We start from the raw sequence: 57,671 nt of genomic DNA, 5'->3' as shown, positions 1-57,671 counted from the left end.
TTCGAGACGTGGAAGGCGCCCGAGGCGATGAACAGGACGTGGTCCGTCTTCACCGGGCCGTGCTTGGTGGCGACCGTGGTGCCTTCGATCAACGGCAGAAGGTCGCGCTGTACGCCCTCGCGGGACACGTCGCCGGAGGACCGGCCCTCGCGGGCACAGATCTTGTCGATCTCGTCGAGGAACACGATGCCGTTGTTCTCGACCTCGCCGATCGCCTCGCGGACCAGCGCCTCGTCGTCGACGAGCTTATCGGATTCCTCGGCCATCAGGGGCGCATAGGCGTCCCGGACCAGGATCCGGCGCGGCTTGCCGCGCTGGCCGCCGAGTGCCTTGCCGAGCATGTCGCCGATGTTGATCGCGCCCATGGAGGCCCCCGGTACACCGGGAATCTCGAACATCGGCATACCCGTGGGGGCGCCGGAGGTCAGCTCCAGCTCCACCTCCTTGTCGTCGAGCTCGCTGTTGCGGAGCTTGCGCCGGAAGCTGTCACGGGTGGCCTGGCTGGCGGTCGGCCCGACGAGGGCGTCGAGGAGGCGGTTCTCGGCCGCGGCTTCGGCCTTGGCCTTCACGCCCTCGCGCTTTACCTGCCGGGTCAGGCCGATCGCCACTTCGACGAGATCACGGATGATCTGCTCGACATCGCGGCCGACATAGCCGACCTCGGTGAACTTGGTGGCCTCGACCTTGAGGAACGGGGCGTTGGCGAGCCGGGCGAGGCGGCGGGCGATCTCGGTCTTTCCGCACCCGGTCGGCCCGATCATCAGGATGTTCTTGGGCGCGACCTCCTCGCGGAGCGGACCGATCAGCTGCTGGCGTCGCCAGCGATTGCGCAGCGCGATCGCCACGGCGCGCTTGGCGTCGTGTTGCCCGACGATGAAGCGATCGAGTTCGGACACGATCTCGCGCGGAGAGAACGTCGTCACCGCTGTGCCATCCCTGTTCCCGGCCCGAAATCGGCCCCGCGCCGGGAATGGGGTCCCACGCGGCCCCGCGCAAGGGGGCGCCGCGTGGGCCGATAGCCGCCTCAATGCGCTGCCGGCACCGCTGTAACGCCGGGCTTGTCGTGCTGGCCGAACCGCTCGACGAGGGTCGAGCTGGCGGCGTTGAGGCCGACGACCTCGACGAGGCGCCCGCGGGCGCGGGCCTTCAGCACCACCCGGTCGAGGGCTGCGACGGCCGAGATGTCCCAGAAATGCGCCGCGTTGACGTCGATCACGAGACGCTCGACCGGCTCCAGCACGTCGATCGCCTCGGAGAACGTGCCGGCGGAGGCGAAGAACACCTGCCCGGTGATGGCGTAGGTGCGGGTCCGGCCATCGGCCGAGAGGCTGGAGGTGATCCGGTTGAGACGGGAGACCTTGCCGGCGAAGAACACGCCCGAGAGCAGCACGCCGACCAGCACGCCGATGGCGAGATCCTTCGTGGCCACGACGACCAGGACGGTGGCCAGCATCACCGCGGAGGATGGCAGCGGGTTGGTCCGCAGGCGGGCCAGGGAGCGCCAGGAGAAGGTGTTGATCGAGACCATGATCATCACGGCGGTCAGGGCCGCCACGGGCACCACGGCGAGCAGATCCTGTAGCGCCACGAGGAGCAGCAGCAGGAAGGCGCCGGCCACCAGCGTCGAGAGGCGGCCGCGGGCGCCCGAGGAGACGTTGATCACCGACTGGCCGATCATCGCGCAGCCGCCCATGCCGCCGAACACCGCGGAGGCCATGTTGGCCACGCCCTGGCCCATGCATTCGCGGTTCTTGTCGCTGCCTGTGTCGGTCAGGTCATCGACGATCTGCGCGGTGAGCAGGCTCTCCAGCAGGCCGACCGCGGCCAACGTCGCCGCGTAGGGCAGAAGGATCCGCAGGGTCTCGAAGGTGAGGGGCACGTCCGGCAGGGCGAAGCTCGGCAGCGCCGAGGGCAGGGCGCCGAGATGGGCGACCGTGCGGACGTCGAGGTGGAAGATCGCGGTGATCGCCGTCAGCACCGCGATGGCGATGAGCGGGGCGGGGATCGCGCGGGTGATCCGCGGCACACCGTAGATGATCGCCAAGCCCAGGGCGATGAGCCCGTAGGTCGCCGGCGTGACGCCGGTCAGTTCGGGCATCTGCGCCAGGAAGATCAGGATCGCCAGGGCGTTGACGAAGCCGGTCATCACCGACTGCGAGACGAACCGCATCAGCCGGCCCAACCGGAGGAGGCCGGCCAGGATCTGGATCACGCCCATCAGGATGGTGGCGGCGAAGAGGTACTGCACCCCGTGGTCGCGCACGAGCTCGACCATCACGACGGCGGTGGCGGCGGTGGCGGCCGAGATCATGGCGGGGCGGCCGCCCGCGAAGGCGATGGTGCAGGCGATGACCACGGAGGCGTAGAGGCCGACCTTCGGGTCGACGCCGGCGATGACCGAGAAGCCGATGGCCTCAGGGATCAGCGCGAGGGCGACGACGATCCCCGAGAGGGTGTCGCCGCGGATGTTGGATGTCCACGACCGGAGAAACCCGGTCTGTCCGGGTGAGCTGAGTGACATGCTTGATTCCGCACGAGCGGCGTGCCCGCGTCGCTGGCGGGTCATGGCGCGTCTCGAATGCGTGGTCCGGCGGATCGGCGGCCGGAAGAGCCACCCGGGCTTTCACCGGGTCCTTGCGAATGCGCGGACCCTAGGGGCCTGCGCGCTGCAATGCAACATCCGCGCGCAGCGGAGGGACCGTCAGGCCGCCCGGACCTGCGCCACGAAGCCCGCCACCTCGCTCCCCAGCCCGTTGGAGCGGCGGGCGATGTCGGCGGCGGCCGCCAGCACCTCCGCGGCGCTCGCGCCGGTCTCGCGGGCTGCACCCAGGACCAGCGCCATGGTCTCGGTGACGGAGCGGGTGCCGCTCGCGGCCTCCGAGACGCTGCGGGCGATTTCCTGCGTGGCCAATTGCTGCTCCTCGACGGCCGCGGCCACACCGAGGGCGATGCCGTGGACCTGCTCGATCGTGCCGCCGATCTCCTCGATCGCGGCGACGGCCTCGTGGGTCGCCGCCCGCATGGCGGCGATCTGCCCGGCGATCTCTTCGGTGGCCTTGGCGGTCTGGGTGGCCAGATCCTTGACCTCGGTGGCGACGACCGCGAAGCCGCGTCCGGCCTCGCCGGCGCGGGCGGCCTCGATCGTCGCGTTGAGCGCCAGCAGGTTGGTCTGGCCGGCAATCGTGGAGATGAGGGAGACGACCTGCCCGATGCCCTCGGCGCTGCGGGCGAGGGCCTGGACGCTCGTCCGGGTCCGCCGCGTCGCTTCGACGGCCCCCTCGGCCGCGGTGGAGGTCTGCGTGACCTGAACGCCGATCTCGCTCGCCGTCGCGGCGAGTTCCTCGGTGGCGGCGGCGACGGCCTCGACGTTGTAGGCGGTGGTCTCGGCGGCGCGGGTCACGGCCTGGGACTGCGTGCCGGCGTGATCGGCGTTGCCCGCCATGGTGGCGGCGGCGCGTTCCAAGCCGGCTGCCGCTCCGGCCAGGTGATCGACCAGCCCGCCGAGGTTGCTTTGGAACTGATCGGCGAGCCCGGCCATCTCGGAACGCTTGCGCGCCGCCGTATCGACCCGCATCCGCTCGTGCTCGTGCCGGAGGGTCTCGGCCTCGCGCATCGTGTCGCTGAAGACCTGCATGCTGGTCCAGATCGCCCCGATCTCGTCGCGCCCCGGCTTGATCGCGGGCAGGGTCAGGTCGCCGCGCGAGAGGCGCTGGATCGCCTCCGAGACCGCCCGCAGCGGCCGGGCGATCTGCCGCTGCCCGATGAGCAGGCCCAGAGCGCAGCAGATCGCGGTTCCGGCCAGCGCGAGGCCGAGGAGGAGCAGAGTCCGCGCCTGGAACAGCGCCTGGGTGTCCGACTTGATCGCCGCCATCTCGGTCCGGCCCTGCTTCACCAGGGCATCGATGCTCGCCTGGAAGACTTTGCGGTTGGCGCGATTGGCGTCGTTGAAGCCGAGTTCGGCGGCCGCCTTGGGGCCGGTCGTGTCGCCAGCCTCCGCGAGGGCGCTGCGCAGGGTCCGGAACGCCTCGGCATTGCGCACCATGGCGTCGAAGAGCGGGCGCTCGGCCTCGGTCACCCGCGGCGCCCAGTCCGCCCGGAGCGCGTCCATCTCGGCCAGACCCTTGCGGATGCCGGCGGTGTACTTGGCCGCCTCCGTGCGGTCGGCGGAGGCGTAGACGCCCCGCGAATCCATGGTCACTTCGGCGGCGAGGCGGTTGAAGTTGGCGGCGTCGAGCGCCCGGATCGAGGCGTTCTCGACGCTCGTGAGGGAATGCTCGAAGCTTCTCAGCGTCGCGACGCTGACCCCGGCCACGATCAGCGTCGTCAGGCTGCACGCGCCGACGAAGCCCAGAAGTTTTCCGCCGATTTTCATTGAGATCCAACCGCAGAGGCTCGATTGGCGCTAAAATGCCGGTTATTCGTCAAAGCTGCGTAAACTAATCGCCGTCGGCATTATTTGTTTTGACGAACGGGCCTCCGTCGCCGGAAGCCCGCTGCGCGGCACTGCTCACGCCGCGCGGACGCTCACGAGGAACCGGTCGACCTCGGCGGTCAGCTTCTCCGATTGCCGCGAAAGCTCGGACGCCGCGTCGAGCACCTGGCCGGCCGCCATGCCGGTCTCCTCGGCGGCGCCCGCAACACCCGAGATGTTGCTCGTCACCTCGCCGGCGCCGACCGCCGCCTGCGCGACATTCCGGACGATCTCCTGCGTGGCCGCGCCCTGTTGCTCGACTGCGGCGGCGATCGAGGTGGCGACGCCACTGATCTCCCGGATCCGCTCGGTGATGCCGCCGATCGACGTCACGGCCTGACCGGTCACCGCCTGGATCTGCGCGATCTGGCCGGAAATCTCGTGGGTCGCCTTCGCGGTCTGCTCGGCCAGCGCCTTCACCTCGGCGGCGACGACGGCGAAACCCTTGCCGGCGGCACCGGCGCGGGCGGCCTCGATGGTGGCGTTCAGCGCCAGCAGGTTGGTCTGGCCGGCGATGTTCGAGATCAGGCCGACCACGTCGCCGATCCGCGATACGGAATTGCTCAGCTCCTGGACCAGGGCGCCGGTCTGGTCGGCGTCCGAGACGGCGCGCTGCGCCAGATGGGCCGAACCGTCCACCTGCCGGCCGATTTCCTGGACCGAGGAGCCCAGCTGCTCGGCCGCCGCCGCCACCGTGTTCACGTTGGTGGCCGCCTCTTCGGCGGCTGCCGCCACCGTGGTCGACTGGCTCGACGTCTCGGAGGCGGTCGCCGACATGGTCCGCGCGGTCGCCTGCAGCTCCGTGGCCGAGGACGACACCATCCCGACGATCCCGCCCACGGCGCGATCGAAGCTGTCGGCCAGCTCGATCATGGTCCGCCGCCGCTCGGCGGCCGCCGCGGTGTCGGCGATCTGCTTGATCTCGGCATCTTCGGCCGCCTTCCTGGCGACCATGGTCTTGATTCCCTCCACGGCCCGCCCGACCGCGCCGATCTCGTCGCCGCGTCGGGCCTCCGCGATCTCGGCCTCGATCTCACCCCGGGCCATCCGCTGGAGCACCGCGACGAGCCGGCCAAGCGGGCGGGTCAGCATCGCGAAGACCAGGAACGCCAGAAGCGCTGCGATGAGGACGCTGGCCACGCTGCCGAGAAGACTGGCGAGATAGGCCGCGCTGAACGAGCGTCCCTGTTCGTCGCTGCGGGCCGCGAGGAGCTCCCGCTCGGCCTGGTCCGCGTCGGCAAGCTTCGCGCGCAGGGCGTCCATGGACGCCTTCCCGGCCCCGCTCGCCTCGATCTGGCGCGCCGCGTCGAGCTGGCCCGCCTCGACGAGGGCGATCTCGTTCCGGGCGATGTCGTTCGACCAGGTCGCGGCCAAGCTGTTCACGGCCGCCAGGCGCGCCTGCTGCGCTGCGTTGTCCACCGTGAGCGCCTGCGCGGTCTCCAGCGCCGCCTTGTAGGCCTTCTGGCCGTTGCGGAACGGCTCCAGAAATTTCGGGTCGCCCGAGAGCAGATAGCCGCGGAGCCCCGTTTCCTGGTTCAGCATCGACTGCGTCACGCCGTCGAGCGCAGAGATGACCTGGTAGGTATGCTCCGTAAGATGATTGACCCGCTCGATCGACGTTAGATGACTGTATCCGATCGCGCTGATCCCAACCGTGACCGCCGCTAAGCTGCCGAAGGCGGCGGTCAGTTTCGTCACGATGCGGACGTCATTAATCGATCGCATAGTTCAGCCCTCAGCGCGCATGTTGCGCGACGAATTTTGCTTATTATGGGCCGACTATGCATTTTATAGCGTAAAAATTCCCTTACCTATGCAGTCGTCATCGTAATTTTTGGCTGGAACGGCGCCGCGAAAGGGCGGCTGCGGCGCTCAAATTTCAGTGATGGATCCGAGGGCTATCGTACTCGATAGATGAGATGCACAAGATTTAACGGATTTGACCGTTTTGACATCACTCGGTTAATTGAACGAGGAATTGCCATTGCCGAATATCGGATTGTGAAGATTTCCCGTCGCCGGCTGAGGTCACTTCTCATCCCCAAAGCACGCGAATACGACCCGCATCGCAAAGTCCGCTGCGTGCGCGATGAGGATGCGCCGCGTAGCCCGCCCCGGCGGGGCATGAGCGCCCCGACGATCCGGATGCGGGCGGCCACGGTGCGAGAAGCGGCGTCGATCGTACGGTGTCGACGCCGGCTCAGGCGGCAGCCGCGGGAGGTCAGGCTTCGAGGGTCTCGATCACCAGATTGCCGTTCGTGTAGACGCAGATCTCCGCGGCGATCCCCATGGCGCGCCGGACGATCGCCTCTGCATCGAGGTCTCCGTCTTCCAGCGCGCGGGCGGCCGCCAGGGCGTAATTGCCGCCCGAGCCGATGGCCATGACGCCGCTTTCCGGTTCCAGCACATCGCCGGAGCCCGACAGAAGCAGGCTGACATCGCGGTCGGCGACCAGCATCATCGCCTCGAGGCGGCGGAGGTAGCGATCCGTCCGCCAATCCTTGGTGAGTTCGACGCAGGCCCGCGTCAGCTGACCGGGATATTGCTCAAGCTTGGCTTCGAGGCGTTCGAACAGGGTGAAGGCGTCCGCCGTGGCGCCGGCGAAGCCGCCGATCACCGCGCCCTTGGCCAGGCGCCGGACCTTGCGGGCATTCCCCTTCACGATGGTCTGGCCCAGGCTGACCTGACCGTCGCCGCCGATGACGACACGGCCGCCCTTGCGCACCATCAGGATCGTGGTCGCGTGCATCTGGGGCACCGCGCCCCGGTCTTCATACCTGAATGCATCCTGGCTCAAGGTTCGGCTCCGCTCTCGATCGCGCCGAGATGGGGAGCTTCGCCGGCCGAGTCCAGCCGGAAGGGGCGGTGGGGCGCCCTCTATTCGGCCACAGGCTCGAAGCTCCGCACAGGACCCGCATCCTGCAGGATCGATTGCGCCGCGGCCTCGGCCAGGAGGGCGTAGCCGCGATCGGCCATGTGGAGCCCGTCGGCGGCGAAGAGCTGCTTGGTGGTCAGCTTACCCTCGCGCACCCAGCCGTGCATGAGATCGGCGCGGCGGATCACCGGAACGTCGAGGTCGTCGCCGATGCTGCGGACCGCGTCACGGAAGCGGGAGGCGCCCGGCGTGGCTTCCAGCTTCGGGCACCATTGCGGTTCCATCAGCACCACGTCGATCCCGGCCTCGCGGATCCGGCGGATGGCCGACACGGTGGCCTCGCGGAAATGTTCGACCGAGACCCCGCGCAGCGGGTCGTTGCTGCCCGTCTGCCAGATCACGAGCTGCGGTTCGGCCGCGATGACGTCCCGGTCGAGCCGCGCCAGCATGTCGTCGACGTGCTCGCCGCCGATCCCGCGATTGATGACCGCGACATCGATTCCGTGCAGCTTCTTGCGCAGGTCGATCTGGAGGCGGGCCGGGTAGGCGTTGGCCGGGCTCGAGGCGCCGATACCCTGCGTCGAGGACGAGCCGAAGGCCACGATCTTCAGCGGCGCGCCGATGGCGATCTGACGGGCGACGTGCGGCAGGTCCGGACTCTCACGCAGGTCGAGACCCAGCATGTCGAGCGATTCGGGCAGGAGGTCCGCATAGGCCAGAACCGCCGTCGGCAGGACCAGCAAGGCGCTGAGCAAGCCCAGACGGCGCAGCAGTTTGCGGGCGGGGAAGGCAGTGTTCAGCGACTTGGACACGGGACCGACGGCTCCGGCTCACGTGAGCGTTAGATACAGTCTGACACACGGTGCTGAAAAGAGCGGTTCCGTGCCGACCTTGAAAACACACTGAATTCGTAACGCAAAATTAGGCGGCTTTTGGGGCTGGCGACCGGCCGGCCCCCGAAACGGCGCCGACGCGACGTTTCGGCAGGATGCTGCCGCATCCGGCATGAACCATGCGACCGGTGCTGGGCGCATCTCCGTGAGGGCGGCGGAGCGCGTGGTCAGGGTTTCGGGCGCGATCCCCGACCGGCTTGAGGCCTCCATGAACCGTCCCCCGGTCGGCCGCTTGCGCATCGCGATCCTCACGCACTCGACCCATCCGCGCGGCGGCGTGGCCCACGCTCTGGCTCTCGGAGAGGCCCTGTGCCGGCTCGGCCACGAGGCGGTCGTCCACGCCCCCGATCCGACCGGACGCGGCTTCTTCCGCGCGGCGCGATGTCCGGCGATCTCGGTCGCGGCTAAGCCGGTGGGCGGATCGGCTGCCGCGCTGGTCGGTGCCCGGATCGCCGACTACCTCGCGCATTTCTCCACCCCCGCCGCCTGCGACTTCGATGTGTTTCACGCTCAATGCTGCATCAGCGGCAACGCCCTCGCCACGTTGACCCGCCGCCGCCTCATCCCGGGCTTCGTGCGCACCGTCCACCACATCGATGCGTCTACGGATGCGCAGCTTGCGCAGTGGGAGGAGCGGGCGATCCTCGATGCCGGGCGCCTGCTCTGCCTCAGCCGGACCTGGGCGGCGACGCTGGCCGTGGAATACGGCGCCCGGGCCGAGGTGGTCGGCACCGGCGTGGACAGCCAGACCTACACGCCCGATCCCGGACCGGAGGACGAGGCTCTCCGTCGAAGCCTCGGTCTCGGCGGCGGCCCGGTCTTCCTCAGCGTCGGCGGGTTCGAGGCGCGCAAGAACACGTTGGCGGTGATCGAGGCCTTCGCGGCCCTGCGTCGCGCCCATCCCGGCGCGCAGCTCGTCGTGGCCGGCGGCGCCTCGCTGCTCGACCATGCGGGATACGAGGCCCGCTGCTGCGCCGCCCTCGAGCGCGAGGGGCTCGCGGTCGGCACCGGCCGTCCGGTGATCCGCACCGGCCCGGTGGACCAGGCAGACATGCCGAGCCTCTACCGGATCGCCGATACCCTGGTGTTTCCCTCGCTCATGGAAGGCTACGGCCTGTGCGTCCTGGAGGCCATGGCCTGCGGCACGCCGGTGATCGTCTCCGCCCGTCCGCCGTTCACCGAGTATCTCGCCCCCGGCGAGGCCCTGTCGGTGAACCCGGAAGACACGGGCGCCATCGCGGCGGCCATGGAGGCCAGTCTCGAACCGGGCCGGCGGGGGCGCCTGCGCAATGCCGGCCGGGAGGTCGCCCGGGCCCATGTCTGGGACGCCTGCGCCGCGCGCCACCTGCCGACCTACGCGGAACTGGCGCCCCGGGACGCGCCGGTGCTGCCGGCCGCGACGGGGGCGGCGGCCTGGAACACCCTTCGGATCCCCCGCGATGCCTGAGATGCGTTTCCATATCCGCTGGCCGGATGGCACCCGCGAGGCCTGCTACGCGCCCTCGCTGGTGATCAAGGAGCACCTCGCGGTCGGGCAGGACTATCCCGTCGCGGAATTCGTCGCCCTGAGCCGCCTTGCCCTGGGCATCGCCAGCGCGCGCGTCCGCGCCCGCTACGGGTTTCCCTGCGGCCGCGCCGAGGCGCAGCTCGCCCGGATCGAGGAAACCGCGCGCCGGCAGGCGCCGGGAACCGTGCACGTCGAATCCTTCGAGGTCTGACGCCGGGCTTCGATCGGCCCGGCCGCGGGGCTTCGGACCCCAGGGGGACGGGAGCGCCGTCCGCGACGAGCGGCCTTGCGGCGAGGCGACGCAGGACGGGTGAGCGTCCCCGGCGGGTTGTCCGCAGGATCGATGGGACGAGGACAGGCGTCGGCGATGATGACCCGGATTGCGGCGGCCCTGGTCCTGGCCGCGTCACCCGCCGCGGCGCAGACGCGGCCGTCCAGCACGGCCATGACCTGCCAGCAGACGATCCGCCTCGTTCAGGCCCGGGGCGCCCTGGTCTTGGGGACCGGCGGCATGACCTACGACCGGTTCGTCCGCGACCGGTCGTTCTGCGAGCCCACCGAAATCGCCAAGCGCGCCTTCCGTCCGACCCGGGACAACCCGAACTGCCTGATCGGCTACACCTGCTACGAGCCGGGGGCCGGCGACTGGTTCGGCGCTGACTACTAGTCCGCTTACTGGTCCGCGGCGTCGTTGGAGCGCCCCGGCGGCCGTCAGCCCGCGTCCGTTGCGGCGCGCGCGGGTTCGAGGGCCACGATCACTCGGCGATCCCCCGCCCGGCGGGTGAAGCCCGTCGCGTCGAGGTGCTCCAGCAGGGGGATCGAGAACTTGCGCGAGATTCCCAGCGTGGCGCCCGCTTCCCGGGCCAGGAAGCCCATGTCCGGCGTCCCGGCCTCGGGGAAGGCCTCCACGAGGCGGGTCTTGGCGGTGGCGACCGCCTCCCGGTGGAACAGGACGGCGCGGCGCTGGACCCGGTCGACGGCGCGGATCACCGTGCCGGCGCCCACGAGGTAGGTGAGCGCTTCGCGCCGCCGCACGTCGCGTCCGATGGCCTCCGCCTCGTCGGGCGGGCTGAGTCCGGCGCGGCGGAAGACCTGTTCCAGCCGGCGGGCGGCCTCGCTCTCGTTGCGGGCCGGGTCGAACTCGGCTCGCCGCCACAGGGCGCCCGCCTGGGCGACAGCGCCCGCGGCCGCGAGGTCGCGCAGCACCGCACCGGTCACCGTCTCGGGCAGCGCCAGGGCACGGGCGAGCCGCTCCAGGGCGATCCCGTGATCCATCGGGTTGTCGCGGTGATGGTGGGCGAGGGCCGCCAGCGTGCCGCTGCGCAGGGCCGCGAAGGCTGCGGCGCCGATGTAGCGGTCGCCGATCGCGCGAGCGCCCGCTTCGGAGAGAATCTGCCGGGCGCGCTCCGGCGCGATGCCGGCGATCCGGGCGAGTTCTGTGAGGGGTGCCCCGGCCGCGCCCAGCTGACCGAGGCGGACCGTGATCGCCTCTCCGGCATGGCCTGCCGCGAGTGCGGCCAGGTCCGCCATGACCCGCGGGTCGTGGCGCCGACGGCGGCGGCTCGCCGGATCGAGGATCCGCCCGCCTGCCACTGTGACGGAGGGCGAGTCGAGCCGCAGCACGAAAGGCTCCCGTGCCGGCACGGCGACCGGTTCGCCGAGATGGAGTTGGGCCTGGGTGCTGGCGCCGGGCTCCAGGGCATCACGGTCGAGCAGGCGCAGCCGCGCCTCGACCTCGGTGGTCCCGAACAGAAGGCGACAGGCCGAGCCGCCCGCCAGGGCGTCCGCACCGGCCGCCGCGGTGATCGCCACGTCGAGCCACGCGCTCGGGGCGAGCAGGCCCGGCGGCGACAAAGCCTGCCCGCGGGCGACCTCGTCGAGGTCGATCCCGCGCAGGGCGACGGCGGTGCGGCGCCCGGGCTCGGCGCGCTCCACCGCACGTCCGTGAATCTGGAGGCCACGCACCACCGCCGTGCGGCCGCCGGGCGCGATCTCCACCGTGTCGCCGACGGCGAGCGGTCCGCGCCGCAGCGTCCCGGTGACGACGGTGCCGAATCCCGGCCGGGAGAAGACCCGGTCCACCGGAAGATACGGGAAGCCGTCGTCGCGGCCGGGCTCCGTCTCGTCCAGCAGCCCCGACAGAGCGGCCGACAGCTCCGGCAGGCCGGCGCCGGTGACAGTCGACGTCGCGATGACCGGACCGGCCGCGATCCCCGCGCGGGCGGCGGCGGCGGCGATCTCGGCCGCGCGGGCCGCCACGGTCTCGGGCGTCGCCAGGTCCGCCTTGGTCAGAGCCAGCACGCCGCGGCGCACGCCGATGAGGCGGGCGATCTCCAGATGCTCCACCGTCTGCGGCTTGATGCCCTCGTGCGCGTCCACCGCCAGCAGGACGGCCCGCATGCCGGTGGCGCCGGAAATCATGGCGCGGACGAACCGCTCGTGGCCCGGCAGATCCACGAGGTCGATCTCACCGCGATCGGACGCCAGCAACGCGAAGCCCGGCACGATGGATACGCCGCGGGCGCGCTCCTCCTTCAGCCGGTCGGTCTCGACGCCCGTGAGCGCCCGGACGAGGGCCGTCTTGCCGTGATCGACGTGCCCGATCACGCCGACGAGGAGTGTCTTCAATGCAGTCACCGACCGGACCATCTCCGCGGTGCCGCCGTCCACCCGGGGCGCACCGCTCGCGCGAAAGAAGAATCCGCCGCGCCGGCGCGTTGCGGCGCCGTTGGCCGCCGGACGGTCGGGGCGGGGGCGTGCGCGGCAGATGGATTGTGGACAATTTGTCTTGCCACGTCGTGCCGTTCCGGGAAAGCGCGTTTTTAACGCAGTGCAGCATGGGGCTTCCGTGCCGGAGTGCCGCGCTCTCTGCTTGACGCCGGGAGGCCTGCCGCCTTTGGTGGATCGGGTGCGTCGGACGGTCACGCCCCGATGCCGATGCCGCGCGGGCCGATGCAACCCAGGGGCATCTGTGCATCGTTAGGCGAGGCAGGTCATCAAGAGGAGCGTATGAGCGACACCGAGAGCCACGCCGCCGAGGAACCCCGCGAGGTCGAGTTGAAGCTCGACTGCGCCGGTCCGGACCTGACGGCGCTCGCGTCCCACCCCCGGCTGAAGCACGCGGCGACAGCCGAGCCCGAACGGTTGGTCACCACCTATTACGACACCCCCGACGGCGCGCTTCGCGAGGCCGGCTTGACCCTCCGGGTGCGCGCCAAGGGCGGCCGGCACGTCCAGACCGTGAAGGCCGGGAGCGGCGGCGTCGGCCTGTTCGACCGGGCCGAGTGGGAAACCGAGATCGCCGGTGAAGCGCCCGACCCGGCCGCCTGGGCCGACACGGCGGCGGAGCGGATCCTGCGCAAGGCCGACGCCCCGCTGGAGCGGGTCTTCTCCACCGTCGTGATGCGCCGGGAGATCCCGGTGGAGGAGGGCACGTCCCGGATTCTCGTCACCCTGGACGAGGGCCAGGTCGAGACTGCGCGGGGCCATGCACCGCTCTGCGAAGTCGAGCTGGAACTCCAGGACGGCGACCCGGCCGATCTGTTCGTCCTGGCCCAGTCCCTCGCCGAGACCGTGCCGCTGCGCCTCGGCGTGCGCGCGAAGAGCGCGGTCGGCTACGCCCTGCTCGACGGGCGCGGCCCGGCGGTGGTTAAGGCCGAGCCGGTGGACCTGCCGGAGGGAGCGAGTGCCGGGGACGTCTTCCGTCACGTGGCGCGCGCCTGCCTGCGCCACATGCGCCTCAACGAAACCGCTTTCCTGGAGGGGGGGCGCCCGCCCGAGGCCCTGCACCAGATCCGCGTCTCCCTGCGGCGCCTGCGCTCGGCGCTGTCGCTGTTCGGCCCGATGCTGCAGGCCGATCCCCGGGCCGCGGGCTTCAACGATTCGATCAAGCAGGTCACCGAGCCATTCGGTCACGCCCGCAACCTCGACGTGTTCCTCAGCGACACGCTTCCGGATCTCGCGAAGCAGCGGCCCGACGAGCCCGGCCTCGACGCGCTGCGCCAGCGGGCCGAAGCGGAGCGCGCCGTCGCCTACGAGGCCGTGATGGCGACCCTGGAAAGCCCGCGATGGCGCGCGCTCATCATCGACCTGGCCGGCTGGGTCGAGGCGGGGTCCTGGGCCGACGGGCCCGACGCCGCCGTCGACGGGCGGCACTTCGCGGCGCAGGTGCTCGACAAGGCGCGGTCGCGGCTGAAGAAGCGCGGGCGCGGTCTCCGACACCTCGACCCGCATACCCGCCATCGGGCCCGGATCGCCGCCAAGAAGCTGCGCTACGGCGCCGAGTTCTTCGCCGATCTCTACCGGAAGAAGAAAGCAGTCCGCCGGCAGGAGAAGTTCGGCGCCGCACTCTCGGACCTGCAGGACCATCTCGGCGCACTCAACGATCTGGAGACGGCCCGGTCGATGACCGAGAGCCTGTCCGGCCCGCCGATGCCGGGACCGGACGACCCCGGGGCGCAGAAGCTGCTCGACGCCGCCGCGGAGGCCCGGTCCGACCTCCTCGACGTCAAGCCGTTCTGGCGCTGACGCGATCCGGGCCGCCCTGCGGGCCGGAGCCGGGTCTGCGCGGCGCCCCTCGTGAGAGCGGTGCCGCGCAGGCCATCCTGACCTGCGCGCCCGGCATCTCGTCGTCTCCGGGGGGCGTCTGATCCGGAGAGGCGGATTCGGGATCGTCGAGAACTCTGACCGTCGGGGGAGCCCGGCGCCGCAACGGCGACCCGCGTCGACGGGGCGAGCGCCCGAACCGTACCGGAGGCCGAACGGGTCGATCCGCGTCGCGCCGAGCCACGGAATGCGCTTTTTGACGGACGGAGCGCCGACCGACCCGGGGCGTTTATCGGCGCGGGTTACAGATCCGGCGCCCGCCGGCCCGCGGCCCTGTCGATAGCAGCGGAGTATTGCCCGGGGGAGACCGCCGCCGGCTCGAAGCGCGGGCCTGGGGGGCACCCGAACGTCGTTCCGGCGGCGTGACGACGTGCACGGCTTCCGCGGAGGGGGAATCGCTGAAGCCGCATTTCGCCGGCCGCGCTTTGGAACGCGGTCGGCCGAAAAACTCGCATGGCCATGTTGCCGAAGGATGTCTGGTCTCGGGATCCGACCCCTTTTATGGGCTGACCTTCGGGGATGGGTTTCCTCCGCGCCGCCGTCTGCTATCCCTCCCGATCACTCCCGACGTCCGACCCTGCCGCCGACAGTCCCGAATGAGCCTTCTGCGCGATCTCTTCGGCCATGTCGGCCGTACCGTGACGGCCTATGCCGGTGACAAGGCGCTGATGCTCGCGGCGGTCTCGGCCGCGGCCAACGTCATCGTCGCCGACGGCGAGGTCGCCGGTCCGGAATTCGACGCGGCTCTGCTCGGCCTGAAGGCCGACCCGGTCCTGATGAAGGGCTACGACGCTTTGATGCTGGAGACCGAACTCTACGAGGGCATCGCCCGGGCGCGGACCCGGCTCGGCCGGGCCGAGAATCTGCGCCATGTGGCGGCGGTCGCCGAGCGCCCCGCGAACCAGCGCGAGAACGTCTTCTTGATCGCCGCGGACGTCGCCGATCAGGACGGGATCAGCAACATCGAGGCGAGCGCCCTCGGCGAGATCGCCGTAGCCCTGCGGGTCGACGCGATCGGACTGCTCCGCGCGAATCCGGTCCGACGCCCGCCGGTCTGACAGATCCGGTTGGCATCGCGGTTGCTCGACGCGGACGCGCTGCCCAGCCGGCCGCGCCCGCCTATAAAGACCCCGTCGCACGGCGACCCGCCGTGAAAGGAACCGGCATGGCCGAGATGAGCCTCAGCAAGACCCACAACCTGCGCGCCGATGGTGCGCGACTCTGGGCCACGATCCTGGAGACCGCGGCGTTCGGCGGCACGCCGGCCGGCGGCATCAACCGCCTGACGCTCTCGGCCGAGGACGGCCAGGTCCGCGACTGGTTCCGGGAGGCCTGCGAGGCGGCCGGGCTGACGGTGTCGGTCGATGCGCTGGGCACCCAATACGCCCTGCGGCCGGGCCGGGACATGGCCCGCAAGCCGATCGCCTTCGGCTCGCATCTCGATACCCAGCCCACCGGCGGCAAGTTCGACGGCGTCCTCGGCGTCCTGGCGGGCCTCGAGGTGATGCGCAGCCTGAACGATGCCGGGATCGAGACCGAGGCGCCGCTCCTCGTGGTCAACTGGACCAATGAGGAAGGCTCGCGCTTCGCCCCCGCCATGATGGCCTCGGCGGCCTATGCGGGAGACTTCACCACCGACGAGATCCTGGCCAAGCGCGACGCCGCCGGCACGACGGTGGCGGAAGCCCTCGATGCCATCGGCTATCGCGGGGTCGAGGCCGTCGGCACGCGGGAGATCGGCGCTTTCGTGGAACTGCATATCGAGCAGGGCCCGATCCTGGAAGCCGAGGGCAAGACCATCGGCGTGGTCGAGGGCGGCCAGGGCATCATGTGGTTCGACGGCGTCATCACCGGCTTCGAGAGCCATGCCGGCACCACGCCGATGCCGCGCCGCCGGGACGCGCTGCTCGCCCTCTCCGAGTTCGCCCTCGCGGCCGAGCGGATCGCCCTGGCGCACGCCCCCTCTGCCGTGGCCACGATCGGCGAGGCTGCGATCCTGGCGCCGTCCCGCAACGTCGTGCCGGGCCGGGTCGCCTTCACGGTGGATGTGCGTGACCCGCGCTCGGCGACCCTCGACGCCATGGAGGCGGCCCTGGCCGAGGCGGCCGCCGAGATCGCCGGACGCCGTCGCCTGGAGATCGCGCTGACGCGGATCTGGCGGAAGGAGCCGGTGCCGTTCGATCCCGCCATCGTGGCGGCGATCGATGCGGCCGCCGAGAGCCTGGGGCATGCGCGGCGCCGGATCATTTCGGGCGCCGGCCACGATGCCTGCAACCTCGCCGCCAAGGTGCCCGCCGCGATGATCTTCGTGCCGTGCAAGGACGGGATCAGCCACAACGAGGCCGAATCCGCCACACAGGCCGACTGCGCGGCCGGCGCCGACGTGCTGCTGCAGACCGTGCTCCGTCTCGCCAACGCCCCGCGCACCTAGAAACCTGCAGCCTGGTGGTTCCGGCCGCACAGGAGAAGCGGCGCGCCGGGTCTCGGACGTCGCCGATCCGAGACCGCGTTGCCATCGTCCCGGCCTCGCCTCCGGCGCCTCGGAATGATGGCAGCGCGGCCGCAAGCCCCTCGGTCCGGAGGTGTACCGCGGCGGAAAATCCCGTAAGGACCGCTCCATGAGCGCGCGATCCTACCGCGACGCCAAGGGCCGGCCGCTCGTCGCGGTTACCGGCATCGGCGTCGTTTCCTCCCTCGGTCGGGGACAGGCCGATACCTGGACGGCCATGACCGAGGGCCGGTCCGGCATCCATGCCATCGCGCGGTTTCCCACCGACGGTCTGCGCACGCGCATCGCCGGGACGGTGGACTTTCTCGACACCGATCCCCTCGTCGCGCCGCTCCTGTCGGAGCGGTTCGCCGCCGTCGCCGCCGAGGAAGCGGTGGCGCAGGCCGGGATCGGCACCAGCGGCGATTTCCCGGGCGCGCTGTTCATCGCGGTCCCGCCGGTGGAGATGGAATGGCCCCAGCGGCAGGCCCTGGCCGAGGCCGCGGGCGGCGACGGTCCGGTCGACTATGCCGGCCTGCTGCGGGCTGCCGCGACGCGCCGCTTCGATCCCTGGCACGACCTGTTCATCTTCGGCACGGTCGCCGACCGCATCGCCGACCGTTTCGGCACCAAGGGCTCGCCGATCTCGCTCTCCACCGCCTGCTCGTCGGGGGCCACGGCGATCCAACTCGGCGTCGAGGCGATCCGGCGCGGCGAGACCGCTGCGGCGCTCTGCATCGGCACCGACGGGTCGGTGAACCCGGAATCGCTGATCCGCTTCTCGCTGCTCTCGGCGCTCTCCACCCGCAACGATGCGCCGGAAGCGGCCTCGAAGCCGTTCTCGAAGGACCGGGACGGCTTCGTGATGGGCGAGGGCGCGGCCGCTCTGGTTCTTGAGGACGCCGAGGCCGCGATCGCCCGGGGCGCCGCGATCCTCGGCTACGTCCTCGGCTGCGGCGAGAAGGGCGACGGCTTCCATCGCACCCGCTCCAGTCCCGACGGCGCGCCGATCATCGCGGCGATCCGGGCCAGCCTTGAGGATGCCGGCGTCGCGGCCGAGGCGATCGACACGGTGAACGCGCACGGCACCTCGACGCCGGAGAACGACAAGATGGAGGCCCTGGGCCTGGGGGCTGTGTTCGGCGCCCGCGCGGCCAGCCTGCCGGTGACCTCGAACAAGTCGATGATCGGCCACACCCTGACGGCGGCGGGCGCCATCGAGGCCGCGGTCTCGCTCCTGACCATCCGCCACGGCCGTATCCCGCCGACCATCAACCACCGGGTGCCGGACCCCACCATCGCCCTCGACATCGTCGAGACCGCCCGCGACCTGCCGGTGCGCACGGTGCTGTCGAACTCGTTCGGCTTCGGCGGCCAGAACACCTGCCTGGTCTTCGGCGCGGAGCCCGCGTGAGCGCCGCACCTGCCCAGAGCCGCGTCCTCGTGACCGGCGGCGCGTCCGGGATCGGCGCCGCGATCGTCCGCGCCCTGGCCGAGGCCGGGCTGAGCGTCGACTTCACCTATCGCGCCTCCGCCGAGGCCGCGCAGGCCTTGCTGGCCGACCTGCGTGCGGCGCATCCGGACCGGGCCTTCGCGGCCCATTCCGTCGATCTCGGCGATCGGGGGGCGCTGGAGGCGTTCTGCGAGATCGCGGAAGCGGCGGGCTATTACGGCCTCATCCACAATGCCGGCCAGTCCTGTGACGCCCTCGCGGCGATGCTCGATCAGGAGCGGGCCGAGGCGGCCATGCAGGTCAACTTCTTCTCGTTGACGCGGCTCGCCAAGTCGCTCGTCCGGGAGATGACCCGGGCGCGGTCGGGCCGCATCGTGGCGATCGGGTCCGTCGCCGCCCTGCGGGCGAATGCCGGCAACGCGGCCTACGCGGCCACCAAGGGCGCGCTCATCGCCTATTGCCGCACGCTGGCGATCGAAACCGCCAAGCGCGGTGTGACCGTCAACGTGATCGCCCCGGGCTTCGTCGACACCGCCATGATGGAGCGCTACGCCGCCTACCGGGACGGGATGGAGCGCCAGATTCCCGCCGGCCGGTTCGGGCGGCCCGAGGATGTCGCGGCGCTGACGGCCTTCCTGATGGGCGAGGGCGCCGCCTACATCACGGGGGCCGTGCTGCCCGTCGATGGCGGCCTGACCGCCATGATGGGTGTCCACCGGTCCTGACCGGTGGCCCCGCCGAACCGGACCATCCTGACGATGCGCGCCAGCTTCGCCCTATCCGCCGCCTTCTGCTGTGCGGCCGTCCTGATCCCGGGCCACGCCCGGGCGGAGCCGCAGGTCTACCGGATCTCCGGCCTGCCGCCGGGCGAGCCGCTCAGCATCCGCGCCGAGCCGGATCCGTCCGCCGAGCAGATCGGCGAGATCCGCACGCGTGCCCTGGTCTTCGGCTGCACCAACGACACGCCGAGCCGCACCACGTGGTGCCGGGTGAAGGCCGGACGGGTCCTGGGCTGGGCGCGGCGGCGATATCTGGCGCCGGAGTGATGAGAGAGACGATGAAAGCCCTGCAGCTGTTCGGCGACCGCGACCTGCGCCTGACCGAGATCGAGCCGCCGCCCGCACCGGGCGCCGACGAGGTCCGGATCCGCATCCGCGCCGTCGGCCTCAATTTCATCGATGTCTGGGGCTTCCGCGGCATGGCCTTCGCCAAGCGGAAGATGCCGCTGATCGTCGGCGCGGAAGCGGCCGGGATCGTCGAGTCGGTCGGAGCGGGGGTCACCGGCCTCGCGGCCGGGGACCGGGTCGTGCCCTACGGGGCCATGACCTGCGGCCGGTGCCGGGCCTGCCGCGAGGGGCGCGACAACCTCTGCGAGGACGTGTCCGGGGTGATGGGCTTCCATCTCGACGGCTTCGCCCGGGAGTTGGTCACCCTGCCGGCCCGCCTCGTCGTGAAGGTGCCGGACGGGGTCAGCGACACCGACGCCGCCTGTGCGGGCATCGCCTTCGGCACGGTCCAGCACATGCTGTTCGACAATGCCCGGCTGGAGCCCGGCGAGAGCGTGCTGGTCCATGCCGGCGGCTCGGGCATCGGCACCGGGGCGATCCGCATGGCCAAGGCGATCGGCTGCACCGTCTACACGACCGTCGGTGACGATGAGAAAGGCCGCAAGGCCGCGGAACTCGGCGCCGACCACGTCATCAACTACCGCACCGAGCGCTTCGAGGGCGAGGTCCGCCGGCTGACGAAGCGCAAGGGCGTCGACGTGGTGTTCGAGCATGTCGGCGCCGACACCTGGAACGGCTCCCTGCTCTGTCTGAAGCGCGGCGGCCGCCTCGTGACCTGCGGATCGACCTCGGGTGTCTCGACCACCATGAACCTGATGCAGCTGTTTCAGCAGCAATACCGCATCACCGGCTCCTTCGGCTGCTCGCTCGCCAATATCGGTCAGTCGCTCGCGAAGATGGAAGCCGGCATCCGGCCGGTCGTCGACACGGTGTACCCGCTCGCCGATTTCGCGCAGGGTCTGGAGCGGCTCGAATCGCGCCGGGTGTTCGGCAAGATCCTCGTCAGCCTGTAGCGCCGACGGCGGCGCGCCCGTCGGGCGCTGCAATGTCTCCGGGTGTCGCGATCAGCATTTCGCGCCGCGAGAGACTTGGCGTAAACGTCGCCGTACGGGTCGCTGGGGGGCCGCCCGGACCGTATCCCTGGAATCGATTGTGCTGCGTCTCGCCCTCCTGCTGAAACGATCGTACCCGCGCCTCGCGGGCTTCGCCATGGTCCCGGTGATCCGGGCCCTGGTCCTTCTGGCGCGCCTCCTCGGGCCGGTGCGGTCCACGGCATTCGCGGCGCTGCTGCTGCGCACCCTCGGACCGCTCCTGCCGGCGCACCGCACCGCGATGGCGAATCTGCGGGCGGCGTTCCCCAACATGCCGGACGCGGAGCGGAGACGGATCGCCCTGGAGGCCTGGGACAATCTCGGTCGGACGGGGGCCGAGTACGCCCATCTCGACACCCTGTTCGATTACGATCCCGCCGCGACGGGCCCGACGCGGACCGAGGTTTCGGGCATCGAACACTTCTACGCCCTGCGCGACGACGGCGAGCCGGGTCTCATCTTCTCGGCGCATCTGGCGAACTGGGAGCTGCCGGCGATCTGCGCGGCCCGGTTCGGCCTGGACGCCACCGCGGTCTTCCGCCCGCCCAACAATCCGGCCGCGGCGCGCCTGGTCCAGGAGGTCCGGCGCAAGACGATGGGCGGCTTGGCCGCATCCACGCCGGGGGCCGTCTTCGCCATGCGCGACGTGGTCGAGAATGGCGGCCATCTGGGCCAGCTCATCGATCAGCATTTCACCCGCGGCGTCGTGGTGAACTTCCTCGGCCGGCCCTGCCTCGCCAACCCGCTGCTCGCCAAGCTCGCCCGCCATTACGACTGCCCGGTCCATGGCGTGCGCGTCGTGCGCCTGCCGGAGGGCCGCTTCCGCCTCGACCTGACCCCGCCCCTCGACCTGCCCCGGGCCGCCGACGGGACCATCGACGTGGCCGGCGCCATGCAGGCGATGACAACCGTCGTGGAGGGCTGGGTGCGCGAAAATCCCGGGCAGTGGCTGTGGATGCATCGCCGCTGGCGGCCCGACATGCTGCCGAGGGCGAGAGTGACGCCGGCGCTATCTCAACCGACGGTAGAGGCTTCTCAAGCCAACGTGATTTCACCTTCGGCCTCCCAGACGGTCTGATGGATCGATGACGCCCCGGCCCCGCGCCCCGATCCGCGACCGCCGCGCGCTCCGCGCCGCCGTGTTGGCCTGCGCGGCGCTCGCCGCCATGCCGGCGCGGGCCGAGCCGGTCCGCGCCGTGGTGGAATTGTTCACCAGCCAGGGATGCGGCGCCTGCCGGGCCGCGGATCCGGTTCTGCGCGATCTGGCCCGCAAGCCCGGCGTCGTCGCCCTGACCCTGCCGGTGACCTACTGGGACTATCTCGGCTGGAAGGACACGCTGGCGCTGCGGCCGTTGACCGAACGCCAGCGGGCCTACGCCCGGGGCCGGGGGGCGCGGCAGGTCTTCACACCGCAAGTGGTGGTTGACGGCAACGGGTTCGCCGTGGGCTCCGACCGGCCGGCCCTGGACCGGCTGATCCGCGAGGCCTGCCAGCACGGCGGGCTACCGGTCCCGGTGCGGGGGGAGATGAAGGGCGACCGGATCCTGGTGGAGGTCGGGGCGGCCCCGGAGGCCAAGACCGAGATCCGCGGCGATGTCTGGCTCGTGCCGGTGCTGCGCAGCCGCGCCATCGCGATCCAGGCCGGGGAGAATGGCGGCCGGACGGCGACCTACGTGAACGTCGTGCGGGGTATGCAGCGCCTCGGCCACTGGACGGGCCAGCCAATCAGTTTCGAGGTGCCCGATGCCCAGGCCCACATCGCCGACGCGGACAGCTGGGTCGTCCTCCTGCAGGGCGCGGCCGATGGCAGGCCGGGCCGCATCTTCGGCGCCGCGAAGGGACCCGGGCTGTAGCGCCCGGGTGCCGGCTACGCCTATTTCAGCGAGATCGGGTCGATCTGTCGGCGGCCTTCGCGCTCGTGGCGCGCCCGGGACTCGCGCGCCAGCGCCGCGAGCCGGCGGTCGAGCCGGTCGGACAGGCGGCCCACCAGCCCGATCGCGCCGTCGATCGTCCGGCTGACGAGCGCGACGGTACCGGTGACGGCTCCGACGATCCCGCTCTCGATGGCGCGACCGATTCGGCGAACAAGCTTCATGTCGACGGACTCTGGAAAGGCGGCGCCATCAGCGCCTCGATCCGCGGCAGGTAGGGCAGCGCGTTGGGAGCGTGATGCGGCGGAAAGCGGCGCAGATCCGCGTGCCGGGGGCGGAACTTTTCCGCGACGCGGCCCCCATTTGCGCAGTGCGGCCGGACGGCCTGAACCGGCGGGGTGGCAGGCTCGTTGCAGAGGTGTGAGCGTCCGCCGTTCCGCACAGGCGCTTGCCATCGAGGGTCGACCATGCGGCGACGCCCGTTCCTGTCCGGGATGCTTGCCGCCCTTTCGCTGGCCGGTCGCCGCGCCCATGCGGCCGATCCGGGGGTGGACCTCCTCCTCGTCCTGGCGGCGGACGTGTCGCTCAGCATCAGCGCGGCCCGGTTCGAACTCGAGCGCAGGGGCTACGCGGAGGCCTTCGCGGATCCGCGCGTGCTCCGCGCCATCGGCGAGGGCCCGACCGGCCGCATCGGTGTCGCCCTGTTCGACTGGGCCGGCCCCGGCGAGCAGCAGGTGGCGGTCGACTGGATGGTGATCGGCTCGGCCGGCGATGCGGCCGCCTTCGCCGCCCGTCTGCTGACCGTACCGCGCCCGTTCTATGGCCGCACCGCCATCGGCTCGGCGATCGCCTTCGCCACCGATCTGCTGGCGCGGGCGCCGTTCCGCGCCGACCGGCGGGTGATCGACATCTCGGGCGACGGCACCGGCAATGCCGGGCGCTCCATCGCGGAGGCCCGGGACGCCGCCGTGGCATCCGGCATCACGGTGAACGGCATCGTGATCCTCAGCGATCCCGAGGGCATGCCGGACTTTCTGAAGGAACACACCAACCCGTCGGGCGGTCTGGCGGCGTATTACCGGGCCGTCGTCATCGGCGGCGAGGGCGCCTTCGTGATGACCGCCGAGAGCTTCGCGGCCTTCGGCCGCGCGCTCATCGCCAAGCTCGTGCGCGAGATCGCCTGACCGTCACCCGGATCCCAGAGGACCCACCATCGATGCGCCTCGCCGTCCTCCAGTTCACGCACGAGACCGTGACGTTCCTGCCGAACGACACGACCCGGGACGACTTCATTTATCCCGGTTCGCCGGCGGCCGGAGACGCGCTGCTCGCCACCGATCCCAAGGGTTACATGGGCGGCTTCGTGAAAGTGGCGCGGGAATATGACGGCGTCGCGCTGGTCGGTATCACCTCGCCGCTCTGGCCGCGCACCGGCACCGCCTCCGGCTGGATCACTGCGGACGCCTACGCGCATTTCCTCGGCCGGATGATCTCGGAGTTGCGCGCGACGGGTCCGTTCGACGGCGTCTACCTCGCGCTGCACGGCGCGATGGCGGTGCGCGGCGTTCCCCGGCCCGAGGCCGACATCGCCCGGCAGGTCCGCGCGGCGGTGGGCGAAGCGGCGGTTCTCGTCGGGACCTTCGATCTGCACGGGAACGAGGATCAGGCCTTCCTCGACCATGCCGACCTGGCCTTCGCGGTGAAGTATTTCCCGCATTACGACGGCCACCTTCAGGGTCAGCGGGCCGCCCGGATGCTGGTCCGCGCCGTGCGCGGCGATTACCGGCCGGCGCATCGGACCCTCAAGGTGCCGATCCTGTCACCCACCGTGGTCCAATGGACCGGTGCCACGCCCTGGGCCGACCTCGTGCAGCGCGCCCTCGTCTGGGAGGCGCGCGAGCCGGACGTGTTCGTCAACGTCTTCTTCGGCTTCCCGTGGGGCGATGCTCCGGATGGCGGGATGACCGTGCAGGCGATCACCAACGGCGATCCGGACCTCGCCGACCGCGCGGCGCGGGACGTCGCGGATTTCGCGTGGCGGCAGCGGCGTTCGCTGCTCGAGGCGACGCGGATCCATACGATCGCCGACGGCGTGCGCCTCGCCCGGGCGGCGATCGCGGAGGGCGCCGTTCCGGTCGTCCTCGCCGACCACAGCGACCGGTCCGGCCGGGGGACCTGGCTGCTTAGCGAGATCCTCCGGCAAGGTCTCACCCGCACCCTGGTCGCCACCGTCGCATCGCCCGCGGTCCTGGCGGCGGCGCGGGAGATCGCGGTGGGCGACCCGTTCGACGCACCGGTCGGCGGCGGCGGCGACCCGTCCGCGGGCGATCCGGTGCGGATCACCGGAACCGTGCTGCGCGTCGTCGCGGCACCGGAGCCTGGTGTCGCCGGCAGCGGCGGTGGCGGCGGAACCTGGATCTGCGTCGCCTTCGGAGGCGGCAACGTGCTCGTCCTGAGCCCGCAGCTCGCGCAGATCGTCGACCCGGAGGAGCTGTGGCGTCTCGGCCTGGAGCCGGCCGATTTCGACGTCGTGGCGATCAAGTCGCGGGTGCATTTCCGGCGCGGCTTCGACGACAGCGGCTACGCCCGCACGATCCTGCTGGTGGAGCCCCCGGAGCCGTTCCTCGGGACGGTGCGGCTCGATCATCTCCCCTACGCGCAGATGCGGGCGGCCGACTTCTATCCCTACGGCGATCCGCCCGGCCCGGTCCCGTCGGATCGTTGACCGAGCCCTCGGGGACGACAGGTGGCGTCCGCCGTCACCCCCGGGTGCTCGCCCTGCACGTCCGAGACCGCTAGGTTCATCCCGCACGGGCTCGGTGAAGCGCGGCGAGGGAGGAACGGAATGCGGATTTCGGCCGACAGGCTGTCCGCCTATGTGCGGGACATCTTCGTGCGCGAGGGCTGCGCCGAGCCGGAGGCCGAACGGATCGGCCGGTTCCTGGTGGCGGCCAACCTTACCGGCCACGACAGCCACGGGGTCGTCCGCGTCACCCGCTACGTCGAATGGCTGCGCGCGGGCGAGGTCGAGGCCGGCCGCACGCCCGAGATCGTCAACGACGCGCCGAACTTCGCCCTCGTGGACGCCCATTACGGATTCGGCCAGACGGCCGGCCCCGTCGCGGTCGATCTCGGGATCGCCAAGGCGCGGGAGAACGGTGTCGCGATCATTGCCCTGCGGCATGCCGGGCATATCGGCCGGATCGGCGAGTGGGCCGAGCGGGCGGCGGCCGCGGGGCTCGTCTCGGTGCATTTCGTCAACGTGGCGGGCAGCCTCCTCGTGGCGCCTTTCGGCTCGGTGGAGCGCCGGTTCTCGACAGCGCCGTTCGCCGCCGGCTTCCCGGTTCCGGATTCCGAGCCGATCATCCTCGACTTCGCCACCTCGCTGGTGGCCGAGGGCAAGGTGCTCGTCGCGTCCCGGGGCGGCAAGCCGCTGCCGGAGGGCGCGCTGATCGAGCCCGACGGCCGCCTGAGCGCCGATCCGGCGACGCTGTTCGGACCGCTGGAGGGCGTCGAGCGCGACAACCAGCGCGGCGCCGGGGCGATCCGGGCCTTCGGCGAGCACAAGGGATCCGGCCTCGCGCTGATGTGCGAGCTGCTCGCCGGCGCGCTCACCGGCTCCGGAACCGCCGGCCCCGGGCAGCGGCGGATCTGCAACGGCATGCTGTCGATCTACGTCACGCCCGCCGCCCTCGGCACCGAGGATGTGCTCGCCGCCGAGACACGGGCCTATCTCGATTTCTTCAAGAGCGCCAAGCCGATGCCCGGCGCCGAGGTTCTGCTGCCGGGCGAGCCGGAGCGGCGGATGCGCGCCGAACGCCTCGCCGAGGGCGTGCCGCTGCCCGAGCCCGTGTGGGAAACCCTCCTGGCCGCCGGCCGGCCGCACGGCCTCGACGGGAACGCCTACCGCGACTGAGCCGGACAAGGCCCGGCGCGACACCACGATCGGCGGCGACCCACGGCCAAAACGGGGGCGCCGCACGGCCCGGGGACGCCATCCCCGGCATTCGGGAGGAGAACGCGATGCCTCGTTTGCGCTGGCTCATGATCGGCCTCTGCATGGCCGCCAACGCCATCAATTACATCGACCGCGCCAATCTCGCGGTCGCGGCGCCGTCCATGTCCAAGGAACTGGGGCTCGACGCCACCGATATGGGCCTGATCCTGTCGGGCTTCTTCTGGACCTACGCGATCATGCAGCTGCCCTTCGGCTACGTGGCCGACCGGGTCGGCGCCCGGCTCTCGCTGGTGGTCGCGGTGGTCTGGTGGTCGGCCTGCACGGCGCTGACCGCGGCCGGACGGGGCTTCCTGTCGCTGCTCGGCCTGCGCATGCTGCTCGGCATCGGCGAGGCCGGGGCCTATCCGTCCTTCGCCAAGGTCGCGGCCTCGTGGTTTCCCCGCGGCGAGCGCAGCTTCGCCAGCAGCATCTTCGACAGCGGCTCCCGGGTAGGCTCGGCGCTGGCGATCCCGCTGGTCTCCTGGGTGATCGCGACGCTCGGCTGGCGGGAATCCTTCATCGTCACCGGCGTGCTGGGCTTCGTCTGGGCGGTGTTCTGGATGTGGCTCTACCGCGAGCCGGAGAACCACCCGAAGGTCTCGCCGGAGGAACTGGCCCGGCTCCGAGCCGCGCAGGATCGGCCGAAGACCGTCGATGCCGCCGACGCCCAGAATCAGGTGCCGTGGCTGTCGCTGTTCCGGTACCGCACCGTCTGGGGGATGATGGCAGGATTCTTCTGCCTGAACTTCGTGATCTACTTCTTCATCACGTGGTTTCCGACCTATCTGGTCAAGGCGCGCGGCTTCTCACTGGCCGAACTCGGCACGCTGGGCAGCCTGCCGGCCCTGGCGTCGATCCCCGCGGGCTGGCTCGGCGGCTTCGCGTCGGACGCGCTCTACCGCCGCGGCTGGAGCCTCACCGCGGCCCGCAAGACCTGCCTCGTCGGCGGCATGCTGATGTCGTCGGTGATCACGCTGTCGATCATCGCCCCGAACGTCTACGTGGCTCTGCTGTGCTTCGCGGTCGCCTATGGCAGCCTCGCCTTCACGGCGGCGTCGATCTGGGCGCTGCCCGGCGACGTGGCGCCGACCCCGGCCCACGTGGCCTCGATCGGGGGCATCCAGAACTTCGCCTCGAACGTCGCGGGGATCGTGACCACGACCTTCACGGGCATCATGCTCACCGTCACCCAGGGCTCGTTCGTGATCCCCCTCATCGTCGCCGGCGGGTTCTGCCTGCTGGGCGCCTTCATCTACCTGTTCGTGGTCGGCGAGATCGCGCCGCTTCCGGTCCGCGACTCCCGCGTCCCGGCCCTGCGCCCCGAGGCGGCGCGGTGACGGCGACCGGCCCCACCGAATCCCAGGAGAGACCGATGTCCACCTATCCCGTGATCACCCTCCGGCCGGCCGACGGCGTGGCCGTGGCGCGCGGCGCCATCGAGCCGGGCACCCCGGTCGCCGACGGCGTGACGGCCGCGGAGCGGATCCCGGCCGGCCACAAGGTCGCGGTCAGGGAGCACCGCAGCGGCGAGCCGGTGACCAAGTACGGCCAGATCATCGGCTTCGCGAAGGAGGACATCGCGGCCGGCCGGCACGTCCACGTCCACAATCTCGGGATGGGGGAGTTCGCCCGGGACTACGCGTTCGGCGTCGACGCCAAGCCGACGCGGCTCGTCACGCCGGCGGCGACCTTCCAGGGCATCCGCCGCCCCGACGGGCGCGTCGCCACCCGCAACTACGTCGGCATCCTCACCTCGGTGAATTGCAGCGCGCACGTGGCCGACCTGATCGCCGACGCGTTCCGCCGCCACCCGATCCTCGGCCTCGACCCGCTCGCTCCCTATCCCAACGTCGACGGCGTCGTGGCGCTGACCCACAAGACCGGCTGCGGCATGGCGATGGGCGAGCCGCTGCGTCTCCTGCGGCGGACGCTCGCGGGCTACGCGCGGCACGTCAACTTCTCGCACATCGTGATGATCGGGCTCGGCTGCGAGGTGAACCAGATCGGCGCGTTCCTGGAGGAGCAGGGGCTCGGCGACCGGATCCGCAGCATGAACATCCAGAGCCTCGGGGGCACGCGGAAGACCGTCGAGGCCGGCATCGACTTCGTGAAGGGGATCCTGGCCGAGGCGAACGTGGTTCACCGTGAGCCGGTGCCGGCGAGCGAACTGATCGTCGCCCTGCAATGCGGCGGCTCGGACGGGTATTCCGGCGTCTCGGCGAATCCGGCTCTGGGGATCGCCAGCGACCTCGTGGTGCAGAACGGCGGCACGGTGATCCTGTCGGAGACCACCGAGACCTACGGGGCCGAGCACCTGTTCACCCGCCGTGCCGTCAGCCCGGAGGTGGGCCAGAAGCTCGTCGACCTGATGCACTGGTGGGAGGATTACACCCGCAAGGAGGGATCGGAGATCGACGCGAACCCGTCGCCGGGCAACAAGGCCGGCGGCCTGACCACGATCCTGGAGAAGTCGCTGGGCGCCATGGCGAAGGCCGGCAGCACCAACCTCGTCGACGTGCTGCGCTACGCCGATCCCGTCACCGCCAAGGGCTTCGTGTTCATGGACACGCCCGGCTACGATCCGGTCTCGGCCACCGGGCAGGTGGCGGGCGGGGCGAATCTCGTCTGCTTCACCACCGGGCGCGGCAGCGTATTCGGCTGCAAGCCGTCGCCGTCGATCAAGATCGCCACGAACTCGGCCATGTACCGGCGGCTCGAGGAGGACATGGACGTCAATTGCGGCACGATCCTCGACGGCGAAGAGAGCGTGGAGCAGGCCGGGCGCCGGATCTTCGACCTGATCCTCCGGGTCGCGAGCGGGGAGCGGACGAAGAGCGAGCAGTTCGATTTCGGCTCCTCGGAATTCGCCCCCTGGCAGATCGGCGCGACCGTGTGAGCCCCGGGCGGCTCGCATCGGATCGAGCGCTGGGCCAGTCCGGAGCGCCGGTCAGAGATCCGTCCGCGTCACATGCGGAAAGCCCAGGATGAAGTCGGCGCCGAAGGCGGTGACGGGCGTGTGGAAGCCCGGCGCGACCTGTCCCGCGGCGACGCGCCGGGCGATCTCCAGGGCGGTCCAGACCGTCAGCGTGTAGCCCTCGGCGGTCTCCATCCGGCTCGCCGCGCGGCGGCCGGCGCCGTCCCAGGCTTCCGCCAGGAAGGTGCTGCGGGCTTTTTCCCGCGCGGCGGCGGACGGGCCGGCGGGCAGCCGGTCGATACCGCGGTTGATCAGGCGCTGCGCGGTGCCGCCGGCGATGATCCGCCGGATTCCGGCGGGCAGACCGGCCGCCGCCGCCATGGCGGGGAAGGCCTCGAAGTAGACATCGATGTTCGGCACCCCGGTCGAGTACCACGCGCTGGACACGTCGCCCCAGCCGAGCCCCACGGTCCGGCGCGGGCCGGCGCCGAAATCGGCGGTGCCGCGGGGCGGGCTCGGCAACTCGACGATGCGTCCGTCCCGGCGCACCCGCGTCCCCCAGGCGATGCCCTCCACCATGGTGCGGGCGGTGCCGCGGCTGAAGCCGCCGAACCCGCCGATGGAGATGCGCAGATGCGTCGCGCCGGGCAGGCGCCCGGCCACGTGGGCGGCGAGGCAATCGCTCGGCACCACATCGAAGCCGGCGGCCGGCAGGAGGACAAGGCCGGCCGCCTTCGCCGCCGCATCCTGCGCGGCGAGCGCCTCCAGCACCGCGATCTCGCCGGTGATGTCGACGTAATGCGCGCCCGCGGCGAGGCAGGCCTCCACCATCGGCCGCGCCGTCTTCGAGAACGGGCCGGCCGCGTGGATCACCGCCGCCACACCTGCGAGCGCGGCGCGCAGGCCGTCGGCATCGTCGAGGCGTGCGACCCGCATCTCCAGACCGAGCCGGGAAGCAAGCGGCCGCAGCGTGTGCGCGTCGCGCCCCGCCAGGATCGGATGCAGGCCCTGCCCGACGGCCTGCGCGGCCAGGAGCTGGCCGGTATAGCCGGTGGCGCCGTAGATCAGGATCGCGGTCATGCGGGGCTTCTGCCACCGCTTCCGCAGGTGTCAAAGCGCGCGCCGAACGGCGTTCGCCGATGGTAGGGACGGACACATCGAATCGCGACACGGCGGGCGGCCCCGGATGTCGGACCCGCCGCCATCGGGAGAAGCGGCACCATGTTCAAGCGAACCGTCCGGCCGAGCGTATGGCGAGCTCGCGGCAGGGCTGCGGGTTGGACCGCGATCCTCCTGGCTTTGGCCACACCCGCCTGGGCCGCCGACGGACCCGTGGTCCTGAAGGCGCCGGCCGACCTGATCCCCGGCCTCGCGGCCATGCCGCAGATCGCTGCGCCGGCCGACGACGCCGAGCGGCGGATCAACGCGGCGGTGAAGCGCCTCGACACGAAGGCCCTCGCGGCGGCGCGGGACTGCAAGGCGCAGGATGGGAAGAACGGCTCCTGGGAGCGGACCGTCGAGACCCCGATGCGCGGCCCGCGTTTCCTGAGCTTCGTGATCTCCGACAGCATGTATTGCGGAGGCGCGCATCCGAACTCCGGCACGATGTCGATCGTCTACGACCTCACGACCGGCGCCCCCGTGGATTGGACCACCCTGCTGCCCGCATCCCTGACCGGCACGCTCGCCCTCGCCGAGGGCGCGGGCGGCACCAAGATGGTGACGCTCGCCTCCAAAACGCTGCACGAACTCTACCTCGCGGGCTATCGGCCGAGGACGGGCGATCCGAAGTCCGTCGATGCGGACAAGGAATGCCGCGAGGCGGTCACCGAGACCTACGACGGCCAGCCACCGGCCATGATGGCGTGGCTCGACGCCAAGGTCGGAGGCCTCGCGGTGCAGTTCGACCTGGCGCACGTCGTCCAGGCCTGCGCCGATCCGGTGGTGATCCCCACCGCCACCCTGCGCCGCAAGGGCGCCCAGCCCCTCCTCACCGAGGCGATCGAGGCCGCCCACGCCCAAGCCATGAAGTGACGGGATCGCGCGACGGACCGTTTCGCGTCCCGCGGCCTCAGGTCGGGCCGGGCGGTGCGGCCGGCCGGTCCGCGAGCGCCGCCAGGACCCGTCGGCCATAGGCGGTGGTCGCGAGGCTGGCTCGGAGTTCGCGAGACAGGGCGTCCGGGCCGAGGTGGCAATCGAGATCGGGCCGCGCGGCGAACCCGTCGAGTTCTTCGCGGATGAGCACGGCGAAGTCGGCGGGATCCAGCAACCCCTCGGCGGCATCGAGGACACCGTGTTCCTCGAGGAAGCCTCCGCCCAGGCTGATCACGCCGTCCCTGTACCGGATCAGCGCAAAATAGACGCCGAACCCGATCATGGCCCTGTCCCGCCAGCCCGTCGCGGCGATGTAGGTCTGCATCATCACCGTGGTGGAGTAGTCCTCGTGCTCCCCGTCGCGCTGGGCGAGATAGTCGCGAAACACGTCGTGGGCCGCCGGATCGAGATGGAGCAGCGCCTGCATCGCCGGCGCCAGCGCTCCCTGGTTGTCATCGGGCCCCCAGATCTGCCGGTACAGGTTCCTGGCGGCCACGAGTGCGGGCTGGACTTCGAGATAGGTTGTCAGGAGCTCACGCAGCACGGGCGCCACCGCGATGCGCTCGCGCGCGATCCGCGCGAAGAAGGCCGGTTCCGTCAGTGCCTTCCCGCCGACCCTGAAGGTCAGCGCCAGGGCGTCGCTCCGCAGAAGGGCGGCGAGATCCGCCCGGATCTGGCCTGTGAGCCAGCCCAACGATTCCGCGATGGCCGCAGCCGAGAAATCCGCCACGGTGACCACCGGTAGCGAGCGCGCCAGGAAGCGCCCGACCGCCGACGCGCTCGGCCCCGCCGACGCCAGAGGGCGATACCCGTCCTCGTCCTGCGCGATCAGCCGCGCGGGTCCCGAATCGGCGCACCAGGGTCGCGGAATGAAGACTGCGTCGCTGTAGAAGCGGATCTCGACCCTCTCGGCATCGGCCACGTCGCCGAATGTGGAAACGGCTTTGGCGCCCGCATAGCGGCCGAACGCGAAAACGGGCGAGCGGGCGCCGTCCAGGCCGATGCGCTGGAACTCCGTGTTCCGATCCCAGAAGAACCCGTACTTGACCCAGAGCGCCCGCTCGTCCGGTTCCCAGGCCACCTCCGTCATGACGCGGTGCTGCTCGGGGCCCGGGCGCGCGACGAGGGTCGCGACGTGGGCGACGGGTTCGGTCGTCCAGAGTTCGACGGCCTGTGCGCGGTGTCGGGGCTCGTCCCCCACCGCATCCGCTGCCGCTCCGGGTTGCCCGGGCGAAGGATCGAGGCGCGGCGTGACTGCGTAGCGGCCGCTCGGGCTGAACCAATACGGTTTCACCGCGTCCGGAAGCGGATCGTAGCGCACCGACCCGTCGGTTCGCTCCAGGCGGCAAAGCCCGTAGGACGACCCGCCCGGCCCACATCGGAGGCCGATGAAGGCCAGCCTTCCCTCCGGATCCTCGAACAGATCGCCGTGAATCGTCAGGATGGCCGGTCCACCCGGTCGCGGCGGATAAGCCTCCTCGGCGGAAAGACGTCCGATCGGACCGTCGGACGGCCAGGTGATCCCCCGCCCATCCAGCAGGATTTCGAGATCCGCCGCCCGCAGGACGACGAGGCGGTGGAGGTATTGGATCTCGTCACTCGGAACATGGCTCACATAGGCTGCGATCAGCTCGGCATCGCGCGTGACGAACAGCCTACGGGCACAGGAATCCCCGCGCGGTAGGCGCCGCCGCACAACATCTTGGCGCGCGCGCCACGCGATCAGGCAGAGTTCCCCGTCTTCGGACAGGCAGACCAGCCTCTCATCGCCGACAAGGGCGGCGGCGCGGATCGAAGCCCGCGGAAAGGGCATGACCATCTGCCACGCACCGTTGTCTTCGATGGCTGCGACCGTGTTGTAGCGTCGTTCGGTGCCGGTGATCTCCAAACGCGGCATGCGGCGTCCTCATCGAGACGTGGGCTCTGACCTGAGCGGTCCGCAACCAAGGGCGGACAATCCGAATGTGCAAAACGATTGAATGCCCTAATATATCTCAATATAGTCTTATGTAACTCGCGGCTAGCGGACCAATAGACGGCCAAAACATACGACAAGACCTTATGTGGGCGGAAGCCTATGGATTGACCTAGTTCATCGCCGGGGCATCCCTGCATACGGGATCCGATCTCGCGCAGGCGCAGGCTTCGCTCCTGAAAGGTGAGGCCGCGTGACCGTGACCGCCCGGGACGGGCCGGTCGGTCCAAGCCTTTCCGTCGGCACCCCGGCTTCGACGCGGCGCCCGGATTGTGTAGCCTGAGGTCGCAACGGCGCGGCATCGTGCCGTGTCGGAGGGACGGATCATGTCCGGGACCGGCGTCGTCGAAGCTGCGGCCGTCGGGGCGAGTGCTGCCTCCCGCCGGCTCGCCGCCGGCCTGCCGGACCGGTCGCCCCTGAGGCAGGCCGTGACGGCGGCCTGTCGGCGGCCCGAGAGCGAGTGTGTGGCGGCGCTCCTCGATCAGGCCCGCCTGCCGCCCGAGGCCGCCCGGCGCGTCGCCGAACATGCGGGACGCCTGGTCGAAACCCTGCGTCGGCAGGGGCGCCGCGGCGGCGTCGAGGGGCTGATCCACGAATATGCGCTGTCGAGCCAGGAGGGCGTGGCGCTGATGTGCCTCGCCGAGGCGCTGCTGCGAATCCCCGACACGGCGACGCGGGACGCGCTGATCCGCGACAAGATCGCGGGCGGCGACTGGGCGGCCCATCTCGGGCACAGCCCGTCGCCTTTCGTGAACGCGGCGACCTGGGGCCTGCTCGTCACCGGCAAGCTCGCCGCGACCCGGGACGAGGCCGGCCTGTCCGCCGCGCTCACCCGCCTGATCGCCCGCGGCGGTGAGCCGGTGATCCGCACCGGCGTCGATCTCTGCATGCGGATGATGGGCGAGCAATTCGTGGCCGGGCGGACGATCGCCGAGGCCCTGCGGCATGCCGGGCGGCGCGAGGCCAAGGGCTTCACGTACTCGTACGACATGCTCGGCGAGGCTGCCGTGACCGCCGAGGATGCGGAACGCTACCGGCGCGCCTACGCGGAGGCGATCCGGGCGATCGGGGCGGCCTCCGCCGACCGCGGCGTGCTCCTCGGACCCGGCATCTCGATCAAGCTGTCGGCGCTCCATCCCCGCTACGTGCGGTCGCAGCGCGACCGTGTCCTGGCCGAACTCCATCCCCGTGTGCGGGACCTCGCCCGCCTCGCCAAGAGCTACGGGATGGGCCTGAACATCGACGCCGAGGAGGCCGATCGCCTCGACCTGTCTCTCGATATCCTGGAGCGGCTCGCCCTCGATCCGGACCTCGCCGGCTGGGACGGGCTCGGCTTCGTGGTCCAGGCTTACGGCAAGCGGTGTCCCTTCGTCATCGACGTGCTGATCGATCTCGCCCGCCGAAGCCGTCGGCGGCTGATGGTGCGTCTGGTCAAGGGCGCCTATTGGGACAGCGAGATCAAGCGGGCGCAGGTGGACGGTCTGGCGGACTTCCCGGTCTTCACCCGGAAGCTCCACACCGACGTTTCGTATCTCGCCTGCGGGCGTCGGCTCCTCGCGGCTCCGGACGCGGTCTTCCCGCAATTCGCCACCCACAACGCCCAGACCCTGGCGAGCATCGTCGAGATGGGAGGCCCGGATTTTCGGCCCGGCCAGTACGAGTTCCAGTGCCTGCACGGCATGGGCGAGCCGCTCTACGAGGCCGTGGTCGCCGGAGAGCGCCTGCGCCGCCCCTGCCGGATCTACGCGCCGGTGGGCACGCACGAGACCCTGCTCGCCTATCTCGTCCGGCGGCTTCTGGAGAACGGGGCGAATACCTCCTTCGTCAACCAAGTCGCCGACGCGGCCGTGCCGATCGCGGCGTTGATCGCCGACCCCGTCACCGCCGTGGAGGCCATGCCGTGTCCCGGAGCGCCGCATCCGCGGATCGCGGCTCCCCGGGATCTGTACGGTTCGCACCGCATGAACGCCGCCGGTCTCGACCTCGCCGACGAGGCCGCCCTCGCCGATCTCTCGGAGGGGTTGCTGGCGAGCGAGCGCACCGTCTGGCGGGCGGTGCCGTCGGGCGAGGACGACGCGGCGGCCGACGAGCCCGTGCGCAATCCCGCCGACCACCGGGACGTCGTCGGCTTCGGCCGGGCGGCGACAGCTGCGGCGATCGTAGGCGCCGTGGCCCGGGCGGAAGCGGCCGCCGCCGGCTGGGCGGCGACGCCGGCGGCCGCGCGCGCCGTCTGCCTGCGGCGGGCCGCCGACGCCTTCGAGGCGCAGATGCCGGCGCTGATCGGGCTCATCGTGCGGGAGGCGGGCAAGACCTACGCGAACGCCGTGGCGGAGATCCGCGAGGCGGTCGATTTCCTGCGCTACGACGCCGCCGAGGCCGAGCGAATCCTCGGCGACGCGCACGAGCCGCTCGGCCCGGTCGCCTGCATCGCGCCGTGGAATTTCCCCCTGGCGATCTTCGTCGGACAGGCCGCGGCCGCCCTCGCGGCGGGGAACACGGTCCTGGCCAAGCCCGCGGAGGAGACGCCCCTGATCGCCGCCGCGGCGATCCGCGTGCTCCACGCGGCCGGGATCCCGGCGGATGCCCTTCACCTGCTGCCGGGGGACGGCCGTGTCGGCGCCGCCCTGGTCGCGGATCGGCGCGTGCAGGGCGTGATGTTCACCGGCTCGACCGCGGTGGCCAAGGCCATCCAGCGCGCACTCGCGGGGCGGCTGAACCGCTTCGGAGCGCCGGTGCCCTTCGTCGCCGAGACCGGCGGCCAGAACGCCCTCGTGGTCGATTCCTCCGCGCTTGCCGAGCAGGTGGTGGCCGACGTGATCGCCTCGGCCTTCGATTCCGCGGGCCAGCGCTGCTCGGCGCTGCGGATCCTGTGCCTGCAGGAGGAGATCGCCGACCGGACGCTGCACATGCTCAAGGGCGCCCTGCGGGAGCTGCAGGTCGGCGACCCTCGGCGCCTCGCCGTCGATATCGGACCGGTCATCACCGCCGACGCCGCCGCCCGCCTCGTCGATCATGTGGCGAGCCTGCGCGCGCGGGGGTTTCCCGTGGAGCAGTTGCCCCTGCCGCCCGAGGCCGGCGCCGGGACCTTCGTACCGCCGACGCTGATCGAGATCGGGGCGGTCGCCGATGTCGAGCAGGAGGTGTTCGGCCCGGTGCTGCATGTGCTGCGCTACCGTCGGGATACCCTCGACAGGCTCCTCGCGGCGATCGATGCCACCGGCTACGGGCTGACCTTCGGGCTGCACAGCCGCGTCGACGAGACCATCGACCACGTCCTCGGCCGCGTGCGGGCCGGCAACCGTTACGTGAACCGCAACATCATCGGCGCGGTGGTGGGCGTGCAGCCCTTCGGCGGCTCGGGCCTGTCGGGGACGGGCCCCAAGGCCGGGGGCCCGCTGGCCCTCGGCCGGCTGGTGCGGAGACCGCCCGCCGACGCCTGCGACGGGCTGCCCGCCGACGACGCGGCGCTGCGCCCCTACGTGGCGTGGCTGCGGTCGCGCCATCGCCACGATCTCGCGGAGAGGCTGGAGACCGTCCGCTATCCCGGATCCGCCCCGATCGCGCTGGCCGGACCGGTGGGTGAGCGCAATCAGTACGCCCTGCGTCCGCGCGGGCGCGTCGCCGCCGTCGCGGCGACGGAGACGGCGCTCCTGCTCCAGCTCGGGGCGATCCTTGGCACCGGCAACGCGGCGGTCATCGTCGCGGCCGGCGGCAGCGATGCGGCCCTGGACGGTCTGCCGGCGGTGTGCGCGGCCCGGATCGCCTGGGCTCCGGATCTCGACCGCGCGGGCGACGTCCAGGGCGTCCTGTTCGCGGGCGATGCGACAGCCCTGCGGGATCTCAACGCCGCCCTCGCGGCCCGTGATGGGGCCATCCTGCCTCTCCAGGCCCGCGAGCCGGAGGCGCTGGCGGCCGGCGATCTCTACGATCCGGCGGGCTTGGTCGAAGAGATCTCCACCGCGATCAACACCGCGGCGGCCGGCGGCAATGCCAGCCTGATGAGCGTCGGGTGACCCGGCGGCTGCGCGCTCAGGCCGACCGGCGCAGGTTCCAGAACAGCGGCAGCCCGGTCAGCATGCCTTCGAGGTCGCGCCGGTAGGCGGTCGGCTGGAAGTACTGGCCGCAGGGGAGATAGGCGCCGACCTCCAGGGCGCGCGCCTGGATCCGCGCCGCGAGGGCCTTCTGGGCGGCGAGGTCCGGCGCGGCGAACCACGCGCTGCGCATCTCCTCCAGGGGGGCGTCCGTGAGCCAGCTCGGGACGCCTGCGCGGCCGTTCCCGCGGGCGGCCAGATGGTAGGCCGGCGAGAGATGGTCCAGCCCGCCGGAGAAGATCCCGAACATCGACCAGCCGCCCTGGTCCAGGGGCTTCGCGTTCAGGATCCGCTGGTTCACGGTCCCCCAATCGGTGGCGACGACATCGAGGTTCATCCCGAGCTTGCGGCAGGCATCGGCCATCACCTCGCAGATCGCGTTGATCCGCGGCACGTCGGTCCCGGAGAGCAGCACCACCCGCTCGCCCTTGTAGCCCGCCTCGGCGAGCGCCCGCTTCGCGGCGGCGAGGTCGCGAGGGCCGGTGAGCACCGCCATGCCGGCTGATGACGCCATCGGACCACCCGCGGTGAAGATCCCGATGGGCCCGCGGCGGATCGCCGGGTCGCTGCCGGCGACCGCATCCATCATCTCGGTCTGGTCGACGGCCGAGAGCAGCGCGCGGCTGATCGCGGGATTGTCGAAGGGCGGCAGGGTGTGGTTGAGGCGGATCTGTCCGATCAGCCCGGCGGTCTCCACCAGATCCACCCGCACGGCCGGCTGGCTCATCAGGTCGGGCACGAGATCGACGAGGGGCTGCTCCCACCAGTCGATCTCGCCCGAGCGCAGGGCGCCGGCCGCGGTCGCGCCGTCGGGGATCGTGCGCCACTCGATGCGGTCGAAATGCGCGATGCGCGGTCCGGCGGTGAAGCTCGCCGTCCCGTCCGGACGGGGTCGATACTCCTCGAACCGGCGGTAGACGTTGAGCGAGCCCGGAACCCGCTCGGCGGCGACGAACCGATACGGGCCGCTGCCGACGATCTCCGGCACCGCCTGCGTCGCCGGCGTCGCGCTCAGGCGCTCCGGCATGATCACCGGGACATAGGAGGTCGGCTTGGCGAGGGCGTCCGGCAGGAGCGGGAAGGGCCGTTTCAGGCGGAACTGCACCATGGTGTCGGAGGGCGCCGAGAGGTCGTCCACCGTGTCGAACAGCGCCCCACCGTAGGCGTCCCGCTGCGACCAGCGTTTGAGGCTCGCCACAACGTCGCGGCCGAGGACCGGCGTGCCGTCATGGAAGCGCAGGCCGTCCCGCAGGGTCAGGCGCCAGGTGAGGCCGTCGGCCGTGACCTCGTGGCCCGCGACCATCTGCGGCTGGGCCCGATAGGCGGCATCCAGGCTGTAGAGTGTGTCGAACACCATCAGCGCATGGGTGCGCGTGACATAGTTCGTGGTGATGATCGGGTCGAGAAGCGCCAGATCCGCGTAGGGCACGAAGCGCAGCGTCGTCGCGGAGGCCGCCCGCACCAGGGCCGGACGGGCGAGCGTCCCGGCCACCAGCGCTCCGGCGCCTGTCAGCAGGGTGCGTCGCTTCATGGATCGATCCCGGTCTCGGCGGCGACCGATCTGGCCGCAAGCCGGACTCGCGTGCAAGTGGTGCGCCACCTGGTGCGCCACCGCTGCGGGCCGTTCCGGATCGCGAGACCCCGCCCGGGCCGGGGGCCGGACGGGTCGAACGTGACCGCGCTGCGCGGGCTCTCAGGCGGCGCGCGACCAGCGGATGTCGCCGAGGCTCTCGCGGAAGGCGAAGCGGGCGAGGTGGTCGGCCACGACGTTCTCCAGCCGGGTGAGGTTCACCGGGTCGGAGCTGTCGATGCGCATCACCAGGGCGTCGGGCTCGGCATCGAAGGTGCAGACGCGGTCCTCGCCGAACGGCACGGTGCCGTGCACGGGCGTCGCCTCGACCTTGAACTTGTGGCTCCAGTGCCGGCAGAGCTGCTGCAGGTAGCGGCTCGCCTCGTTGGTCTGCACGCGGGCCTGAGAGGTGGGCATTCCGTGGGTCTCCAAAGAGATATGAAAACAGCCTGTCGGTGACGGTTCGTCGCTCGATCTCGCATCTGCGAGATAGGAAGGCCTCTGAGCAATTGCCATGCCTGGCGCCGATGGACCCGTCTTTGACGTCGTCGGTGAAGGTCTGTCCGAAGCGTTAGCAGCGGCTTAACGCAGCGGGCCACCCCGGCGGATGACGGCGCGGCGTTGCTGTCCTGCACCCGGCTCCGCGCCGAATTATGGCGCGATGCACAAAATTCCTCAGCGCGCCGTCGAAGCGTCGCGGTCGCCCCGGATGAGGACCTTGCCGGGGTTGAGCAGGTCCTCGGGGTCGAGGGCGGCCTTGAGGCGCCGCATGAGGTCGAGCCCGACCGGATCGCCGTAGCGGGCGAGTTCCTCGCGCTTGATCAGGCCGACCCCGTGCTCGGCGGCGATGGAACCGCCGAGGTCGTGCACGATGTCGTGAACGATCCGGTTGAACCGGCCCCATTCGGCCAGGAACTCCGCCGCCGCCATGCCGGGCGGCTGGGACAGGTTGAAATGGATGTTGCCGTCGCCGAAATGGCCGAATCCGCAGGGTCGCAGGCCGGGCATCTCCGCCGTGCAGGCCGCGCCTGCCTGCTCCAAGAACGCGGGGAGCCGCGACAGCGGTACCGACACGTCGTGCTTGATCGACGCGCCTTCGCGGGTCTGCGCCTCGGGAACGCCCTCCCGCAGACGCCAGAGCGCGGCGTTCTGGGCGCCGCTGGTGGCGATCGTGGCATCCGCGATCACCCCGTCCGCCAGGGCCTGCCCGAGGGCGGATTCCAGCTCGGCCTGCGTGTCGGCATCCGGGCGCGCGGACGCGACCTCGATCAGCGCGTAGGCGCCGTGCGCGCCGTCCAGCGGCCGCACCGTCCCCGGGACGTGGCGCAGCACGATCTCCAGGGCGAACGGCGGCAGGTATTCGAAGGCCGTCAGGTCGCGGTCCATCCGCGCCCGCAGGAACACGAACAGGTCGAGGGCGGCCCTGGCCGAATCGAGCCCCACGAAGGCGACGCTCGTGGAGCGCGGCCGCGGGAACAGCTTCAGCACGGCCGCGGTGACGATGCCCAGCGTGCCTTCGGAGCCGATGAAGAGCTGCTTCAGGTCATAGCCGGCATTGTCCTTGCGCAGGGACTTGAGCCCGTTCCAGACCCGTCCGTCCGCGAGCACGACCTCGAGCCCCAGGACGAGGTCGCGGGCGTTGCCGTAGGCGAGGACCGCGATCCCGCCGGCATTGGTGCTGACGCCGCCGCCGATCCGGGCCGAGCCGCGGGACGCATAGGAGAGCGGAAACAGCATGCCGGCCGTTTCGGCCGCGTCCTGCACGTCCTGAAGGATCATCCCGGCCTCCACCGTGATGGTCGCATCCACCGGATCGACCGCCCGCAGCCGAGTCATGCGCTCCAGGGACAGCACCACGCCTCCTTGCGGCACCCCGGCGCCCGTCAGGCCGGTATTGCCGCCGAGCGGCACGACCGCGATGCCGGCCTGCGTGCAGGCGCGGACCGCGAAGGCGACCTCCTCGGTGCTCCCGGGCCGCAGCACGGCGAGGGCCGATCCGGTGAACAGGCGCCGGCTCTCGGTCAGGTAGGGCGCCTGGGCGTCCGGATCGGTCAGCACGTGCCGCGCGCCGAGCCCGTCCCGCAGGGCGGTCAGCAGGGTATCAAGGGCGGCTGTCGGCGTCATCGCAAAGATTCTGTAGGCCAGGGGCGGGGGGACGCAAGCACCGGTATGGCGCGCGCCGGTGCGGACCTTACAACGATGATGTAGGGCCCGGGCGTCGTCGCGCCGGGCCGTCCGGACGATCCACCGCAGAGGCAGAGATGCTCTCCGTCATCCAGAACCCGCCCCGCATCGCGCTCCCCATCGTGGGCAGCAGCGACCTGTTTCCCGTGCGCCGCGTCTACTGCGTCGGCCGCAACTACGCCGCCCATGCTCGCGAGATGGGGGCGGACCCCGACCGGGAGCCGCCGTTCTTCTTCATGAAGCCCGCGGACGCCCTGCAGATCGTCGGTTCCGAGCCGACGCCTCACGCCTACCCCCCGAAGACCGGCAACTACCATTTCGAGGTCGAGATGGTGGCGGCCCTCGCCAGCGGCGGCAGCGACATCCCGGCGGAGACCGCCCTCGACCACGTCTACGGCTACGCGGTCGGCCTCGACATGACCCGGCGCGACGTCCAGGACGAGGCCAAGAAGATGTCGCGGCCCTGGGACACCGCCAAGGCGGCCGACGGGTCCGGCCCAATCGGCGCTTTGCATCCGGTCTCCGTTTTCGGCCATCCGGCGCGGGGCGCGATCACGCTGTCGGTGGACGGCGAGATTCGTCAGAAGGGCGACCTGGCCGACATGATCTGGTCCGTCGCCGAGCAGATCGCCTACCTGTCGGGTTACTTCGCCCTGCAACCGGGCGACCTGATCTTCACCGGCACGCCCGCCGGCGTCGGCCCGGTCCAGCGCGGTCAGCGCATGGTCGCGGCGATCGCCGGGCTCGGCGAGATCACCCTCGACGTCGTCTGAGCCGCGCACCCGCATGCTCCTCGACCGGCCGCTCCTGCGGCGCCTGTTCCACCTCGGGGCTCTCGCGTCCCGGGGCATGACCCTCGGCGTGCGCGGCGTCGCCCTGGACGGGGCGGGACGTGTGGCCCTCGTGCGCCACACCTATGTCAGTGGCTGGCACCTGCCCGGCGGCGGTGTGGAGCGCGGCGAGGCCGTGCGCGACGCGATGGTGCGGGAATTCCGTGAGGAGGCCGAGATCGTGCCCCAGGGGGAGCCGCGCCTGCATGCCCTCTACCGGAATGTTGTGGCCGCCCCCCGCGATCACGTCGCATTGTTCGTCCTGCCGGCCTTCACGGTGCTGCGCCCCAAGGCGCCGGACCGGGAGGTCGCCGAATGCGCCTTCTTCGCGCTGGACGCATTGCCCGAGGGCACCACCCGGGGGACCCGCGCCCGGCTCCGCGAGATCCACGAAGGCCTCCCGCCGGACCCGAATTGGTAAATCGTCACGGTTCGCGAAAAGGGCGCTTGCGTCGTCCGCAGGAATGGTGTTTAGAGAGCCGCGTCGGGGGCCGCCGGCACGAAAGTCCAGGCGGCGCGGCACTAGTGAGCGGGTGTAGCTCAGGGGTAGAGCACAACCTTGCCAAGGTTGGGGTCGAGGGTTCGAATCCCTTCGCCCGCTCCAAAACTTCAATTATTGCAAGTACTTGCAGGATCGTTGCAACACCTCACCCCGGCGTTGCAGCTTTCCAGGCAGCACCAAGGCGGCACCGGGTATGCCACGCTGCGGGACCCGCGTGTGGGTCCGCTCCCGAAGGAATGGGCAAGCGACGGCTCACTCCGATTTTCCGGTTTCGGCCGCGCTGGATCTCCCGACGCCTTAGGCGCCTTCGTAGCTCGATCTCGACCTAGGTGCGGGACACGGGACCTGCGCATTCCTTCCGACCTGCTCAGAAATCCACTGCCTTCGGTCCAGGCGGGTGTGCCGCTCGTCGATCGGCGATATCCAGGGTCGGAGGCGTTCGACGTTCCAGACGTCGTCCGCGGCTATGCCGATCCAGGGTACGCTGGTTCCTTCGGTGCTCCGCGGTCCATGCGGGCGCCTCCTCCGCCCGACGGCGAACGCGGTTCAAAAGTGGGCCGGTGCTTCCTATGCACTCGACACGGGCACATCGGCGGCCGAGATCGCGCGCCGGGCGCGGTCACTCGGTGGGACATCGAGGAGGTCCTGCCGTTCTTACGCGCACGAGGTCGCCGTCGGCCCACGAAAAAATCGAAACACCCTTTTGATGGGGGTGCCTTCTCGGCTCACGTGCGGATCGGGTCGATCCACCAACGGGCCGAAGCGTCGCACGGCGTCCTTCGCCCGCATCCGGATCTCGCATCGCGTATCGACCTGCCGCTCGTCGCGAGGCGGGCCGGGTGTGCGATGCGTCGCCTGAGGCAGCACCGTCGACCGAGATCGGTCGTCGTGCCATCGCCGCGGTCAGCAGGGCGGGACACGGCGCGACCAGTTGCAGGGCCGCGTGGCGTTCTAGTCCCGAGGCCGGATGATCGCGGGTTCGGCACGTCGGGTGACTGATCCGTTCGGGCTTGGGTCCGGCGTCTTCCTTGTCCGTAACTTCCTCGGCAACCTATCGCGAGGCCATGGAAGGTACGGATCGGCGTCGTGCCACCGGTCCGAAATCGGATGCGGCATTTCCGATACGCTTGGCCGCGATCGGTCGTCCAACGCTTTTGCAGGGCGTCCGCAGCCGTTTCAGGTCGCATCCTGATCGCCGCTTGCATGTCGAAAAATTCGACATTATTGTTCTTGGAAAGTCACGGATTTCGACAGGCCATGACGCTCGCCACGTTCCCCGCTCCATCCGTGTCGTCCTTCCCGACGGCCGAAGTCGAGAAGTGCCTACGCGACGAGCTGATCGAGGCGGTCAAATCGGAGGCGGCCGTGAAAGGCGACGCCCTGCCGCCCACGCCGGCGGCGATCGCCACGACGAAGTTTCAGATCGACTCCCTGGTGGTCGTCTCGCTGCTCACGGCGGTCGAAAGTGTCGTCGGCTGCAACCTGCCGGATACCGTCGTACGCGCGGGTGGCTTCACGTCGGTGGAGCAGGCGTTGGAACAGCTTGTTCCACGGATCGAGAAGCACTGGGCCAAGATCAACGGAGTGAAGACGTGAACCAAGCCTCGAGCCCTCCGGGCAGCGACGAGGAGGAACGCAGGAAGCTGGGCGATCGGCTGAAAGAGGCCAGGAAGTATCTCGGTCTGAAGCAGGAGGAGGTGGCGAACTACCTCAAGATCCCGCGCACTGCCTTGACCGATATCGAGAGTGGCCAGCGCCGTGTGGAAGCCATCGAGCTGACGCGTTTGGCCAGACTCTACCGCCAACCTGTGGGCTACTTCACCGGAGAAGACGAGGCCTCCTCACAACTGCCGATCGACGTCGCCCACTTGGCGCGGCAGGCGGCGGCGCTCTCGGAGAAGGACAGAGAGGAGCTCGGTCGCTTCGCGGAGTACCTGCGGGTCAGAGCGCGGCCGGATCGAGGCTGAGCGATGGTCGCGACAACCTACGCAGGAGCGGTCCGGGCCGGTACACAGGCCGCCGCGCGGCTTCATCGGGATCTCGGCATACGATCACGGGTCGAAGCGCATGGGGGCAATGTCGACGTATTCGGATCGATCGGAGCGCTCGACCTGCCACTCCTTCTGCGTCCTCTGCAGGGACTCCTCGGAGCCTATCTGAACGATCCGGCTCCGGGAATCCTCGTGACCACACAGCGCGCCATGAGCATCCAGCGCTTCACGGCAGCCCACGAGCTCGGGCACTTCTCCCTTGGGCACGAGCCCAGTCTCGACGACGAGGGAATTCTGCGGCGCATGCCGATGGCTGGTGAGAGGGCGCCGAAATTCCAGGAGGTCGAAGCGGATGCCTTCGCGGTCGAGTTCATGATGCCGCGTTGGCTCTTCTTCGCACACGCATCGCGTCAGGGCTGGACGGCGAGGGACTTCGTCCGACCCGATCGCGTCTACCAGCTTTCTCTGCGTCTGGGCGCCAGCTACGCGGCGACCTGCTACACGCTCGCGAGGCATCGTCTGATCACCTCCGGACACGTCGACGCGCTCCTCGAGACGAAACCGCGGGAACTCAAGGCCGAGCTTCTGGATCCCTACCGCCCAGACGACTATCGAGGCGACGTCTGGCTTCTCACGGAACGCGACGCCGGAACCCGCATCGATGGAAGCCGCAACGACATCTTCGTGCTCCGCCTGAAGGAGCACAGCGGCGGCGGATATCTGTGGGACATCGATCAGCTCAAAGACAGCGGCTTCGCGATCGTCGGGGACGAATTGTCGGAGCCACCCGAAGACAGCGTCGGCGACAACGTGCTTCGGCGCGTCACGGCCGCGCCGCCGGACGACTTCCGCGGACTGATCGAACTCGCCGAGTTTCGGCCCTGGGATCCCGACGCGCTCCTAACCAAATTGGACGTCGAGATGGACCTGACCGGCCCCGAGGAGGAAGGCCTCTCTCGTGCCGAGCGGCGGAGCTTGCTTGAGGCGGCATGAGCGGCGTCGAGGTTTTCGTAGACCTGCGGCCGCGCTTCGGTCATGCGCGCGATCAGGGCCCCCGGCCGACCTGTCTCGCGTTTGCTGCGAGCGACACCCATGCCGGGGTTCGGCCCGGATGGCTCCCCCTTTCGTCCGAGTACGCGTTTCATCGGGCTCAGACGCGCATGGGTTTCGGTCCGGATGAAGGAGCGACGCTGGCGTCCATGCTGGACGTACTGCGTGAGGACGGGCAGCCGGAGGAGGGCGGTTGGCCCTACCTTCCGGCGACGCCGGTCGATGCTGCGTCCTGGGTCCCGCCGGGCGACGTCGGCCTTCTGTTCAGACGCGGATCCGAACGTCGCCCGGTCGCCTTCGACATCATCGTGGGCGAGATCGAGCGCGGCCAGCCGGTCATCGTCCTGATCCAGCTTTCCCGCTCCTTCTTTCGACCGGATGCGGACGGCATGATCCATCCCGCCACCGGCGAAACGCCGGAGCCGCAGCGCCGTCACGCCGTGGTCGCCGTCGGCCACGGAAAGGCCGGCGGCCATCGTGCGATCCTGGTGCGGAACAGCTGGGGCGCGAAGTGGGGCAAGCGAGGCCACGCTTGGCTCACCGAGACGTTTATCGCCCCGCGCATCTACGCTGCCGCGAAACTGACGGAGGATGTCGTTGTATCTCCCGATCCCCCAGCAGCCTGACTGCATCAGCGCTTGGCGCGAGGCCGTACGGATGGTCGAAGCGCAGCCGAGCCACTGCGCCTACAACGTCGTCCTCGACATCGCGGACCCGACGAGGAACACGACGCTGCAGGATCCAGGCGTCGCTCTGGTCGATGACTTCCTCCGCCAACAGGGTCAACAGGCGGTCGGGACCGTGGCGAACACGATCTTCCCTGCCAGTCTTTACCACCGATACGGTGCCCCGGCCTTCTTCGACGTCTTCCAGGAACGGGTGTTGAGAAGGGTTCGGCGCAACGAGCGGTGGTCTGGCTACTACTTCGAGCGGATGATCGACGTTTCGGTGCCGGAAGGGAAGAGCCCGAATCAGCTTTGGGATATCGTCGGACGGATCAACGACAAAAAAGTCAAATCCCTCAACAAATTCGAGCTTCCATTGTTCGATGCGGCACGCGACGTCGACAATTCACCCTACGGAGGACAATGTCTCAGCTTCCTGAGTTTCAAGGTGGTGCCCGGAGCGAAGAACAGCGGAAAGAAGCTTGGGCTTACGGCGATGTATCGTAACCACTTCTACGTTGAAAAATTGCTCGGAAACCTCATCGGCCTTGGGCGTCTGATGGATTTCGTCTGCCGTGAGACGGGCCTCGATCTCGGCGAACTCACGATCGTCTCCACGCGTGCTGAGGTCGATTTGCCGAAGGGCACCCGTCGCAACGACATCAAGACCCTTCTAAGCCGAGTCCGGGATGCCGGCCAGAAATACGCGGCCTGACCGATGCCGGATCGAGGGGGCGCCGCGACCACGTTCGTCCCGTCGCCGCCGATCGTCTCGGACGGAGTCGCCGGAGCCCTTCCGCAAGGCCCGCATGCGTGTTCAGAAGGGCAGGCTCGCAGGCGTCGGCCGCTCCTTGGTCGTCTGGGCGACACCGTAGAGCGAATGCACGCCAGAGATGAACTCCGCCTGTCCGCCGTAGCTCGGGTGGCGGACGACTGAGAGCGGGATGTCGATACCAGAAAGAGCCAGAGCCGCATCGCGCCCGATCGCGACGATGCGCTTGGGCGCGACCATCGCGATCAAGGCCTCCATGAGGCACCACGTGGCGTCGCGCTCGGCGCGGGTGTGGCATCGGTTCGAGAACGGGTTCTTCGGCTCGTGTGGGTGGAGCGGGAAGACGTTCCATAGGATCGCAGGCTCGCCTATCCGGGCGAGAACACGCCAGATGATCGCCGCGGTGCGCTCGGCGACGACGGGACCGCGGGTGGCGCGCTTGAGGTCGATGCCGCCCATAAGGGCGCCGGCCGGCTCGAGATGGACCTCGTCCGTCAGGGGCAATCCGGTCCGGCGGCCGCCGCGATATCCGAGGTCGCGGGCGATCCAGATCGTATCGACGTTGGCGTCGAGCGCCGCTTCCAGGCAGCGCGTGAGATTGCGTCGACGCACGGTGGCGGCATCGGCGCGATCATGTTCCGGGCAGACGTCTCCGTACGGATTGAAGACCGAGGGCAGCCGAACTTCGGCGAGCGCTGCAGCGAAGGATGCGGGCGTTCTCAAAGCAGGTGCTCGATCGAGAGGCGGTGGTTGACCATGTCGATGTGGATACGCCCGCGCCGATGTTCGCGCAGGAAGCGGAAAGCCGCATAGCCCTGAAGAATGGCTTCTTCCCACATCCAAAGCGGGCAGCGCTCCGCCTCGTAGCCCGCCGCGAACTGGCGGACGTGCTTCAGGAGGTCGAACGGGATGTCGCCGGGCCGAGCGCCGGCGAACAATTCCAGGTCCACTGCCTGCCCGAAGATCCAGGTCGTGATCCCCTCCTCGATCAGGATCGCCCGTGCGCCGTCCTGCGCTTCGTCCACTTTCGGCGCGCTCTTGCGCTTCACCCGGAGCAGGGCCCGGACGACCGGCGACCAGCCGAGCACGGCGACGTAGGCGTAGTGGAAGACGTCGTGGAAGCGGTAGTCGTCCTGAAGCATGGCGTTGTCCGTCAGCCGGTCGCCGATGTTGATGCCGTTGCAACGCTGGTAGACGAATTTGCGCTCGCGGACGTCGCGCTCGAAGATGTCGACGTACAGGTCTCGCGGCAGCTGCTCCGCCGGATCGGACTGCGCATCGAGGGGCACCGGATAGATGCGCTCGTGCGGCCACCTGTCGAAGATCTTCTCCAGGTTCTTCACTGCCGCCGCCTCGAGCGTCACTCCCGCTTCGGTGGCGGCCTCGACCAGGGACCGTGTGATCGATCTCAACCGATCCGCAAGCAGATCGCCTTGTCCGAGCCGCTCCTCGTGCTGGTCGGCGAGCAGCACACCGACCTCGCTGGCAAGCTGGAGAAGCGTCCTTTCGAAAGCCGCGTTCGGCGCGTCCTGATGCGGCATGATCGCGGGCTGGAGGGATGCGAAGGTCGCCGCACCGGTCTGGGTCGGGCTTGCGAAGATCTCCTCCAATCGGAGTCCGCCGCGTGAAGCGACCGCGGTCACGTACCAGAGGACATCGCCGAGTTCTTCGACGACGGCGCTGGCGTATCCGAGATACGAGGCCCGATCACGTTGCTTCTTTTTGACTTCGCTGAGAAGGCTGCCCGTTTCCCCGAAGAGCCCGAGCAGAGGGAACGCCAGCGAGCCACCGTCGCTTCGCTGGTCGGTGGACGAGGCGAGCGAGGCGTAGCCTGCGATCGTGAGAGGTGAGAATTCATCCATCGGCGCAGTCATGGAGAGGATCCTAGCCGTGCGGCCGTAGCCTGTCGCCAGCTACAATGACGGAATCCGCGATGGGCGCTGGTGCCGTCGCAGCGACCGTCGCAATCGATACGATCGCTGCAAACCCGAGCCGCCCTTCGCCGGCCTGGGGTTCCTCGACGAGGATTGGTCGGGCTGAACCGACGTCAGGGGGAGATCGCGCGAACTGCCTTCAGGACCACCGTCGCGTCGATTTCCAACGCGTCCGCGATCTCGAGAAACTCGACCAGATCGATCCGCCTTCCCCCTCCTTCGATCGCGGCGACGACCGATTGATATCGGCCAAGTCGCGAGGCGAGCTCGCTTTGAGTCAGGCCTGATCGCTCACGAGCTTCGACGAGCAGTTCGATCAATCTTCGATGACGTGCGCTTCTGAGGGTCTTGGGCATTGGCCCGTCGGCGGGATCGAGAAAGCCGACCAGCCAGCTAGACCGGATGGAAGATTATCAGAAAATCTGGTTTTCTAAGTGGGCGCCGATCGCGACTCAGCAGGCGCATGGGGGAGGGAGCCATGACCCTCTGGTTCACGGCAGATCACCATTTCGGCCACGCCAACATCATCCGCTTCTGCCATCGTCCATTCGCCGACGTGGCCGAGATGGACGAGGCGATGATCGAACGCTGGAACGCCGTCGTCGAGGACCGCGACGAAGTCTGGCATCTGGGCGACTTCGCCTACCGCTGTGGTCCCAATCGGCAGGCGGAGATCTTCGGTCGCCTACACGGTCGGGCGATCCATCTGGTGCGCGGCAACCACGACCGTGGAAGAACCCTGGCGCTGCCTTGGGCTTCGGTGCAGCACTACGCCGAGATCGACGCGAATGGCCGCCTGCTGGTCCTGTTCCATTACGCATTGCGCGGGTGGAGGGGATCCCGCCGCGGATCTCTGGCTTTGCATGGACATAGCCACGGAGCCTTGCCGAACCTGCCAGCCACCTGCGACGTCGGAGTGGACGTTTGGAATTTCAGGCCGGTTTCGTTGCCCGAAATTCTCCGGAAGATCGAATCCGCTTCGCCACCTTCGTGAGGCGGCGCGGGTGCACGTGGAGCCGCTCTCCGGCCGATCTCGCGGTCGAAGCGGGTCCTTGCCGTTCCCGGGAGCGTTGGGGTGGACGCCCCCTGACGGCATCGGCGTGCCAGAGTGGAGGTGTTGTGACACCACTGCAGGAGGCGTCCATGGGCGAGGTTAGCACGGTCGGAATCGATCTGGCCAAATCGGTTTTCCAAGTTCACGGCTCCGGTCCGAGTGGCGCAGTCGTGTTCCGCAAGAAGCTGCGGCGTGATCAGGTGCTGGCGTTCTTCTCGACACTTCCGCGATGCGTGGTCGCGATGGAGGCGTGCGCCAGTGCTCATTACTGGGCGCGCGAGATAGCCGTGGCAGGTCACGACACGCGGCTCATCCCACCAGCCTACGTGAAGCCGTTTGTGAAGCGGCAGAAGAACGACATGGCCGACGCGGAAGCGATTTGCGAGGCGGCGCAGCGCCCGACGATGCGGTTCGTCCAGGGCAAGAGCGCGCAGGCTCAAGCTGCGGCAGTGGTGTTCCGTACGCGCGACCTGCTCGTGCGTCAGCGGACCCAGTTGATCAACGCGCTGCGCGGGCACCTCACCGAGTTTGGATACGTCGTTCGCCAGGGGGCCGGGCACGTTGGCCAGCTCGTCGCGATCGTCCGCGACCCCACATCTGACGTTCCGGCCGAGGCACGGCCGGTCCTGGCCGTCATCGCGGACAGCCTGCAAGCGCTCCAAGCGCAGATCGCGCGCCTCGACCGCGCGATCGCCCAGCGTGCGAAGGACGATGCCGTGGCTAAGCGGCTGATGACGGTACCGGGTATCGGCCCGGTGGTCGCGACCGCACTGGTGGCACTGGCACCGGCCGCCAGTACCTTCCGCCGCGGGCGCGACTTTGCGGCCTGGCTCGGCCTCGTCCCGCGGCAGCACTCCAGCGGCGGCAAGGAGCGGCTGGGGCGAACGACTAAGATGGGCGAGCGCAGCTTGCGACGGTTGCTGATCCTGGGCGCGAGTTCTGCGACCAAGGTCGCGGCGCGCGCTCCCGACAAAGCTGGGGCGTGGTTGGCCGGTATGCTGTCGCGCAAGCCGCGCATGCTGATCACCGTCGCCCTGGCGAACAAGATGGCGAGGATCGTCTGGGCGTTGATGGCCCGCGGCGGCTCCTACAGAGCTCCGGCCACGGCGTGACCGCCACGGCCTGAGGCGTCAGGGAGGCAGGGAAGGTCAGGCGAGAGGTATGGCGCAACGGTCAGAAGACGGGGTCGGGAAAACCAGTGAACGTCCAAGCGCCTCGAGCGCGCCAAAGCGACTTGGACCCGATCCGCGATCTCCATACAGGCCAGCAGCCGTGAGGATGGCTGCATCGAAAGGCCGGACACACGGAAGCACCTGAACCTGCGCGCACAGATCTCTCAAACACCCCCTTGAATCCGATGGGGCGTCCACACACGGACGTTCAGGCGCATCTTGCCAACTCGCGTAGCCGGCGCATCCAGCGAGTTCGTTGGCGCAGTATGCTAGTTTGTCGCCGCGAGGTCGGGTCCATTGTGATGAGGCGCTGGCACACGAGATCGAAGTGGCAGGTGTCGCGAACTCCGAGCTGCATTGGCCGTATAGCGCGAACTGAACACCTTTCGTCATCGGTGCGGGCCGAATTCGGAGCCTGTGCCACTCCGCCGTGTCTCGCGATTTCTGCCCCCTCATCGCGAGACGTCGGGCAGGGACCGGGCCGGAAATCTTTTCGGAGGCTGACAGCGCCCGGTCCGTTGTCGGATTTTGACAATCCGCTTTCCCGACTTCCGCTGGTAGCCGGGCCGGCCGATGAACTGCGCGGTACCGAACGCGTGGCCCTGCCGCTCGCGCGATCTCATGCGAGGCGAGGCAGTCCGAAGGCAGGTTCGGAGCGGCTCATGCATTCCACGCAGAAATCCGGAGAGCGGTAGAACGCGCCTCGCTCGACCAGGCTTCCGGGATGTACGTCGGAGCGGGCGCCGCCCGTCGGGAGGCGGAAGCGACACTCCTTGTGCACCGCTCGCGTCGGAGGCTCGCTTCGGGGTCTCGAACCCTTTGCGCCGCAAGCTCGTCAGGTTACGCGGTGTGCCACCCGAATCCGCGTCTGCGGCCGAAGCGCGTCGCCCGGCCGTTCGCACAGGCTCGGACGCAGCAAGGAGGTCCCGCGAACAGCGCGGAACGGAGCAGGGCTGCACACGAACATGCGGATAGTCGAACGGATGGAGCAGCTTCGACCAATCGAACTAATTCTCGTCGACGAGCTGTTCGGCATGAGCTCGGGCTACGTGGTTGATTTTACCAACAACACTTTCGCGGATTTCTTCAACCGGGAGGTCGGGGTCGATATCGATGATGGCGCCTACGCGATCTATGGCGGCAGCAAGGGTAAACGCCTCCGCGCATTCTTGACGGTCGGGCAACCGCGGGCGATCGTAAGAGCACTGGCCGCGTTATGGGAATACTGTGAGACGAAGCGAGTCGCTAGCCAGCAGATCGAGATGGCCGTCGATGCACATCGGCGTCTAAGCCTAATCGTGGAGCGATTGGGCGGACCTCTACTTCCAGATTACGAAATCGTTCGGAGCGGCGTCGATCCGAATCCGCCGAACACTCGGAAAGCACTACGTTCGAACGAGCAGGAGTTGCGACGACTTGAGGAGCGCTTTCTTGCTCTTCACGAATTGTCGGATGATCCTCAGGCCCGAGGGCGCCATTTCGAGCGGCTACTTACGGACCTCTACAACGCATGGGACATGGATGCGCGCGGAGGTTTCACCGTTGTCGGCGAGCAGATCGACGGTTCGTTCCAGTTGAATGGCAACACGTATCTGCTCGAGGCGAAGTGGCACCGCGTGAAGACCGACGCCAGTACTTTGCGCGGTTTTCAAGGTAAGGTGAACGAACGTCCGAAATGGACGCGCGGTCTTTTCGTTAGCTTCGCGGGATTCACCGAAGTCGGTCTGCAGGCGTTCACAGTCAGGAAGATCATTCTCGCAGACGGAATGGATATCTACGAAGCGCTGGCCCGGCGCCTCTCGATCCCGGATATCATCGCAGCAAAGATCAGGCACGCGTCGGAAACCCGAAGGTATTTCAAGCGGGTCCGTGGTCTTTTCCTATTGTGGAAGCGACTGCTCTAGGTTACTGATCTTACTCTTGAATTATTTCACTTTAGAGAATCGGATCTAAGCGGATGCTGTTGAGTAATTTCAGCATAAGAAATTTCAGAAATTTTCTACAGGTCGATATCCCTCTCTCGGGAAACATCGTTATCCTGGGGGAAAACCGCATCGGAAAGAGCAATCTCCTGTTCGCGATACGCTTGGTTCTCGATCCTACGCTTCCGGACTCGGCGCGTCAGCTCAAGATGTCGGACTTCTGGGATGGTGCGGCGCCCGACTACGGCAGTCCGATCGAAATCCATCTGGATTTCGCGGAATTCACGACCGATTTCGGTCTGCTCGCCTTATTGACGGAGTATCGTGTCGCCGGCGATCCGACGATTGCGCGACTCAGCTACATCTTCCGGAAGAAGGCCGACGTCGCTGGAATTCCGCAGTCGAGCGACGACTTCGAATTTGTCGTGTTCGGCGGCGGCGAGGAGTCCCGGCCGGTGCCCAGCAAGGTTCGACGCCGGATCGCAATCGACGTGCTCGACGCGTTGCGCGATGCCGAAGGGCATCTCGGCACATGGAGAGGTTCGCCACTGCGCCCCCTTCTTGAGGACGCGATTTCGAGCGTGACCCGCGAGGATCTCGCCGCGGTCGCGGCCGATCTCGACAAGGCCACGAAGACGCTGGAGGCGTTTCCGACGATCAAGGTGCTGGAGAACGAGCTGCGCGCCGGCATCCTTCATCTCTCCGGCGAAGCGCATGATATCGATCCACGTCTGGGATTCGCGCCGTCCGACCCGCTGCGACTGTTCCGGGCGATCGCGATGTTCATCGACGGCGGCAAGCGCGGCATCGCGGAGGCGAGTCTTGGATCAGCCAACGTCGCCCTGCTGGCGTTGAAGCTGGCCGAATTCGCATGGCGCCGGAGGAAGAACGAGCGCAACTTCTCCCTGCTGTGCATCGAGGAACCGGAGGCGCACCTTCACCCGCAGCTGCAGCGGTCCGTCTTCAAGAAGCTGTTCGCTTCTGCGGATGCCGCACAGGCATTGATCGTCACCAGCCATTCCCCGACGCTCGCCGCGGTCACGCCGCTGCGGTCGATCATCCAGCTGAAAGGACGGAACCGGTCGACGCAGGCATTCTCCCTTGCCAACCTGCCGGTGACGTCCGACGAGTTGGACGATCTCGAGAACTACCTCGATGCCACGCGAGCGGAGCTGCTCTTCGCCCGCGGCGTGATATTCGTCGAAGGCGACGCCGAGGAGGCGCTGGTTCCCGTGTTCGCCTCGGCTCTCGGACAAGTATTGGATGATCTCGGCATCACGGTGTGCAACGTCGCCGGCACGAACTTCGGTCCATACGTCAAGCTCGCCGAAGCTCTGGGCATGCCCTACGCGGTGATTACCGACTGGGATCCTTTGGATGGTGCCAAACAACCGCTCGGAAAAAAGCGTGTGATCGATCTCTGGAGCGATGTGCTGAAGGTGCGTGGGCAGCCGCCCATCCATCCCGCGCAGCGGACAGCGTGGGAGGCGCTCCAGTTCGTGTCGTTCGCATCGACCTGGGCCGGTGCCGGCATCTTTCTCAACGAGCAGACATTTGAAGTCTCCGTCGCGAATACGCCGTCGCTGCTGAAGCCTCTCCTCGACATCCTCGATGAGCAGGGCTTCGGATCCACCCGAAGCACCCGCATAGCGAACTGGAGGGCAGGCTCGGCCCCCGTCGACGCGTCGCAGCTGCTGGCCATGGTGGCGGACATCGGTAAAGGCCGGCTGAGCGCGAAGCTCGCGAAAAAGGCGGTTGGTCTGGCTCCACCCGACTACATCACCGATGCAATCCGCTTCGTGGCCGGCCGTGTCCAGTAGTCGGTTGCTTCTTCAGGCGCTCGAGGAACTCGCCGCGAATCCGGAGCAGTCGGCGGCCGTACGCGAGACCGGGCATTGCGTGGTGCTGGCGGGCCCAGGCAGCGGAAAGACCAAGACGCTGACTACCGCAATGGCGCGCGCGCTGGCGGAGGACGTGGTTGAACCACGCGGCGTGGCATGCATCACCTACAACAACGAATGCGCGATTGAGCTCGAAATGCGGCTGGCGCGCCTCGGCATGGAAGCTGGCGACCGCGTCTTCGTCGGTACGGTTCACGGCTTTGCGCTTAGCCAGGTGATCGCGCCGTACGCCCGATGCGTGCCGATCGGACTGCCCGCCGATTTCCGGGTCGCGAAGCGCGCCGAGATGCGCGCGTCGGTGGAAGCCGCCTACGCGGTCGCGATCGCCGGCACGGACGACCCTCATCGCCGATGGAGCTTCGCCTCGGAGAAGCGTCGTCGGGACGTGGATCGCACCCGACCGGAGTGGCGGGGACGCAATCCGGAGCTCGCGATGTTCATCGAAGCATACGAGTTCAAGCTTCGGCAGCAAGGCTTGATCGATTTCGATGACATGCCACTACTGGCCTATCGCATGATCAAGGAGCATGACTGGATACGCGACGCGCTTCGCGCCCGCTTTCCCATCCTGTTCGTCGACGAATATCAGGATCTCGGCCATGCACTGCACGAGCTCGTTCTCCTGTCGTGCTTCGGCGGAGGCATCCGATTGTTCGCGGTCGGCGACGCGGACCAGTCGATATATGGTTTCACGGGAGCGAACCCGGAACTGCTCGAGGGCCTGACCGAACGACCGGATGTGCGAACGATCAGATTGCGCTTCAACTATCGGTCCGGCAGGAAGATCGTCCGCGCCTCCCTAGGCGCGTTGGGCGAGGAGCGCGATTACCGGGAACGTGCAGGCGCGCCCGAAGGCGAGCTCACCTTCTGGTCGACGACCCAGGGCCTCGATATGCAAGCGCGGGCGATCGCCGAGACGGTTGTTCCCAAGCTCGTGGAAAAAGGCATTCCGCTCGACGAAATCGCCGTGCTGTACCGAGCCGCATACCTCGGCGACAAAGTCGCGGACGCCCTGAAGCAAGCCGACATTCCCTTCGTGCGGACGGATGGAAATGCGCTCGTACGACGTAGCTCGCGTCTCGCTCGCTTCATCGAGGACTGTGCGCGCTGGGTCGTCGGGGGCTGGCGGGATGCGGACCCGCGATACAGTCGTCTGATCTATCGAGCATCGCTGCTCGTCTTCGGCAGGCACGCCACCGCCGATGAAGAGCGATTTCTGTCGGAGCAACTCATCGGCTTCCTTCAATCGACGATAGGACATGTCGACGGCACGCATGCTTGGCTGCAACGCTTCGATCGCGAGCTGATATCCTCTTGGCGGTCAATTGGCCGTAATTCGGAGCAGGAGTGGGATGTCTGCGTCGAGATGATCGCCAACACCGATCCGGCTTCGAGTCTCGATATGCCGCTCGGCCATTTCGCCGGCCGCGTGGGCGGAACCGGTCGCGTCAATCTGAGCACGTTGCACAGCGTCAAGGGAAGGGAGTTCGATGCCGTAGTCATGTATGGCGTGAATGCACGAGACTTTCCCAGTGAACGCGACAAAAGGACCGCCGGAGCCCTGCGTGAGACTCGCCGCCTGTTCTATGTGGGAGTTACCCGACCACGGAAAGAGCTTGGGTTGATATTTCAAGAAAATCAACAATCACCCTGGGTGAACGAACTATACCAGAGGAGTAAAGCCGATGACTCGGACGCGGGAGTTGGTCTCTGAAGGATCTGACGAATTGTACCGGTCCTCACCGTTCCGATCGGCTGTCTGGATTCCTGCCGAAAGCATGAGCTGCACCGGACCGGCCTCCGGATTGTCTCGCCGCGCCTGAGGCCGCGCGAGCAACGGGCAACGAACTCCGCCGACAGCCCAGACCTCGACCGCGCCGCGTACCCTGCATGCCGCCCCGCGTGCAGAGGCCGAGATCACCACGAACGCCGACCTTTAACGTTTGTCGACACGGCTCGGGTCGATTTGTTCGCGCGAAGCTTGAAACCCGTCGATACGGGCTGGCGGTCAGATCGGAACCGGCTCACGAACGCGACTGTTCACGTCGGTTCCGCCTGGGACGGAACTCCGGCTCGTCGCGGCCGTCCCTGTCGCTGCGGGCGAACGCCCGCGAGAAAGAGCGCGACGGCTGCCCGACAGCGCTTCTCCTGCGCCTCCGGGTCGCCCTGGATGCCGTACAGCGCCTGCTTGGAACTGCGTCCGGGCACAAGGTTGAGGAACAGGTCCGCGGCGATCTCGACGTCGTCGACGGCGATCTGGCCCCGTGCGGCCATGACCTCCAGGAGCGGTGCAACCGCGCGCACGCCACCCAACCATCCTTCCTCGTAGGCGAGCCGCGCGAGGTTGGGAAACTGCAGCGCTTGCGCGACGATGTAGTGCGTGAGCGTGGCCGATCCTGGATCCTGGCTGCAGGCGAGCAGGAACCGGCTCAATTTGTCCAGCACAGCCTTCGCCTCCTGCGGTGCCGCCTTGAGAGCCTGCACTTCGGCCGCAGACGCGATACTTCGGCCTCAAAGGAACATAGCGTTTTCTTTCATATTCACTTTCCGATGCTCGCCGCGGCGGTTGCCCAGCCGGCACGAAATGCGCGGCGTTGATCGGCCGCCGCGCGCGGGATCATGGACGTCCTGCCGTCCTGCACGCACGAAGTCGCCTCCGGTTTATGAAAGGATCGGAGTTGGCCCACAGCGGCGCTGCCCCAGCGTGCGTGCGGATGGGCGGAGGCTCACCG

At 69.2% G+C, this 57,671-nt stretch carries 48 protein-coding genes, 1 tRNA gene and 1 other annotated feature (1 of these 50 cut by a window edge); of the genes, 32 read left to right on the top strand and 17 right to left on the bottom strand.

Translation table 11 applies throughout. The annotated features are described in order from the left end of the window. From hslU to BM396_RS04130, 6 genes are all read right to left on the bottom strand, one after another. Window positions 1-923 carry the 5' portion of an ATP-dependent protease ATPase subunit HslU gene (gene hslU / locus BM396_RS04155; protein WP_043351661.1) on the bottom strand. The gene continues 391 nt to the left of window position 1, outside the view, so 923 of the gene's 1,314 nt are visible here — the first part of the coding sequence; it begins with the start codon at window positions 921-923; its stop codon lies off the left edge, out of view. A gap of 101 nt (window positions 924-1,024) precedes the next feature. Next, on the bottom strand, window positions 1,025-2,521 hold the full coding sequence (locus tag BM396_RS04150; protein WP_043378497.1) for a SulP family inorganic anion transporter: 1,497 nt from the start codon (window positions 2,519-2,521) through the stop codon (window positions 1,025-1,027). 60 nt (window positions 2,522-2,581) lie between these two features. Next, window positions 2,582-2,637 (bottom strand) — a sequence feature (sul1 is cis-regulatory element that is thought to sense ions involved in sulfur or methionine metabolism; They are found in Alphaproteobacteria). A gap of 64 nt (window positions 2,638-2,701) precedes the next feature. After that, the gene (locus tag BM396_RS04145; protein WP_043351674.1) at window positions 2,702-4,372 is read right to left on the bottom strand and encodes a methyl-accepting chemotaxis protein; all 1,671 of its coding nucleotides are present in this window, start codon (window positions 4,370-4,372) and stop codon (window positions 2,702-2,704) included. 135 nt (window positions 4,373-4,507) lie between these two features. Beyond that, entirely contained in the window at window positions 4,508-6,196 is a 1,689-nt protein-coding gene (locus BM396_RS04140) for a methyl-accepting chemotaxis protein (protein ID WP_091994680.1), read from the bottom strand. A 496-nt stretch (window positions 6,197-6,692) separates the two neighbouring features. Next, window positions 6,693-7,220: an ATP-dependent protease subunit HslV gene (gene hslV, locus BM396_RS04135; protein ID WP_043351688.1), complete on the bottom strand. Its 528-nt coding sequence runs from the start codon at window positions 7,218-7,220 to the stop codon at window positions 6,693-6,695. Window positions 7,221-7,348: 128 nt separating this feature from the next. After that, window positions 7,349-8,158 (bottom strand): SGNH/GDSL hydrolase family protein, encoded by an 810-nt coding sequence (locus BM396_RS04130; RefSeq protein WP_043378491.1) that lies wholly within the window; start codon window positions 8,156-8,158, stop codon window positions 7,349-7,351. Between the two features lie 289 nt (window positions 8,159-8,447). Between BM396_RS04130 and BM396_RS04125 the strand changes: the two genes are divergently transcribed. The 3 genes from BM396_RS04125 to BM396_RS04115 all read left to right on the top strand — a co-directional run bounded on the left by BM396_RS04125 (window position 8,448) and on the right by BM396_RS04115 (window position 10,413). Then, on the top strand, window positions 8,448-9,686 hold the full coding sequence (locus tag BM396_RS04125; RefSeq protein ID WP_043378956.1) for an MSMEG_0565 family glycosyltransferase: 1,239 nt from the start codon (window positions 8,448-8,450) through the stop codon (window positions 9,684-9,686). Beyond that, a complete protein-coding gene (locus BM396_RS04120) occupies window positions 9,679-9,957 on the top strand; it encodes an MSMEG_0570 family nitrogen starvation response protein (RefSeq protein ID WP_043351680.1) in 279 nt (92 codons plus the stop codon). Before BM396_RS04125 ends, BM396_RS04120 begins: the two co-directional genes overlap by 8 nt. Before the next feature lie 156 nt (window positions 9,958-10,113). Continuing rightward, window positions 10,114-10,413 carry a hypothetical protein gene (locus tag BM396_RS04115; protein ID WP_078947409.1) on the top strand — a complete coding sequence of 100 codons (300 nt, stop codon included), beginning with the start codon at window positions 10,114-10,116 and terminating at the stop codon, window positions 10,411-10,413. A 44-nt stretch (window positions 10,414-10,457) separates the two neighbouring features. Here the strand turns inward: BM396_RS04115 and selB are convergent, their stop codons facing one another. Next, window positions 10,458-12,395: a selenocysteine-specific translation elongation factor gene (gene selB, locus BM396_RS04110; RefSeq protein ID WP_051975921.1), complete on the bottom strand. Its 1,938-nt coding sequence runs from the start codon at window positions 12,393-12,395 to the stop codon at window positions 10,458-10,460. A 360-nt stretch (window positions 12,396-12,755) separates the two neighbouring features. On the opposite strand from selB, the gene BM396_RS04105 reads away from it, so the two are divergent. The 9 genes from BM396_RS04105 (at window position 12,756) to BM396_RS04065 (ending at window position 22,303) form a co-directional block, all read left to right on the top strand. Continuing rightward, window positions 12,756-14,273, top strand: coding sequence for a CYTH and CHAD domain-containing protein (locus BM396_RS04105; RefSeq protein WP_043378483.1), 1,518 nt, complete (start codon window positions 12,756-12,758; stop codon window positions 14,271-14,273). A 674-nt stretch (window positions 14,274-14,947) separates the two neighbouring features. After that, on the top strand, window positions 14,948-15,409 hold the full coding sequence (locus BM396_RS04100) for a tellurite resistance TerB family protein (RefSeq protein WP_043351693.1): 462 nt from the start codon (window positions 14,948-14,950) through the stop codon (window positions 15,407-15,409). Window positions 15,410-15,525: 116 nt separating this feature from the next. Further along, window positions 15,526-16,782: a Zn-dependent hydrolase gene (locus BM396_RS04095; RefSeq protein WP_043378953.1), complete on the top strand. Its 1,257-nt coding sequence runs from the start codon at window positions 15,526-15,528 to the stop codon at window positions 16,780-16,782. A gap of 187 nt (window positions 16,783-16,969) precedes the next feature. Beyond that, window positions 16,970-18,253, top strand: a complete 1,284-nt coding sequence (locus BM396_RS04090) for a beta-ketoacyl-ACP synthase (RefSeq protein WP_043378480.1) — start codon at window positions 16,970-16,972, stop codon at window positions 18,251-18,253. Next, entirely contained in the window at window positions 18,250-19,017 is a 768-nt protein-coding gene (locus BM396_RS04085) for an SDR family oxidoreductase (protein ID WP_043378477.1), read from the top strand. The genes BM396_RS04090 and BM396_RS04085 overlap by 4 nt, the downstream gene beginning before the upstream one ends. A gap of 3 nt (window positions 19,018-19,020) precedes the next feature. Next, the gene (locus BM396_RS04080; RefSeq protein ID WP_078947411.1) at window positions 19,021-19,338 is read left to right on the top strand and encodes an SH3 domain-containing protein; all 318 of its coding nucleotides are present in this window, start codon (window positions 19,021-19,023) and stop codon (window positions 19,336-19,338) included. Between the two features lie 11 nt (window positions 19,339-19,349). Beyond that, window positions 19,350-20,372: a zinc-binding dehydrogenase gene (locus BM396_RS04075; protein WP_043352778.1), complete on the top strand. Its 1,023-nt coding sequence runs from the start codon at window positions 19,350-19,352 to the stop codon at window positions 20,370-20,372. 139 nt (window positions 20,373-20,511) lie between these two features. Next, entirely contained in the window at window positions 20,512-21,528 is a 1,017-nt protein-coding gene (locus BM396_RS04070) for a lipid A biosynthesis lauroyl acyltransferase (protein ID WP_043378474.1), read from the top strand. A 7-nt stretch (window positions 21,529-21,535) separates the two neighbouring features. Then, window positions 21,536-22,303, top strand: a complete 768-nt coding sequence (locus BM396_RS04065) for a DUF1223 domain-containing protein (RefSeq protein ID WP_051975901.1) — start codon at window positions 21,536-21,538, stop codon at window positions 22,301-22,303. Between the two features lie 20 nt (window positions 22,304-22,323). On the opposite strand, the gene BM396_RS04060 is transcribed toward BM396_RS04065, so the two are convergent. Next, window positions 22,324-22,545, bottom strand: a complete 222-nt coding sequence (locus BM396_RS04060) for a hypothetical protein (RefSeq protein ID WP_043352783.1) — start codon at window positions 22,543-22,545, stop codon at window positions 22,324-22,326. Window positions 22,546-22,788: 243 nt separating this feature from the next. On the opposite strand from BM396_RS04060, the gene BM396_RS04055 reads away from it, so the two are divergent. The 5 genes from BM396_RS04055 (at window position 22,789) to BM396_RS04035 (ending at window position 29,214) form a co-directional block, all read left to right on the top strand. Continuing rightward, the gene (locus BM396_RS04055) at window positions 22,789-23,505 is read left to right on the top strand and encodes a DUF1194 domain-containing protein (RefSeq protein ID WP_043352785.1); all 717 of its coding nucleotides are present in this window, start codon (window positions 22,789-22,791) and stop codon (window positions 23,503-23,505) included. Window positions 23,506-23,537: 32 nt separating this feature from the next. Then, complete coding sequence (locus BM396_RS04050; protein ID WP_043378470.1) at window positions 23,538-25,046, top strand: M81 family metallopeptidase; 1,509 nt, start codon at window positions 23,538-23,540, stop codon at window positions 25,044-25,046. Window positions 25,047-25,166: 120 nt separating this feature from the next. Beyond that, complete coding sequence (locus tag BM396_RS04045; RefSeq protein ID WP_043378467.1) at window positions 25,167-26,237, top strand: malate/lactate/ureidoglycolate dehydrogenase; 1,071 nt, start codon at window positions 25,167-25,169, stop codon at window positions 26,235-26,237. A gap of 107 nt (window positions 26,238-26,344) precedes the next feature. Next, a complete protein-coding gene (locus BM396_RS04040; RefSeq protein ID WP_043352792.1) occupies window positions 26,345-27,655 on the top strand; it encodes an MFS transporter in 1,311 nt (436 codons plus the stop codon). A 35-nt stretch (window positions 27,656-27,690) separates the two neighbouring features. Then, window positions 27,691-29,214, top strand: a complete 1,524-nt coding sequence (locus BM396_RS04035; protein WP_043378464.1) for a UxaA family hydrolase — start codon at window positions 27,691-27,693, stop codon at window positions 29,212-29,214. 51 nt (window positions 29,215-29,265) lie between these two features. Here the strand turns inward: BM396_RS04035 and BM396_RS04030 are convergent, their stop codons facing one another. Further along, window positions 29,266-30,312, bottom strand: coding sequence for a saccharopine dehydrogenase family protein (locus tag BM396_RS04030; RefSeq protein ID WP_043378461.1), 1,047 nt, complete (start codon window positions 30,310-30,312; stop codon window positions 29,266-29,268). Between the two features lie 141 nt (window positions 30,313-30,453). On the opposite strand from BM396_RS04030, the gene BM396_RS04025 reads away from it, so the two are divergent. Further along, window positions 30,454-31,266, top strand: a complete 813-nt coding sequence (locus tag BM396_RS04025; RefSeq protein WP_043378459.1) for a polysaccharide deacetylase family protein — start codon at window positions 30,454-30,456, stop codon at window positions 31,264-31,266. A gap of 37 nt (window positions 31,267-31,303) precedes the next feature. On the opposite strand, the gene BM396_RS04020 is transcribed toward BM396_RS04025, so the two are convergent. Then, window positions 31,304-33,223, bottom strand: coding sequence for a hypothetical protein (locus BM396_RS04020; protein WP_244538800.1), 1,920 nt, complete (start codon window positions 33,221-33,223; stop codon window positions 31,304-31,306). 404 nt (window positions 33,224-33,627) lie between these two features. Between BM396_RS04020 and putA the strand changes: the two genes are divergently transcribed. After that, window positions 33,628-37,314: a trifunctional transcriptional regulator/proline dehydrogenase/L-glutamate gamma-semialdehyde dehydrogenase gene (gene putA, locus BM396_RS04015; RefSeq protein WP_043378457.1), complete on the top strand. Its 3,687-nt coding sequence runs from the start codon at window positions 33,628-33,630 to the stop codon at window positions 37,312-37,314. 16 nt (window positions 37,315-37,330) lie between these two features. Here the strand turns inward: putA and BM396_RS04010 are convergent, their stop codons facing one another. The 3 genes from BM396_RS04010 to BM396_RS04000 form a co-directional block, all read right to left on the bottom strand. Continuing rightward, window positions 37,331-38,923, bottom strand: a complete 1,593-nt coding sequence (locus BM396_RS04010; RefSeq protein WP_043378455.1) for an ABC transporter substrate-binding protein — start codon at window positions 38,921-38,923, stop codon at window positions 37,331-37,333. Between the two features lie 162 nt (window positions 38,924-39,085). Continuing rightward, complete coding sequence (locus tag BM396_RS04005; protein WP_043352813.1) at window positions 39,086-39,379, bottom strand: DUF2218 domain-containing protein; 294 nt, start codon at window positions 39,377-39,379, stop codon at window positions 39,086-39,088. Between the two features lie 258 nt (window positions 39,380-39,637). Further along, window positions 39,638-41,086, bottom strand: coding sequence for an FAD-binding oxidoreductase (locus BM396_RS04000; protein ID WP_043378453.1), 1,449 nt, complete (start codon window positions 41,084-41,086; stop codon window positions 39,638-39,640). A 137-nt stretch (window positions 41,087-41,223) separates the two neighbouring features. Between BM396_RS04000 and BM396_RS03995 the strand changes: the two genes are divergently transcribed. From BM396_RS03995 to BM396_RS03960, 8 genes are all read left to right on the top strand, one after another. Continuing rightward, entirely contained in the window at window positions 41,224-41,919 is a 696-nt protein-coding gene (locus BM396_RS03995; protein WP_043378450.1) for a fumarylacetoacetate hydrolase family protein, read from the top strand. Between the two features lie 13 nt (window positions 41,920-41,932). Further along, window positions 41,933-42,397, top strand: coding sequence for an NUDIX domain-containing protein (locus BM396_RS03990; protein ID WP_043378448.1), 465 nt, complete (start codon window positions 41,933-41,935; stop codon window positions 42,395-42,397). A gap of 108 nt (window positions 42,398-42,505) precedes the next feature. Next, window positions 42,506-42,580 (top strand) — tRNA-Gly (locus BM396_RS03985). A 1,155-nt stretch (window positions 42,581-43,735) separates the two neighbouring features. Then, window positions 43,736-44,074 (top strand): hypothetical protein, encoded by a 339-nt coding sequence (locus BM396_RS03980; RefSeq protein WP_051975900.1) that lies wholly within the window; start codon window positions 43,736-43,738, stop codon window positions 44,072-44,074. Further along, entirely contained in the window at window positions 44,071-44,445 is a 375-nt protein-coding gene (locus BM396_RS03975; protein ID WP_043378444.1) for a helix-turn-helix domain-containing protein, read from the top strand. Before BM396_RS03980 ends, BM396_RS03975 begins: the two co-directional genes overlap by 4 nt. A gap of 3 nt (window positions 44,446-44,448) precedes the next feature. Continuing rightward, window positions 44,449-45,462: an ImmA/IrrE family metallo-endopeptidase gene (locus tag BM396_RS03970; RefSeq protein WP_081948541.1), complete on the top strand. Its 1,014-nt coding sequence runs from the start codon at window positions 44,449-44,451 to the stop codon at window positions 45,460-45,462. Further along, complete coding sequence (locus BM396_RS03965; protein ID WP_043378441.1) at window positions 45,459-46,145, top strand: C1 family peptidase; 687 nt, start codon at window positions 45,459-45,461, stop codon at window positions 46,143-46,145. Before BM396_RS03970 ends, BM396_RS03965 begins: the two co-directional genes overlap by 4 nt. After that, window positions 46,117-46,899, top strand: coding sequence for a hypothetical protein (locus tag BM396_RS03960; protein WP_043378438.1), 783 nt, complete (start codon window positions 46,117-46,119; stop codon window positions 46,897-46,899). The genes BM396_RS03965 and BM396_RS03960 overlap by 29 nt, the downstream gene beginning before the upstream one ends. A 102-nt stretch (window positions 46,900-47,001) precedes the next feature. Here BM396_RS03960 and BM396_RS03955 read toward each other — a convergent pair whose 3' ends face one another. The 3 genes from BM396_RS03955 to BM396_RS03945 form a co-directional block, all read right to left on the bottom strand. Continuing rightward, complete coding sequence (locus tag BM396_RS03955) at window positions 47,002-47,568, bottom strand: uracil-DNA glycosylase (RefSeq protein WP_230365902.1); 567 nt, start codon at window positions 47,566-47,568, stop codon at window positions 47,002-47,004. A 107-nt stretch (window positions 47,569-47,675) separates the two neighbouring features. Beyond that, window positions 47,676-48,830, bottom strand: a complete 1,155-nt coding sequence (locus BM396_RS03950; RefSeq protein ID WP_230365903.1) for a nucleoside triphosphate pyrophosphohydrolase family protein — start codon at window positions 48,828-48,830, stop codon at window positions 47,676-47,678. 173 nt (window positions 48,831-49,003) lie between these two features. After that, window positions 49,004-49,246 carry a helix-turn-helix domain-containing protein gene (locus tag BM396_RS03945; protein WP_043378430.1) on the bottom strand — a complete coding sequence of 81 codons (243 nt, stop codon included), beginning with the start codon at window positions 49,244-49,246 and terminating at the stop codon, window positions 49,004-49,006. Window positions 49,247-49,368: 122 nt separating this feature from the next. On the opposite strand from BM396_RS03945, the gene BM396_RS03940 reads away from it, so the two are divergent. The 5 genes from BM396_RS03940 (at window position 49,369) to BM396_RS03920 (ending at window position 56,653) form a co-directional block, all read left to right on the top strand. Beyond that, window positions 49,369-49,884, top strand: coding sequence for a metallophosphoesterase (locus tag BM396_RS03940; protein ID WP_043378427.1), 516 nt, complete (start codon window positions 49,369-49,371; stop codon window positions 49,882-49,884). Window positions 49,885-50,033: 149 nt separating this feature from the next. After that, window positions 50,034-51,056 carry an IS110 family RNA-guided transposase gene (locus BM396_RS03935; protein ID WP_043378424.1) on the top strand — a complete coding sequence of 341 codons (1,023 nt, stop codon included), beginning with the start codon at window positions 50,034-50,036 and terminating at the stop codon, window positions 51,054-51,056. A gap of 1,043 nt (window positions 51,057-52,099) precedes the next feature. Beyond that, window positions 52,100-53,020, top strand: a complete 921-nt coding sequence (locus BM396_RS03930) for a restriction endonuclease (RefSeq protein WP_043378421.1) — start codon at window positions 52,100-52,102, stop codon at window positions 53,018-53,020. Window positions 53,021-53,073: 53 nt separating this feature from the next. Next, a complete protein-coding gene (locus tag BM396_RS03925) occupies window positions 53,074-54,858 on the top strand; it encodes an ATP-dependent nuclease (RefSeq protein ID WP_043378416.1) in 1,785 nt (594 codons plus the stop codon). Further along, the gene (locus tag BM396_RS03920; RefSeq protein ID WP_043378413.1) at window positions 54,824-56,653 is read left to right on the top strand and encodes an ATP-dependent helicase; all 1,830 of its coding nucleotides are present in this window, start codon (window positions 54,824-54,826) and stop codon (window positions 56,651-56,653) included. Before BM396_RS03925 ends, BM396_RS03920 begins: the two co-directional genes overlap by 35 nt. 326 nt (window positions 56,654-56,979) lie before the next feature. Here BM396_RS03920 and BM396_RS03915 read toward each other — a convergent pair whose 3' ends face one another. Next, the gene (locus BM396_RS03915) at window positions 56,980-57,384 is read right to left on the bottom strand and encodes a TetR/AcrR family transcriptional regulator C-terminal domain-containing protein (protein WP_230365904.1); all 405 of its coding nucleotides are present in this window, start codon (window positions 57,382-57,384) and stop codon (window positions 56,980-56,982) included. Window positions 57,385-57,671 lie beyond the last annotated feature (287 nt).

The sequence above is a fragment of the Methylobacterium sp. UNCCL125 genome (genome assembly GCF_900116795.1).
GTDB lineage: Bacteria > Pseudomonadota > Alphaproteobacteria > Rhizobiales > Beijerinckiaceae > Methylobacterium > Methylobacterium fujisawaense.
This window is presented reverse-complemented; position numbering and strand designations above follow the sequence as displayed.

Bases quoted from the DNA above. Each gene is read 5' to 3' on its own strand.
- putA (WP_043378457.1), top strand. From the start codon at position 33,628: ATGTCCGGGACCGGCGTCGTCGAAGCTGCGGCCGTCGGGGCGAGTGCT.
- BM396_RS03935 (WP_043378424.1), top strand. From the start codon at position 50,034: ATGGGCGAGGTTAGCACGGTCGGAATCGATCTGGCCAAATCGGTTTTC.
- BM396_RS04030 (WP_043378461.1), bottom strand. From the start codon at position 30,312: ATGACCGCGATCCTGATCTACGGCGCCACCGGCTATACCGGCCAGCTC.
- BM396_RS04010 (WP_043378455.1), bottom strand. From the start codon at position 38,923: ATGAAGCGACGCACCCTGCTGACAGGCGCCGGAGCGCTGGTGGCCGGG.
- BM396_RS03925 (WP_043378416.1), top strand. From the start codon at position 53,074: ATGCTGTTGAGTAATTTCAGCATAAGAAATTTCAGAAATTTTCTACAG.
- BM396_RS04025 (WP_043378459.1), top strand. From the start codon at position 30,454: ATGTTCAAGCGAACCGTCCGGCCGAGCGTATGGCGAGCTCGCGGCAGG.
- BM396_RS04040 (WP_043352792.1), top strand. From the start codon at position 26,345: ATGCCTCGTTTGCGCTGGCTCATGATCGGCCTCTGCATGGCCGCCAAC.
- BM396_RS03970 (WP_081948541.1), top strand. From the start codon at position 44,449: ATGGTCGCGACAACCTACGCAGGAGCGGTCCGGGCCGGTACACAGGCC.
- BM396_RS04145 (WP_043351674.1), bottom strand. From the start codon at position 4,372: ATGAAAATCGGCGGAAAACTTCTGGGCTTCGTCGGCGCGTGCAGCCTG.
- BM396_RS03920 (WP_043378413.1), top strand. From the start codon at position 54,824: ATGCAATCCGCTTCGTGGCCGGCCGTGTCCAGTAGTCGGTTGCTTCTT.
- BM396_RS03995 (WP_043378450.1), top strand. From the start codon at position 41,224: ATGCTCTCCGTCATCCAGAACCCGCCCCGCATCGCGCTCCCCATCGTG.
- BM396_RS04105 (WP_043378483.1), top strand. From the start codon at position 12,756: ATGAGCGACACCGAGAGCCACGCCGCCGAGGAACCCCGCGAGGTCGAG.
- BM396_RS03940 (WP_043378427.1), top strand. From the start codon at position 49,369: ATGACCCTCTGGTTCACGGCAGATCACCATTTCGGCCACGCCAACATC.
- BM396_RS04090 (WP_043378480.1), top strand. From the start codon at position 16,970: ATGAGCGCGCGATCCTACCGCGACGCCAAGGGCCGGCCGCTCGTCGCG.
- BM396_RS03990 (WP_043378448.1), top strand. From the start codon at position 41,933: ATGCTCCTCGACCGGCCGCTCCTGCGGCGCCTGTTCCACCTCGGGGCT.
- BM396_RS04065 (WP_051975901.1), top strand. From the start codon at position 21,536: ATGACGCCCCGGCCCCGCGCCCCGATCCGCGACCGCCGCGCGCTCCGC.
- BM396_RS04055 (WP_043352785.1), top strand. From the start codon at position 22,789: ATGCGGCGACGCCCGTTCCTGTCCGGGATGCTTGCCGCCCTTTCGCTG.
- BM396_RS04095 (WP_043378953.1), top strand. From the start codon at position 15,526: ATGAGCCTCAGCAAGACCCACAACCTGCGCGCCGATGGTGCGCGACTC.
- BM396_RS04125 (WP_043378956.1), top strand. From the start codon at position 8,448: ATGAACCGTCCCCCGGTCGGCCGCTTGCGCATCGCGATCCTCACGCAC.
- selB (WP_051975921.1), bottom strand. From the start codon at position 12,395: ATGGTCCGGTCGGTGACTGCATTGAAGACACTCCTCGTCGGCGTGATC.
- BM396_RS04000 (WP_043378453.1), bottom strand. From the start codon at position 41,086: ATGACGCCGACAGCCGCCCTTGATACCCTGCTGACCGCCCTGCGGGAC.
- BM396_RS04120 (WP_043351680.1), top strand. From the start codon at position 9,679: ATGCCTGAGATGCGTTTCCATATCCGCTGGCCGGATGGCACCCGCGAG.
- BM396_RS03965 (WP_043378441.1), top strand. From the start codon at position 45,459: ATGAGCGGCGTCGAGGTTTTCGTAGACCTGCGGCCGCGCTTCGGTCAT.
- BM396_RS03950 (WP_230365903.1), bottom strand. From the start codon at position 48,830: ATGACTGCGCCGATGGATGAATTCTCACCTCTCACGATCGCAGGCTAC.
- BM396_RS04045 (WP_043378467.1), top strand. From the start codon at position 25,167: ATGCGGATTTCGGCCGACAGGCTGTCCGCCTATGTGCGGGACATCTTC.
- BM396_RS04115 (WP_078947409.1), top strand. From the start codon at position 10,114: ATGATGACCCGGATTGCGGCGGCCCTGGTCCTGGCCGCGTCACCCGCC.
- BM396_RS04005 (WP_043352813.1), bottom strand. From the start codon at position 39,379: ATGCCCACCTCTCAGGCCCGCGTGCAGACCAACGAGGCGAGCCGCTAC.
- hslV (WP_043351688.1), bottom strand. From the start codon at position 7,220: ATGCACGCGACCACGATCCTGATGGTGCGCAAGGGCGGCCGTGTCGTC.
- BM396_RS03930 (WP_043378421.1), top strand. From the start codon at position 52,100: ATGGAGCAGCTTCGACCAATCGAACTAATTCTCGTCGACGAGCTGTTC.
- BM396_RS04140 (WP_091994680.1), bottom strand. From the start codon at position 6,196: ATGCGATCGATTAATGACGTCCGCATCGTGACGAAACTGACCGCCGCC.
- BM396_RS04060 (WP_043352783.1), bottom strand. From the start codon at position 22,545: ATGAAGCTTGTTCGCCGAATCGGTCGCGCCATCGAGAGCGGGATCGTC.
- BM396_RS03945 (WP_043378430.1), bottom strand. From the start codon at position 49,246: ATGCCCAAGACCCTCAGAAGCGCACGTCATCGAAGATTGATCGAACTG.
- BM396_RS04100 (WP_043351693.1), top strand. From the start codon at position 14,948: ATGAGCCTTCTGCGCGATCTCTTCGGCCATGTCGGCCGTACCGTGACG.
- BM396_RS04150 (WP_043378497.1), bottom strand. From the start codon at position 2,521: ATGTCACTCAGCTCACCCGGACAGACCGGGTTTCTCCGGTCGTGGACA.
- BM396_RS04075 (WP_043352778.1), top strand. From the start codon at position 19,350: ATGAAAGCCCTGCAGCTGTTCGGCGACCGCGACCTGCGCCTGACCGAG.
- BM396_RS03980 (WP_051975900.1), top strand. From the start codon at position 43,736: ATGACGCTCGCCACGTTCCCCGCTCCATCCGTGTCGTCCTTCCCGACG.
- BM396_RS04050 (WP_043378470.1), top strand. From the start codon at position 23,538: ATGCGCCTCGCCGTCCTCCAGTTCACGCACGAGACCGTGACGTTCCTG.
- BM396_RS04035 (WP_043378464.1), top strand. From the start codon at position 27,691: ATGTCCACCTATCCCGTGATCACCCTCCGGCCGGCCGACGGCGTGGCC.
- BM396_RS04020 (WP_244538800.1), bottom strand. From the start codon at position 33,223: ATGCCGCGTTTGGAGATCACCGGCACCGAACGACGCTACAACACGGTC.